The organism is Methanobrevibacter sp., assembly GCF_045220775.1.
In the GTDB taxonomy this organism is placed as follows: Archaea; Methanobacteriota; Methanobacteria; order Methanobacteriales; family Methanobacteriaceae; genus Methanocatella.
This window is the reverse complement of record NZ_JBGUWC010000121.1, coordinates 1-57,671: the sequence shown is the minus strand read 5'-3', so window position 1 is coordinate 57,671 and position 57,671 is coordinate 1. Positions and strand designations below refer to the sequence as shown.

Below are 57,671 nucleotides of genomic sequence, written 5' to 3'. Positions count from 1 at the left end.
ATTCCTATCTTATCCCATTCAATATCAGCATTTCTAAGGATTATGTCTTAAATGAGTTAACAAGTGCATTATCCGAGATGTTTAGGGTTCATCCTATTTTGGAAATGAAGGTCAACAAGGACTTTGATGTTCCTTATCTTGTTAAAGGCAATGAACCTTTGATTTTGATAGAATCGGATGTGGATGACAGTTTTATTAAAGAATTTATTACTAGTCCTTTTGATTTGGAAGACAGTTTATGCAGGTTTTTAATTGTTGATGAAGATGAATGTTATAAATTGTATGCTGTTTTCCATCATTTGACTTTTGATGGAATGTCCGTTTCAGTGTTTGTTCATGACATATTTGAAATTCTTCATGGAAACGCATTGGATACGGATGATTCATTTTTAAAAGTGTCTGCATTTAATAATCAAATTAGTAAAACGGATGAATTTAAGGATGCTGCTTTATTTTATGAATCCATGTTAGTGGATGTTGATGAAGCAGGTGTTTTATTGGAAAGTATTTCTCCGGATGCTCCTGGAAATTATAATATTGACCTTGAAGCGGACATAACTGAATTTATGAACAAGTTTGATATCAGTGAAAATATTTTATTCACTGGTGTTTTTGCATATACATTATCCCGATTTGTTGGTGATGATAATGTCTTTTTCAATATAGTTGAGAATGGCCGTGACAGATTCAACAATTTTGATTCCATTGGAATGTTTGTAAATACATTGCCATTGTTGGTTGACTGTAAAAACCAGGACGTCAGCTCTTTTATGAATTATATGTCTGATTTGGTTTATGGGGTAATGGGATACAACTATTATCCATACAGATTATTAGCTAATGATTATAATATTAATTCCAATATTCTTTTCCAATATAGGCCTACATGGTTTATGGACGATGAGGATTTCATTGAGGATGATGTTTTTGAGGATATGGAAAATGTTGCTACAGGAATGAATGATTTTATAAGTGATTTAAGTGTTGTTGTCACTCAAATGGCTGATGATTATAATTTGGATATACAATATTCAGATAAATACTCTAAAGATTTAATAGAACGTATTGCAACATCATTCAAATTAATTTTGCATGATATTATTGAGGTCGATAAATTATCACAAATCAATTATACGTCTTCAGATGATTTAATGCTGTTGGATAGTTTCAATCAGACTGAACATCCTTTAACTCACGATGATATCATGGACGCATTTAATGACAATCTTGGTAAAAATCCGGACAGTAAACTTGTTTCCTGTATGGACAGGTCTTATACTTACGGTGAAGGTGCATTTATTGCAGATATGATTGCTAAACAGTTAATTGAATTGGGTGTCAAAGAACAGGACAATGTTGCTTTTTTAACAGAGCGCTGCGAGCATTATATGTTTGCTTCTTTAGGTATTTTATCAATTGGAGCAATATGCGTTCCTTTGGATGATAAACATCCTGATGAAAGATTAGAATTCATATTGAAAGATACCGATTCTAAAGTGGTCATTGTAAGTGATGAAACTTATAAACGTGCTAATGAATTATCCGATGCTTCCATTTTAAATATTTCTGACATGATTAAAGGAGATATTGGAAGTTTAAATACATTACCGGTTGCTTATGGAGATTTAGCCTGTATGTTGTATACAAGCGGTACTACAGGCATTCCTAAAGGTGTTAAAATAACACGCAAATCTGTTTTAAATCTTTCACAATTTTACTCTGAATCATTTGATTTTACCTGTGGGGATGTTTATGCATTATATTCAAGCATTAGTTTTGACGCAGGACCTCAGGCAATTTTCCAGTCAGTATATGCGGGAGCATGTTTGTCTGTAGTTCCGGAAGATATCAGATTCAATATTTTGAAATTGAACGAATATTTCATCAGACAAAATGTTACTCATACTTTTGTTTCTACGCAGGTCGGTAAACTGTTCATGGAACAGATAGACAAAACATCATTAAAGAGCTTGTCAGTAGGTGGTGAAAAATTAGGAGATGTTAAAAATTCTACTGATTATAACCTCATTGATGAATTCGGTCCAACAGAAGCCTTCGCATTTATTTCTTCAATAGATAATTCAGATAAAGTCGATGAATCATCTATTGGATTTTTCAATTATAATTCTAAAGAATATATTTTGGATTCAGAGGGAAGGCGTGTTCCTTTTGGAGCTATTGGTGAGTTATGTATCTCAGGTTATCAGGTTGCCGACGGGTATTTGAATCGTGATGAGGAAACAATAAAATCTTTCTTGGACAATCCTTTTGACAGTTTAGAAGGTTATGCTATTTTATATCGTACTGGTGATTTGGTACGTATGTTGCCGGACGGTTCTTTAGGTATCGTTGGCCGTATTGATGAACAGGTAAAAATTCGTGGAAATCGTGTAGAATTATCAGAAATAGAATCTGTTATTCGTCAAATCGATTATGTGGATGATGTAACTGTACAAACAATCAAACACGGGTCAAACAATGAATTAATAGCATATGTTGTTATATCAAATGATTTGGATGAAAATACTCTTGCGGACAATATTAGAGGTCATGTTTCTAAAAACAAACCTGATTATATGATTCCATCCTATGTAATTGGATTGGATGAAATTCCATTAAACGTCAATGGTAAGGTAGATAAAAGGGCTTTGCCGGAAATTGATATTGGAGGTTTGCATGTTGAGTATGTTGCCGCAACTAATGATACTGAAAAATTGATTATGGATTCCTTTGAAAGCATATTTAATCTTGAAAATATCGGTTTATTTGATGATTTCGTTCGTTTGGGTGGAGATTCTATTTCTGCTATACGTGTTATTGCAATGCTTCAGAAAAATGGTGTTTCCTGTACTGCAAGAGATATCTTAAATTACAAGACTCCTTATTTAATTGCTCAAAATCTCAAGGAATTTGATGATGAAATTTCCCATGATGCAGTTGAGGGAGAAGTAGATTTATTACCTATCCAAAGTTATTTCTTTGATCAAAATGATAAAAGTGAATTTGCACAACAGTTTATTTTGAAATCCAAAGTCGATTTGAATTCAACTGATTTACAAAATGCTTTGGATGAACTGTCCAACATTCATGACATGTTACGTGCTGTTTACAAATTTGATGATGACGGTAATATCATTCAGGAAATTTTACCATTGAACACTCGTGTTTGTGAAGTAAGGGAATACACAATTCATGATTTAAATAATGAATTCAACAGTATTTTTATCAATTCTGTTAGATCATTGGATATTCATGAAAAATTGCTTGATGTTACCCTTATTCATTATCATGGTAATGATTATGTTCTTTTCAATATTCACCACCTTATTATTGATGGTGTAAGCTGGAACATTTTGCTAGTAGATTTGACTTATATTTATTATCGTTTAGTGAAAGGTGAAGAAATAGACCTTTCAAGACCATATCCTTACAGAAATTGGGTTGAAGATGTTAAAGGATTGGTGTCCAATATTTCTGATGAGGAAAAACAGCATTGGGTTGAAATAAACGGTCTATTAAATGATTCTGATATTAAAGGAAAAACCAATATTTATGTATTCAATGTTGATGTTGATTATAATGCAGATAATCTGTTGATGTTGTCTGAAGAGGAATATTGGGCTTTGGCAATTGCGCGAGCCTATAAAAAGACTTTCGGCGAAGATATTATTTTCAATCGTGAGTCTCATGGTCGTGATGATACTATAGCAAATTTGAATAGGACTATTGGATGGTTTACCAGTCAGTATCCTGTGCTGGTTGATGTAAGTGCAGATGATGATGGAATTTCACTAATCAATGATGTTTATAATCTTAAATCCGCATTTAAGGACATTAAGAATTTAGGTTTGAATTATGGTTCATTAATTTATACAACTGAAGATTTGGAATTTAAAAATTGTCCGGTTACTTTCAATTTCTTGAGCAGTGAATTTGTATTTGAAAATGTATTGTTCAAATCTATAAATGACTATTTGGATTCTAATGAGGAGATTAGTCTGGATTTATATGATGATGATTTTTACGGCATAAGTTTCAATGTTTCACGTACTGATGATGTGTATTTGGTGGGTGGGGCTTATGCAATGGATACATATATTGGAGATCAATACTCTGATTTGGTTGAAAATATTAAAAAAGAGTTAAAATTCATTGCAAATTATAATTTTGAGGATAATATTGTTTGCAGTTTATCTGAACCTCAAATGGGTGTTTATTTGGATGAAAAAGTAAATGACAAGGGTGTTGCTTATTCAACTTCAACTATTTTTGAGTGTGATTTAAATAAATCTGTTGCGGATATTAAAAATGCAATCAATTCGGTCATAGATAAGCATCCTATTTTGAAAGGACGTATTTTGGATAATAATGACTTACCTCTTTTGGTTTGTGATTCCTATCCTTTAGTTGATGTTGTTAACAGTGAGGATATTGACAGTTTGGTCAAGCCTTTTGATTTAGGGGATAATCTAGCTCGTTTCTTTATAATAGATGCTCCTGAGCGTAAGGCCATATTTTTTGATATTCATCATATAATCAGTGATGCAACCACCATTTCTATTATCGTGAATGATTTAACTGATGCTTTAGAGGGTAATCTTGATAGTAATGTTGATTTAGGTTTCGTTTACAGCAGCAATGACTTCTTTGATTCTAAATTCCAATCAAATTATGATTCCGCTCATGAGTTTTTCGCTCGCAATTTTGCCGAAATTGATGAGATTCCAACTTTATTGGGTGATGTTGATAGCTCTGAAGGTAGTGTCATTCTTCCTATCCGAGGTATTAAGGATAAATTGGAAAGTTTTGCTCATGAAAATGGAATAACTGTTGGTAATTTATTGAATGCTGTATTTGCTTATACTTATTCCCGATTCACTGGAAACAATAGGGTTTACTTTAATATTATGGAACACGGTCGTCATGAAGATTATGTTCAGGAGGCAGTAGGCATTTTTGTTAGAACAATTCCTCTTGTTGTTGACTGTAGCAATGTTTCTGTTAAAGATTATGTGAGTCACGTTTCTGATTTGGTTTTAGATTCAATGGCTAATAGTATTTACCCATTCAGATTGCTTGCCAGTGAATTTAATTTAAGTAATGATATATTCTTTGAATATAATTCTGATTTAAATGACATGTCATTTGTTGGTGAGGATATAATTCTTACGGATTATGCCATGGATACTGTTGGTGAGTTTTCATGTGTTGCAAATGATTTGGATGATGGTTATGCAATTTCTGTTGATCATTCTGATAAATATAGTCAGGAAACTGCTGAACGCTTTGTATATGTATTTAAGGAAATCTTAACTCAAATATTGGACAAAACCGATTTGAAGGATATTGATTATGTCTCCTCTGATGATTTGAATCTTTTGAAGAGCTATAATCAGACAGATTATCAATTGGATTATGAAGATGTTTTAGATGCGTTCAATGATAATCTTTCTGAAAATCCTGACAATAAACTGGTATCCTTTGAAGACATTTATTATACTTATGGTGAAGGAGCTTTCGTTGCACAAAAAATAGCTGAACAGTTAATTGAATTAGGTGTCAAACCTCAGGATAATGTGGCATTTTTAACTGAACGTAGTCAATATTACATGTTTAATGTTTTAAGCATTTTGTCTGCAGGTGCGGTTTATGTGCCGTTGGATGATAATCATCCGAATGACCGTATACAGTTTATATTGGAGGATACTGCTTCTAAAGTGGTCATAGTCAGTGATGAAACCTATGAAAGGGTTAAAGGTTTAACGGATGCTTATATTTTAAATATTTCGGACATATTTAAAGAGGAAATTGGAAGCTTAAACAGATTGCCTGTTTCTTATGGTGATTTGGCATGCATATTGTATACAAGTGGAACTACTGGAATTCCTAAAGGTGTTAAAATCACAAGAAAATCACTTCTTAATGTATCAGAATCATACATTAACGATTATAACTTAAGCAGCAGTGATGTTTATGGTTTATTCTCATCTATAGGTTTTGACGTAAGCAGTTTTGTTATCTCTGCAGTAATGTGTTCCGGTGCATGTTTGTCTGTAATTCCTGAAGATATCCGGTTAAACATGTTTGAGTTGAACAGGTATTTCATTGACCATAACGTTTCTCATGCGTTCATTACCACTCAGGTAGGTAAACTGTTCATGCAAAGTGTTGATGAAACTTCATTGGAGTTATTGCTAGTTGCAGGTGAGAAACTGGGCGAATTTGACAGTCCCGAAGGTTATCAATTGGTTGATGCTTATGGTCCGACTGAAGCATTTGCATTTGTTACATCCATCAATAATTCCGATAAACAGGATTACTCATCTGTAGGATTATGTAACTGCAATACTAAATATTATGTGTTGGATGATGAATTAAGGCAAGTGCCTATAGGTGCAGTTGGCGAATTATATATTGCGGGCCATCAGGTCGCTGACGGTTATTTGAACCGTGAAGAAGAAACAGGAAAAGCATTTATTGATAATCCGTTTTGCAGTGATGAAAATTATCATACTTTATATCGTACAGGAGATATGGTACGTGTATTGCCGGATGGCACTTTGGGAATAGTTGGCCGTCGAGATAGTCAGGTTAAAATCCGTGGAAACCGTGTTGAATTGTCTGAAATTGAAGCAGTTATTCGTGATGTTAATTATGTTGAAGATGTAAGTCTTCAAACATTTAAGAATGGAACTAATAATGAATTGGTGGCTTATGTTGTTTCTAACATTGAAGATGAAACTACTGTTGAAGAAGAGATTAGAAGTCATGTTTTAAACAATAAACCTGATTATATGGTGCCTTCATTTTTCATATTCCTAGATGAAATTCCTTTAAATGTTAACGGTAAGGTTGACAAACGTGCTTTGCCTGAGGTAAATATGAGCAGTTTGCGTGCCGAATATCTTGCTCCTAGTACAAAAGATGAAAAAGTTATTGTGGATGCCTTTGAAAAGGTATTTGATCTAAAAAGGATTAGTTTAAATGATGATTTCATCCATCTTGGTGGAGATTCATTAACTGCTATTAAATTACTTTCATATTTGGAGGGTTACAATATAACTGCTTCGGATATTTTAAGTTTACGCACACCATTGGCAATTGCCGGAAGCATTAGGGAATTTACATTTGATTTGGATATGTATTGCTTGGAGGAGGGTTGTCCTTTAACAGAATCTCAGTTGAATATTTATCTGGATATTATTTCTAACAGTAAAACAGATTCCTTCTTAATTCCTTTAAACATTAACGTTCCTGAGAAATATGGTGTTGATGAATTAACCGATGCTTTAGAAAAGATGTTTGCCGTTCACCCTATTTTGGAGATGAAAGTTAGTGATGAGTTTGATGTGCCATATCTTGTTAAAGGCAGAAAGCCGCCAATTTCTATTGAATCAAATGTTAGTGATGAATTCGGCCGTGAATTTGTAACTAAACCATTTGATTTAGAGGACGGTCTGTGCAGATTTTTAATTCTTAAAAATGATGAAATATATATGCTGTTCGCAGTTTTCCATCATTTGATTTTCGACGGTCTTTCAGCTTCAGTATTTGAACATAATCTGTTTGAAATTCTTGGCGGAAAATATATTGAAATTGATGATTCATTTTTACAGGTGTCTGCATTTAACAGTCAAATTTGTGAAATGGATGAATTTGATAATGCCGCTTTATTCTATGAATCCATGTTGGCGGATATTGATGAGGTAGATGTTTTATTGGATAGCGTTTGTCCTGATGGGCCTGGATCATATGATATTGATTTGGAAATCGACATTGGTGAATTTATGGATAAGTATGATGTCAGTGAGAATGTTTTATTCACAAGTGTCTTTGCATATACTTTATCAAGATTTATGGGTGATGAAAAGGTCTTTTTCAATATAGTTGAGAATGGCCGTGACAGATTCAATAATTTCAACTCCATCGGTATGTTCGTGAATACCTTACCTGTACTGGTTGACTGTAAAGACCAGGATGTCGGTTCATTTATGGATTATATGTCTGATTTGATTTATGGAGTATTGGGATACAATTATTATCCATACAGATTATTGGCCAATGATTATGACATTAATTCAGATATTCTTTTCCAATTTAAACCGGATTGGTTTATAAAAGAGGAGGTATTTTTCAGTGAAAATACATTTGACAATAAAGTCAGGGATGAAATTTTTGAAGACATGAATGATTTCATCACAGATTTTGAAGTTGAAGTAATTCAAAATGGCAGTGATTACAGTTTAAATATTATTTATTCAAATAGGTATTCTAAGGATATGGTTGAGCGTTTCGCCGAATCTTATAAATTAATATTAGCACAATTGATTTCTGTTGAAAGATTATCTGACATTAATTATGTTTCAGAGTCTGATTTGGAGCTTTTAGATTTTATTAATCAAACTGAATATGATTTGATTTATGACGATATTCTGGATGCATTCAATAATAATCTTTCAAATAATCCTGATAGTAATCTAGTGTCATTTAATGAGGATGTCTACACTTATGCTGAAGGTGCCTTTATTGCTGATAAGATTGCTGAATCTTTAAAAGGTCTTGGTGTTGTGCCAGGGGACAATGTTGCGTTCCTTGTTGAGCGTTCTGAATTGTACATGTTTAGCGTTTTAGGTATTTTGTCTGTTGGTGCTACTTATGTTCCTTTGGATGATGCCCATCCTGATGAACGTATTGAATTTATATTGAATGATACTGAGCCTAAGGTTGTTCTTGTTAGTGATAAGACTTGTGAGCGTACTGGGAATATAATTGATTCTGCTGATACTTTAAATATTTCTAATATTTTAAAGGACGAAATTGGAACTTTGGATGAATTGCCTGTTGTTTATGGTGATTTAGCTTGTATGCTCTACACAAGCGGTACTACTGGTATTCCTAAAGGTGTTAAAGTTACAAGAAAATCTGCTTTAAATGTTCCATCATACTATAATGATGCTTATGGTTTAAAACATGATGATGTTTATGGTATGTTTGCAACTATTGGTTTTGATGCAGGATCATGGGCTATTTTATCAACAATTTGTGCAGGAGCATGTTTGGCCATAATTCCAGAAGATATTCGTTTGGATATGAATGCAATGAACGATTATTTCATCAAACACAATGTCACCCATACTTTCATTACTACCCAAGTAGGTAAGCTCTTTGTTGATAGTGTTGGAGATACCTCATTAAATGTTTTGGTTGTAGGTGGTGAAAAGTTAGGTGAGTTTACAAGTCCTGAAAATTATGAATTAATTGATATTTACGGACCTACTGAAGCATTCGTTTTCGTTGCATCCAAAAACAATAAGGATAAGATTGATTCTTCATCTGTTGGTGATTTGATTTACAATACCAAAGCATATATCTTGGATGAAGAGTTTAGGCGTGTTCCTGTTAGTGCTGTAGGTGAATTATACCTGGCTGGTGACCAAATAGCAGAAGGTTACCTAAACAATGAAGAAGAAACAACTCGTGCATTCATCAATAATCCATTTGATGATGGAAACTATGATGTATTGTATCGTACTGGTGATATGGTGCGTGTATTGTCTGATAACTCTTTATCTGTTGTTGGCCGTCGTGACAGTCAGGTTAAAATCCGTGGAAACCGTGTGGAACTGCTTGAAGTTGAATCTGTGGTTAGAAAAATACCATTTGTTGATGATGTTACCGTTCAAACAGTGGTTAATCATGGAAACAATGAACTGGTGGCATATATTACTGTGTCTGATGAGGTTAATGAGGATAATCTCAGAAATGATGTTCGTGAATTCGTAGCCAATCGTAAACCTGACTATATGATCCCTTCATTTGTAGTCAAATTGGATGAAATCCCTTTAAATGTCAACGGTAAGGTTGACAAACGTGCTTTGCCTAAAGTTGATTTCGACAATATGGGTGGAGAATATGTTGCCCCTAGCAATGATGTTGAAGCATTTTTCGTTGAATGCTTTGAGGAATTATTGGGAGTTAATAAAATCAGCGTAACTGATGATTTCTTCGAAATGGGAGGAGACTCAATGCTTGTAATTAAAATTATTTACAAATCTGTCAATGAGGGGTATTCAATTTCCTACGCAGATTTATTTAATAATCCGACACCAAAAGCATTGTCCAATTTCATTCTGTCTGCACAACCGCAAACTGCTGATGCAGAAGACGATTATGATTATTCATTAATAGATAATCTATTGCAAAAGAACAATATGGATTCATTCTACGGCAGTGAATGTGAGGAAAGTTTAGGCAATGTCCTGTTAACGGGAGTTACAGGATATCTTGGAATTCATATACTTTATGAATTACTCGAAAATGAAACGGGGGATATTTACTGTTTAATCAGATCCAAAAAGGATTTAAGTATTGAAGAAAGGTTAAATGGACTGTTGAACTATTACTTTGGACGAGATTTCACAGAATTTAAAGGAAGGATACATCTTGTTGAAGGAGATATAACAAACCCTGATGACCTTAAAAAATTAAGTTCCTTTGACATTAATACGGTTATTAATAGTGCAGCTAATGTAAAACACTTTGCACATGGCAGTGAAATAAAGGACATTAATTTATATGGAGCAATTAATGTTTTAGAATTCGCAAAACTCAAAAAGGCCAAATTTGTTCAGGTTTCAACTTGCAGTGTTTCAGGTATTCATCCCGAAGATATGCCGGAGGATGTCAGTCTTGGTGAAAGTGATTTATTTATTGGTCAGGATTATGTCAGCAACAAATATGTTGAAAGCAAATATCTTGCTGAAAGGTCAATTCTTGAATCCGTCGCCGATGATGATTTGGATGTTAAAATAATGAGGGTTGGAAATCTTATGGCTAGAAGTTACGACTCAAGATTCCAACAAAATTTTGATACAAATGCATTTATAAACAGTTTAAAATCATATGTAACCATTGGAAAAGTGCCAGAATCTGTTTCACAAGAAGAATTGGAATTCAGCCCTATTGATTTAACAGCTAAAGCAATTGTAATGTTATCAAAAACACCAAAAGATTGCACAGTTTTCCATCCGGCCACTAACCGTATTGTAACTTTCGCTCAATTGGTTGATGTTTTCAATAAATTGGATTTAAATGTGGAAATAGTTGATGATGAGATATTTAACGAAACTTTAAATGATATCTTAATGGATGAGTCAAAACAAGAGGGACTATTCGGTATTGGAACGGAATTAAATGATGAGGATGTATTTATTCCTGTTGATAAAGAGTATACTCTAAAGGTTTTATCTGAATTTGGTTTTGAATGGCCACAAACAAGTGAGAAATATCTGTCTGATTTCATAAATTCATTAAAGGGTTTAGGATTTTTCAATATTTAATGAGAGGATAGTTTATGCAGTTTGAAAGAAACAATAAATTGATAACTAGTAAATTTTGGCAATACTTTTTTCCAACAGTTATGAGTGTCTTTGCAGCCAACATGGCAGTTGTTGTAGATTCTGTAATAGTTTCATCACTTATTGGTGTTGAAGCACTTTCCGGCTTGCAGATTTTATTCCCGTTTATAGCTTTCCTTGATTTATTATGTTGGATGATAGGTTTGGGAGGCAGTTTACTTTGTGCTGCAGCTAAGGCTAATTTTGATGAAAAAGAAGCTAATAGAATTTATTCTGTTGCAAACGTTTCGGTGGTGGCCATAGGCATTATTATAATGATAATTGGATTGTTATTTCCTGATATGATTATTGGATGGTTGTCCAATTCAGTTACTCCTAACGTGTATGCTTTGGACTATTTCAGGATGTATACTATTGGCATTCCTTTCTTTTGCTTTATGCTGTCCATGTTTTATTATGTTGGAACAGACGGCATGCCGGAATTCACATCAAAAGCATTGATAATTGCCAGTATTTTGGATCCTTTATTTGATATTATTTTAATATATTTCTTCAATATGGGCATGGCAGGTTCAGGATTGGCCACTTCAATCAGTTTCATTGGAGGGTCACTCTTCTTATCATTATATTTCTTTAAGCCTAACCGTACATTCAAAATGGTAAAGGTCAAATTTGCTATTGCAGTAAAAGATTTTATACAGGTTTGTAAATCAGGTTTTGGCGGAGCTTCAGTTCAATTATATCTTGTTATATCCACCTTGTTCTGCAATTCAGTAATTATTTCTTTAATGGGTGATCAAGGATTAATGTCTCAGGAAATCTGTACAAGTGTGTTGCTTATAATATCAATATTTTTCATAGGATTGGTCGAGACTGTATCGCCTATGCTGTCAGTTTATCATCAGGATAATGACTATTCGGCCATTGATTATCTGATAAAAATTTCAATTAAATTTATAGCTATTGTAGGTGTGATTTTTGCAGCCATTTCCTTTTTATTCCCTGAGGTTATACTCATGTTGTATTCCGTAAAAATGCAATATGCTTCAATGGTTACAGATGCTATCAGACTATATGGATTATCGTTTTTGACAATTGGTTTTGCATTTTTCTATATATTTTATACTCAGGCCATTCAAAAAAACAAACTATCAAATATTGTTTCAATATCATACAATTTAATTCTTGTGGTAACAATGCTTGTCATATTGCCTAAGATATTTGGAAATAATGGTGTTTGGATTACACAGTTCTGTGTTGGTGTAATCACATTGCTTGGAATAGTGATTTATTCCAGATATCTAAACAAAAAATCAAACGGAGAATATCATGGGATATTTATTAATAAGTCTCATGGAGATAATATTTGGGAATATACCATAAATGCCAATGCTTCTGAGGTGTATGGTTTAGTGTCTGTAATAAAAAATAAATTGGGTGATAATAAATTGTCTGATATCACTTGCATGTCCTTAGATGAGTTTCTTAATCATATAATTGAAACAAATGAGGAACTTGATACAATAGATGTTTTATTGGATGTTGGTGATAAGGCTATTAAAATTTATATTAAAGATTTGGGAGCTGAAAGAACGGAAAATTTCACCTTTAAATATGACGATTCAGGTTATAATAGAAAATTGAATCAAACATGCGTAATAGGTTTAAATAGTACTTTAATTACCATTGAGAATTAACACTTAAATTTGTTTTTTCTCCTCTTTTATTTTTTTGTAAGATTTTTTAACAAGTGATTTTTGAGATATATATTGAACAATTTGTAAAAGTAATGGATAACACTTATACTTTTAGGTCTTGTTTGTTCATATTATTTGAAACAAGTTTCGAATTTGATGTAGATAATTTCTATACTATTATGCAAACAGTAACATGAAGTTAGTCAAAAGGAATCAGAAATTGCATGATCCTGATTCTCCACTATTAATTGGTGATGTTAAAGAGAGTGATGCTATAAAAGAAATTTCAGAGCCAAGCTATATTGATGCACAACAAAGTTTATTTTGATTTATTTTACCGAAAACTTTATATATCTTGTTTTTATCACTACAATTTTACTAAATGGCTTCAACAAGCTTTAATTATTGATTAGACAATATATGTCTAGTTAAAAAGCCTTCAATAACAAATGGGGGTGAATAGGTATGATGTTAATATTTTTTAACAGGTATTTATTTGCTAATCGTAGCAGTTTTTCTCACGGCTGTTATGGTGTTTCCTCATTTCATCTCTTGGAGGTGAAGATACGGAGTTAATTATCTTCGCAATTGGAACATATAGTTTTAATATTATTTCAATAATTAAAACTATTTTGTTTTCAATATTGATTTAAGATAATTTTCTCAGTTTCCACCTCCAATTTTTAGGCAATTAAATATAATCAAATTATCGATGATGGTCATTTGAAAACAAGTTATTTTTCATGGAGGCTTTTTCCCTGGAGATGCCCACTATTTAATTGCCAATTACTATAATTAAGTTTATATAGGACATTCCATAGATTATTATGCAAGAGTATTACTTTTGGTAAACTCTAAGAGATGAAATGGATTTAATGTCTGTGGGAATATTGTGGAGTTTTTCTCCGCAATAAGACATTAAATTGAACTATTTTTTTTAATATAATTATTATATCGATATTATTATGCAAATTTTTCAACTAAGCTAGTAAAAGAAATTGGAAGTTGCACGATTCTGATTGTTCAAATTTTGAATTTTTTGTCATTTTAGAGTTAAGTGAATGATTTCCTCATCAACAATTCTTTTTTTAATTAAAGTAATATTATTTTTACAATATTATTTTAAATATTTTAACAAATATAATATTTATTGAATAAAATGAGATTATATGGGTTAAAATATGAATCAAAAGTCTAAATTTTTTATTTTCATAATTATTCTGTGTATTTTACTTACTATAACCGGAGTTTGTGCAAGTGACAACCAGACGGAAAGTGAAGTAAATTATCAATCGGATTTTAAATTAGATGAAAATTTGCAATCTGCTGGTGAATCCAGTATGAATGCCCAATCAATAGATGAGGATAATCTTAAAGCGGGTACTGAAAATGAAAATTATACCTTTGATGATTTTTATAGGGATATGATGGACAGCGGCACCACATTTAATGTGAAACATGATTACAGATACGATAAAAGCGATAATTCGGAGCATCTCTTTATTAATTCAACAAACTTGGTAATAAACGGTAATGGGTTTACTATAGACGGTGCCAATTCGTTGTATGGTTTTAAGTTTTCCAATGACGAGATGGAAGAAAATCAATTAATAAATGTTTCTATCAACAACTTGACTTTTAGAAATTTTGGTGAAACGCCTGTAGAATTTCAGGCTGCAAATGTTAACTTAAATAATGTTAAGTTCGTAAACTGTTCCTGTCCATTGGGAGGAATAGTCCTATGCAAGGAATCTATAGTGAATCTGAATAATGCCTATTTTTACACAAGAAACTGCACTAATTTTGTACTTATTGAAACTCCCTGTAATATAACAATAAACAATACAGAATTTGACGGTACAAACTGTTCTGAATCAGCTATTTGGCAGTATAGAGGCCATTTGATTATTGAAAACTGTAGATTTGGAAATTTCTCCACAAAAAATGCGGCTGCAATAAATTATAAGGGGGACTATCTTTCGATTAAAAATTCAAAATTTAGAAATTCCCTTGTTGTGTCAAGTGGAGGAGCGATAATCGCTAAATTTTTCCCAGCTTCCAATGATGATTCTACAGGATATGTTCCATCTGATGACTTTTTGATTGAAAATTGTGAATTCGATAATCTTTCAGCGGGTAATGATGGGGGAGTTATTTATATAGACCTTGATTCCGGTGCAGATCATGTTCACAAAAGTTTAAATGTCATCAATTCTAATTTCACTCATTGCACTTCTCGCTATGGTGGTGCCATTGCAATTCAAGGAGGTTTCCTAAACATTGAATGTTCCAATTTTATAAATAACTCTGCCGGCTTTGAAGGAGGTGCACTTTTTACAAGCTGGTCCAATGTTAACATTTCCGATTCTAGTTTCATCAACAATACAGCTGTAAATACTGCGGGAGCAATTTACTTCGATAAGGGTAAATTAACAGTTAAAGATTCTTATCTAATTGGAAATAAAGCTATGAAACCATCTTCTATTGCAGCAAATTGTATCTATGCTCATGATGTCGATGCATATTTCTCAAATTCCACTTTTGACAATGGAGGAGTTAGCGTTTATGTGGACTTTGCAACTGATTCAAAATTGGAAAATATTACAAAAAATGAGGATATTTTCCTGATGGACAACAAAAATTACATTGTTTCAGTTGAAAGTAAAGGAATAAAACTCAATTTGACAAAGAACGAAATAATTGTCAATCAACTCCCGTCCAAGTTTGATTTAAATGAGTGGGGTTGGGTTTCTCCTGTCAAGCTTCAGGGGGATAATGACGATTGCTGGGCATTTGCAACAGTGGCATCATTGGAATCATCTCTTTTAAAGGCAACTGGGCAATATTATAATCTCTCACAGAACTATGTTCAAAAACTGCAATTGAAATATTATCCTTATGGTGATTTGAGAATCAGCCTAACCGGTTTTGCCTACAGTGGTTTAGGTTATGCTTTAAGTTGGATCGGTGCTCTTCCAACTGATGCAAGCTACGATGATAGGGGAATGATTGCAGATACAGATTTTAATGTTTCCAGAATTCATCTTCAGGATGCAATGATAATTCTGCCTGGCGGAAACGATACTATAGATATGATAAAGAAGGCAATAATGAAATACGGTTCAGTTTCTGTTCAGCTAATCCTTGCCGATATTAATGATGAATTAATCACTACCGGAGATGATATTGCTTTTATGGACCATTCAATTCATTTCATTACACTTATAGGTTGGGATGATAACCAAACTACTGATTATGGAAAAGGTGTTTGGTTAACTAAGGACTCACTATTCGGTTTTTATCATCAATCATATGATGATGAAAGTCTATTGGCCGTAGATTATTATTCAATTGTCCCTCAAAATCCTGCAATCTGTTACATTTTTGAAAATGACATTGACTATCATGTAAACTATCAGACAGATTTGACCGGTTTGACAGGATTTGATTCAAACTACACATATTATTCAAACGAATTCATTTCAAAGTATGATGAGCTGATTGGTGCTGTCGGAACTTACTTCAACGAGTCAGGAATTGATTATTCCTTTGATGTTTATGTCAACGGCAAGATAGTCCACTCTCAAAAGGGGGTTAGTGAATTTGCAGGATTTAGAACAATTGTTTTAAGCAAATATATTCCAGTTTGTGCTGGTGACAAGTTCAAAGTTGTCTTTAAAAACAATGCCCTTCCTTATCAGGCATACTCAAGACTTCATTATGTTCCGGGAATGTCAATGGTAAGTGCAGATGGTAAGACATGGTCTGATATGGAACCATTAAATAAAACAGTCTGTCTTAAAGTATATACTGTAGCGGATGACTGTAAGGTCATTCAAAATAAGGACATTACTGTAACCTATGGTGATGGATCTTACTTTAAGGTCAAGGTTGTAACAGGTGATGGCAGACCAGTCGGTGCAGGCGAAGCAGTTGAATTCACAATCAACGGCAAAACAACAACTGTCAAAACCGACTCAAGTGGTATCGCCAAAATAAAGATAACCAACAAGGTAGGAAGCTATACAGTTACAACTGCTCTTAATAAAAACAAATATAAAAATAAGGTTATCATTAAAGCAAAACCTAATAAGATTGTGCTTAAGGCAAGCAAGGTTACAATCAAAAAGAAATCTGCTAAAAAATTGGTTTTAAAGGCAACCCTTAAAATCAACGGCAAAGCGGTTAAAGGTAAACTCATTAAGTTTACTCTTAACGGAAAAACCTACAAGGCAAAAACCAACAAGAAAGGTGTTGCACAAAAGACCTTAAAGAAAAGCGTCATTAAAAAGCTCAATAAAGGTAAAACCTATACTGTTAAAGTGATTTACCTTAAAAAATCAATTAAGACAAAAGTAATAGTCAAATAGATGAAATTTTTTCATTATCCTGAAGGTTGGCAGAAATTATTTGAGTTTTAGTTCCTGTTCAATTCTTCATTTATTTTTTCTTTTTTTTATGAGGGTCCTAGTTAATATTGCAACGGCATTTGACAAGCATCTTTTTAGTCCTATTGGACTTTAGACAGCAAGTTTCCAGTAATATTTTCTATACTTGATCTCGCATCATCAAAATCAGTTTGGTTTAGATAATTTTCCATACTTGATTTTACATCATCTAAATCGCTTTGGTTTAGATAATCTTCTACTATTGTGGTGTTGATATCTAAATAAGAACTGTTTGGATAGACATTTTTGTACTCTACCGATTTGGCCATATGAACTGCAATATCTTTGTCCTCACAACAAATTATAATGTTGTCATGGGTAGTTTCATTACTTAATGGAATGAAATAGTATTTTCCATTATAATTTACTTTAATGATGTCAAATAAGTGGACTTCCAATAATTCGTCGGCATTTAGCACGTAACATGTAAACCCATCAATGTTCTGCAATTCACCTGTTTTTATCAGCTCATTGATTGCATTAAAACCTAATCCGCTTAATTCAATGCCGATGTCATCGTGACTGTTATAAGTAACTAATAACCCATTTTCCCAATTCCAAATCTTTAATCCGTCAGCATTTCCCTGATATTTAGTCTGATTTGCCGGAACATCCATGCTTGTTCCGTTGGGTGTTATTTCAATTCTTTCATAATCTACAGAATTTGCCAGCATTACTAGAATAATGCCAACAATAATCAAAAGCAGCACGACGATAAAAATTATTTTTTTGTTGTCCATGAATAATGCCCTCATTATTTTTGTGGGTTATGGGTTATTTTTTTTAGAACTTCTATTTAAATTCATTCAAAAAATAAAAATCATGTGAATATAGGGGTTTTACACAATTATATCTTGTTTAAGCATAAATTTTAATAGGAGATAATAATGCACCTTGCACTATAATATATAATCCTTCATTATCTTGATTTAAGTGTGCAAATCAAAAATGAAAAATGTTTTCATAGGTTAAATGTAATGTAATATATGTTTTTCATTATAAGGGGATTTCCATAATCGAAACGGCTATTAGATTTTTGTTAAAAATCATTATAAAGTATAATAGTTTATTACTTTGATGAATAAAATATACTATCATGAATATTTCAAATTTATTTTTGAATGAAAAAGTTAATACTGGTAGGCAAGTTGAACTTGATATTGCCAAGGGGCTGGCAATTATCTTCATGATTTTCTTGCATACCATTATGGTAGTTCAGTGTTATAATGCCGGTTTAAGCCCTACTTATAATTTTGTATTTAGTAATGTGTTGGGAAGGCCTTATGCTGCAGTCATTTTCATGTTCTGCATGGGTGTTGGCGTTGTATATTCAAGACGCAGTCAATGGAATACTATGATAAAGAGGGGAATAATATTATACCTTTTAGGTATTTTGGTGAATGTGTTTGAGTTTTTCATACCTCATTTTCTTGCTGGGGCTCTTGGTGTCGATGCCAGTCCGTTTCCTCTAGCTGATGGGTTGCTGCTCTTTTGTGTCGATATCCTGGCATTTGCAGGTATGGCCTTTGTTTTAATGGGAATTTTAAAGAAATTTGAACTTTCAAATAAGAAGCTGATAATTATTGCAGTGGCAATGTCCATACTCGGAACCCTATTTAAGGGCACTGATTTTGGTAGCCCTGTTTTAAACCTATTATTCGGTCACTTATTTGGAGTGGCAGGGGGATTTTGTGCTTTTCCTTTATTCAATTGGTTTATTTTCCCAATTGCAGGATATGTCTGGGGACAATACTTCATTAGAGCCAAAGATAAAAGTGAATTCTTTAAGTTTTGGCCAATTTTAATGATTATTGCATTAATTTACTTCTTTGTATCCTCAAATTTATGGGGCGGAGTATTTTCCGAGGATGTCCATTTCTATTACTTCTTAAACACTTTGGATGCAATATTTGGTATAATTAATGCTCATGCTCTAATCGGCCTATGTTACTGGATGATTAAATACTTGTCGGATGCTGCCATTAAGGCATTTTCCATATTGAGTAGCAACATAAACACTATTTATATTGCTCAATGGTTCTTTATACCTGTAACAATTGTTCTCATTACCTATTTCGCTAAAGACTTGGTATTGAATGATTTTGTAACCACAATTATTGCAATAGTCATGCTTATCATATCTACAGCAGCTGCACTGGGCTATAAAAAATTGAGAACATCAAAAAGTTAATCTAGGAGGGAAAAATGAATTTCAAATCAAACCTTTTTGTTATTTTAATAATTATCTGTCTTTTATTTTCTATATCCTGCGTTTCAGCGAGTGATAACTCGACGAATATAATTAATGCGGATGATAACTATCAAACAAATGCTGAATTTAATCAATTAGAATCTGTTAATCAGGATAATCTCGCCAATGGGGATGATTATAAATCTTTTGATGAGTTTCATCAGGATGCAATGAACAGTAGCGGTACATTTAATGTGAAATCCGACTATAAGTATGATGAAAATGACCGTTATGAGTCTTTAAGATTCACTATAGAAAGTTTAGTAATTAACGGTAATAATCATGTTATAGACGGTTCAGGCTCAGATAGTGTCTTTACTTTTTATTTCAACAACAGCACTGGCGCTGATTTTTTGAATCTTACTGTTAATGATTTGACCTTTAAACATTTTAATAGTCAATGTATTGCCGTTTCAAATGCCCACATCACTTTAAATAATGTTACATTTATAGATTGCAATAGTGAACTGGGATTCGTTTTTATTTCAGATCAATCTGTATTGTGCTTGAATAACACTAATTTTTCATCAAGAAGCAATTGCAGTTTCATTTTTTCTGACCATTCTGATATAATAATTAATAATTCTTATCTTTCAGGTAAGGATGATTGTGCTAATGCAATTACACAGGATAGGGGTCAGTTAATTATTGAAAATACCATTTTTGAAAATTTCAACTCTGAAAACGGAGCTATAATAAATTTCAAGGGGGATTATTTTTCAATCAGAAATTCGAAGCTGATTAATTCTCGTTCGCAGTTTAATGGGGGAGCAATCATTGCCAAATATTTCCCGCTTTACGATTATAGTTTTGAGCCCTATCCATCTGATGCGATGTTGATTGAAAATTGCGTATTTTCCAACCTTTCAGCCAGCAATGATGGAGGTGCAATATACATTGACCTGGATTCTGGATCTGAACACATTCCTCAAAGTTTGAATATTGTTAATTCTAATTTCACAAACTGCACTTCCCGTTATGGGGGCGCTATTGCAATACAAGGCGGTTCTTTGAATATTATGTGTTCCAATCTTATAAATAATTCTGCTGCTATCAAAGGCGGTGCAATATTTTCCTCATGGTGCAGTGTAAATATTGCTAATTCCACATTATCCAATAATATGGCAGAAAAAAATGCGGGAGCAATATACTTTGATAAAGGCAAATTGGCAATCAGATATTCCAATATAACCAATAACAAAGCTTTAAATGGATCTGATAAGGCAGCCAATGCAATCTATGCTAATGATGTGGATGCATATTTCGCGAACTCTACTTTTGATAATGGCGGAATCGGTGTTTATGCCAATTTTGCAAGCAACTCAAAAATGGAAAATGTTGTAAAGGACAATGATGCTTTCCTATTGGATAATAAGGACTATGTCGTTTCAGTTGAAACTAAAGCAATCAAGTTCAATTTAACAAATAACTCTATTGTTGTAGATAAATTGCCATCCAGGTTTGATGCGCGTGATTGGGGATGGACAACTCCGGGAAAAATACAGGGGGACAATGATGACTGTTGGGCATTTGCAACAGTAGCATCCCTTGAAACAGCTCTTCTCAAGTCAACAGGACAGGCATTTAATTTGTCACAGAATTACGTTCAAAAATTAAATCTGAAATATTATCCTATGGGGGATTTAAGAATTAGCCTAACAGGTTTCGCCTACAATGGTCTGGGATATGCTTTAAACTGGATAGGCGCTCTGCCTTCAGATAGAGCATATGACGATAGGGGAATGCTTGTGGATACCGATTTGGATGCTGAAAGAATTCATGTTCAGGATGCTCTCATTATTTTTGATGGGGCAAATAATGCTGACTTGATAAAACAGGCAGTGCTTAAATATGGTGCAGTCACTGTTCAAGTAATTTATAATAATCTTTCTGGCAGTATAAACGCTACTGGGGAGGATATTGCTGTTATGGATCATGGAATTCATTTTGTTTCAATCATAGGATGGGATGATAACTATGGTATGGATAGTGATAATTCCAGCGATGAGTCTATGGATGATGAGGACTATAATGACTCTGCGGATTATGATGTGGATTATAATGAGTCAATGGACTATGATGATTTTATGGACGGCGATTATTCCATGGATAATGAGGAGGATGCCGACCAGGATACTTATGGTGCATGGATAACTAAAGATTCATTAGTTGGGTTTTATGAGATTTTTTACTCTGATTGGCAGCTTTTGGCTATAGATTATTATGCAATTGTCCCTCAAAATCCAGCTATTGCCTACATCTTTGAGAATACCATTGATTATCATGTGAACTATCAGACCGACTTGACTGGATTGACAGGTTTTGATGAAAACTACACTTATTATTCAAACGAATTCACTTCCAAGTATTCCGAGTTGATTGGTGCTGTTGGAACCTACTTCAATGAGTCTGGAATTGACTATTCATTTGATATTTATGTGAACAATAATAAGGTTCACTCACAAAGTGGTGTAAGTGAATTTGCAGGATTCAGGACAATTGTTTTAAATAAATACATTCCGGTTAAAGCCGGCGATAAGTTTAAAGTTGTCTTTAAGAATAATAATCTTCCTTATCAGGCATATTCGAGAGTTCACTACATATCAGGAATGTCTAAAGTAAGTGCGGATGGCAAATCTTGGACTGATATGGCACCTTTAAACAAAACAGTTTGTCTTAAGGCATATACAGTTAAGGACGATTCTAAAATCATCAATAACAAGGCCATTTCAGTTGACTATGCAGGAGGCAAATACTTCTCCGTTAAGGTTGTAACTGCGGACGGACATTCAGTTGGTGCAGGTGCAAGTGTCAAATTCACAATTAATGGTAAAACAACTACCGTTAAAACAGACACTAATGGCATTGCCAAGATTAAAATAACACAGAAACCTGGAAAATATACCATCAAAACCACTTATAATGGTAAAACATATTCAAACAAGGTTACTGTAAAACAGGTGTTGACCGCAAGCAAAGTCACTGTCAAGAAGACTTATAAGAAATTTACCTTAAAAGCAAAACTCAAAATCAATGGCAAGTTGGTTAAAGGCAAAACAATAACATTCAAATTCAACGGTAAAACCTACAAAGTAAAAACAAACTCAAAAGGAATAGCGCAAAAGGTATTGAAAAAGAGTGTTATCAAGAAGCTTAAAAAAGGTAAAACCTACTTTGTTAAAGTGATTTACCTTAAAGACACTATAAAAACAACTGTTAAAGTTAAGTAGGTGAATTCGTTCATCTACATTTTTTATTATTTTTTTCAATTTAACTATAATTCTCACTAATCTATTTTCTAAACAGTTTCATGTATCTCGAATTAAAGTAGGGTTCTATTTTCAAATACCTATGTGTTAATGCAAAATTCATTTCATTATATTAAAGGAATAGAGCATCTATTGATTTTTATCAACCGTGTCTAATAGGAAACTAATTTGATTTTCAATGGAGAAAAGGAGTAGATCTTTTGGTTAAAAAATCAGAAAGAAGTTTCAAAACACTATTCACAATAAAACAAAAATCAGAATTTCAAAAAATTCTTAAAAAAATAAAAAAATGAAAGTAAAATTATTTTTTAACTTTCACGCTTTGTTTAACTGTATTTTTAAGATAGGTCACTTGGTATGTTACTTTTTTACCCACTTTGAGTTTTTTGAGCACGGATTTTTTTATGGTTATTTGTGCAACACCCTTTTTGTTGGTTTTCGCCTTATATGTTTTTCCATTGAATTTAAAGGTTACTGCTTTATTTTTGATAGGTGCTTTTCCTTTCAAAGTAGCTTTAATCACCAATTTCTTAGATGATTTTTTAACAGTGACTTTTGCAAGCTTTATATTCTGTTTCACTTTTACTGTGTTTTTGATTGTTTGGCCGGCATAAGTCGCAGTTAATGTGTAGGTGCCTACTTTAACTGTGTTAGGTATAGTTAAAACCGCATAGCCATTGCTGTTTGTTTTAACATTATATGTTACCTTGTTTAGTGTTATGGTTACAATTTGGTTTGCTCCAACAGGATTTCCATCATTGCCATATACGCGAACCTTAAAGCTGGATCCGTCTGCATAGAACATGTTGACATTTGAGTTTTCACTAAACCTTGAGACAACATTAATTGTTGTAACGCTTTCTTGCAAGGTTACAGGATTTTGTAGAAGAAGGGTATGTTTTCCAACTGAAAGGCCGGATAATGTCAGGTATAGTATTCCTTCATTGTTGTTAATTTGTCCTGTGTAAGTGTTGCCATCAAGTTTAAAGGTCACTTCCTTGTTGAATAGCTCAATACCGTTTTTGTCATAGAATTTACCTTCTATGCTTAATTTAGTATTGTATCCGATTTTAACGTTGTCCGGAATTTCAATGGAGTTCATTATTTCAAATAATTCAATGACATCTCCATCATCGTATGAAGTGACAAGGACATATTTTCCAGGTTCTAATGTTAAACTGAATGTTGCTTTGCCATTTTTAACTGTTGCGCTGCCTAATTCTTTATCATTTTCATAAATGCTGATTGTTTTCCCGTTAGCATTTGAATTAATTGTTAAAGGGGCATTTGTATAGTATTGTGACTTATCTTCAGAGTCTGGATTCTCAACGGTGTATACTTTGATACATGCGGTTTTGCCGAGTTTTCCTAAATCGTCTATATAATTGTCAGTATAGTATGCCATTGATTTTCCACTTTCAAAATGGATTCTTGTAAATTCAAGCAAAGGCATTGATTTTGCCTGTATTCCAACTGAAAATTGCTGGCCTGCATGGATTGCAATTTGTTTGTTTAACTTAATTGTTTCAAATCCGCTGTGGGTTGATTTTCCGGTCTGTGTATGGACAACATCTCCATTAACATATACGTTGATAATATATGCTTCACCAACATTTTCAAAGTAAGTCCCAACGGCTTTTATCAGCTCATCGCCAAAGGCATCATAGGTATTTATGAAATTAATGATTTCACCGTCATCATAGAAGTATCTGTCGTAAGATCCAATATCATATTGGTATACTCCAGTATAGCTTTCGGTATTGTTTATAATGTATCCAACTGATAGGGAGCGCATTGCGAATGTGGTGTCGTAGTATGATACATAGAAATATCCGTCTTCACCCCAGTCAGTTCCCCAGCTGTTTTTACAAATCCAAGCACCGTTTCCTTGTGGTTTTATGTTGAAATTATCCTTTGAATAATTATCGTCCCATCCAACTAAGGTTACAAAGTGATTTCCAGGGTCTTTGCCGTTATAGTATTGTGCATGGGTGGCTGGGTTGTAATACTCGTTATCTGATGAAGCGCCGTAAAGGTGCACTGTCAATCCGCCATATTTTATTAAGGCTTCTTTTAATTTGTTATTGTCTAGGGCATCCTCACGTGGAAGTATGATTACAGTATCTTGGATATGATATGACTCTCCAGGGACAAATGAAGCAACGCTTATCTTACCGAGTTCGTCATAGCTGTCAAGGTCTGTTGAAATAACTCCCAACCATGAGAGGAAAAGGCCCATTCCAGAAGTGGCATATCCTCCTTCAAATATGTCGCTTGCACCATATTCGTTGTAACGTGTTGCTGTGCCCTGAATATTATTTTCAGATAAGTCAAGCAATATTCCGGTTGCTTTTAAAAATGCGGATTCAAGTGCGCCAGTGGCGGCAAAAGCCCAGCATGCACCGTTTGATCCTTGGTCTTTGACAACTCCTGCTAAACTTAGGGAGGTTCCATTTACTTTGTAGTCGCGCAAATCAAATCTAGCATCATTTGCAGTTGCATTTGCGGTTGAAGTCATATCCAGAATAATCTGTTTGCCTTCATATTCAATAATGGTGTTGTATGCAACCTGGTTTAACAATGTTTTTCCACCGTTAAGCTGATTATTGGTTAAAGTTGAACCTGCTCTATCAAAAAAGCTAACAATGGTTTCGCCATTGCATTTTGAGAATTTTGAATTTTTTATTTCGTATTCGCTGTCATGCAAATAGACTGCATCGCCGAAAGTTCCAGCACAGTTATCTGTGAATTCACATTTAGTTATTATGATGTCACTGTCATCGATGTATAGAGCTCCGCCGTATAACTGGTTAGCGATGTTCATATTAAATTTGTTGTTGCCAATCAGAGTGGTTGTATTTGACAGATATACTGCCCCTCCAGCATATTCAGCGATATTGTTGATAAATTCTGTATCTATTAAATTAAATGATCCACCTAACTGGAGATATGCTCCTCCAAAGTTTGAAGAACAATCTTTAAATAATGAATTTGTTAGTGTCACGCTGTTTTCTGCATTAACGTCATCCCCATTCAAGTCTGCATAAATGGCTCCTGCATTCTTAGCTGAGGTAACATTAATGAAACTGCATCCGTCAATGGTTATTGACTCACTTCCCTTAAATCCGATAGCCCCTGCTGTGGCATTTGCATGTAAATTAATGAATTTTGAATTTAAAACGGTAAGTTTACTTTTTTCAGAGTAGATTGCTGTAGCATATCTTGAAGTCATATTGGTGAAAATGGTATTATTAACGGTCATGATGGAATTATAACCATAAATTAAACTCCAATGAACTGCTTTATTGCTGATAAATGTGGAATTGTTTATTTCAATTATGCTGTTTAGGCTATACACTGAAGCACCGTTATTTGCATAATTATTTATGAATTTGTCATGATTGCTGTAATAATTACTTGATTCAGCATATATTGCTGCCCCCTCATGGGTGTCATTATTGTTTTCAAATATTACATTATCTGTATACAATTCACAATTGTACAGTATGATTGAGGACATGTTTGCATTAGCTATTGTTAGGTTTTTCATAACTACTGTACCATTGGTGAATCTAAAGACGCCTGCCTGATTGTCTGCATCAATAACATGGCCATTACCATAGATTGTATATGTGCTGCCTTCGAGGACGGTAATGTCTATTCCTTTTATGAAATCTCCATCAGTTGCGCTATTAAATTTATAATCTGATGTAATGTCTAATTCATCAGTGCTGTTACTAACATCTTCTGATAAATCTGTAAAAGATTCGACAGTAGATTCGCCAGCAGATATTGCATCAGAATCAATGATTTGCAGATTATCGTCAGTCTGATTAACATCTTCTGCACTTACTGCACAAATGTTTATTATTAAAAACATTAATGCAGCAATTAGAAACATCTTCTTTTTCAAAATTTTTTCCTCCTAAACTTTAACCATTAATAAATATGTTTTTAACTAATTTATATTGAACTATTTTTCATTGATACAATTTATGTTGGTACAGTGTTTGCTAAAATTTCATCAATACTGACTTCTTCACCATACAATCGGTTTCGGATAGCAGATTGCAATCAGTGTTACCGCAGCGGCGGTCTATTTTCCCTGCTTGTTATTCAGGGTGTTGCAATTGCAACCGCACTGATGCTGCCACTATGTGCCTGCGGATATTCTTCAGACAAATATTCAAAACATATATGTTATATGCGATATAAACTTATATTGATTACAGAAAATGTTTTCTATATAATGTTCAACAATTTGTGCAGACAGATGCAGCAATGATGCAGGTGACCATATGCCAAGGCATTTAGTTTCAGGTTTAAAGTATTTGACAGTAATGGAATTGAAGAAATTAGATTTTTCAACACAGGAAATTGGTGAAATATTGGAAATGGATAGGACAACAGTTTCCCACTTCATTCACGGCAGGAATTTGTCTTCAAATTCAATTGATGTAGCTAGAGTAATCTTGGATTTGACTCCTCAAGATTCATTTAAAATGATTTATTCTTTATGCCAAAATGAAAAACTGACATTCACGATATTAAAGTATTGTTCGAATAACCCAAAGATAAGAATAAAAGATAGTTGCATTGGATGTGGTGTCTGTGTTGAGATATGTGCTATGGATGCATTAAAATTAGTTGACCTAAATTCCAGCGTCGATCTAGATTCTTGTTGCGGATGTCTTTTGTGCACTGATTTCTGTCCGACAAATTCGATTGAAATATTGGAAGCTGATGGTGGAAAATAGTTCATAATTAAAAAAAGCATAATAATAATTTAAATAATAACAAAATAGGATTGTTATAAAAAAGAAAAAAGAGAGTAAGCAGAATTATTCTGCTGCAATTTCAGTAACAAAGGTCATGTTTTCAATGGTTTCACTTTCACCGGATTTAATGGTGTAAATTGGGGAACCAAGTAAAATTAAACCGTTGCAGACTTCTCTGATTTTGTTATCAGCTACTTCTTGCATGTGGGTTCCTTCATAGGTAAATCCTGCGTCTTTGTCGCCTTCTAATGCGAATGAAATTACTTCACCAGATTTTTTGTTAGTTGCATTTACATTTATAATCATTGTACAATCTCCAATTTTTATTGATATTAAATATTTTGTAGGTTAATGTTTTTAAATAATGCGGTTTAATTTTTAGAAAAAGTGTCATTTTTTCAAAATTTCCAAGTCGCTTTTTTCATATTTGTTATGTCCCTTTAAAGATTTTTTATATTTCCAGCATTCAATGGCTTCTTTTAATGTCTTATCATCATTATCTTCAAAGAAATCACGTATATACTGATTATATTGGAATTGCTTATCTATTTTGGTTTTTTCGTTTGAATTTTGAATTTCAAAGTAGGCATTAATAGCATCTTCATATGTTTTATTGGGATTGGCCTTCAACCATTTTTGAAATTTCACTTTGAACTTGAAACCCTTTCCAATCTCTTTTTCAAAGAATTTCCGTTTGTCTTCACTGCATTTGAAGTTTTCGCCAATTCTTGATTCAAGGGAAATCATTTCATGTGAACTGTTTTTAGGAGCTATTTTGACTTTTTGAGGCTCCAGCGATTTTCCGGTATCCAAGTAATGGATTATCCTCTCTTCCAGTTCGCTTTTGCTTCCGTTAACTTTAAGCCCATTTACTCTGCAGAACTCTTTAAGCTCCTCTTTTAAAAAATAGTATTCCTTAAAGTCTTCACTTTTCAAGTCTTTAGTCAGTGATGGTCGTGTCATTTCAATCAAAAAGCAATTTGTCGATAATGTCCATGTCAAGGTTTTCTTCAACTATTTCCGCCAGCCTGTTTAGGGAATAGTCCTTTTGGGTTTCGTAAGGATCTTCTCCGAATTTGGCTTCAAGACCTTTTTTGGCTCTGATGTAGTTCAGGAATTCCCTTCTGAAGTTGTAATTGTGGAATATTCCGTGGAAATATGTTCCGAATACATTGTCTGATGATGCGCCGTCAATTTCGCCGTCTTCGTTATTTCCTTGCCCTTGTTTAATTTTCAGTAATCCTGAAGAAGAGATAAGTTCGGTTGTTCCTTCATGGATTTCATAACCGGTTACTTCCTCACCAACTATATTCTTGAATATTTCACCTGCAAGCCCATCAATATCATCTGGAATTGTTGCAACTGATTGTGTAACAATTTTCTCTGCTCTTGAAAAGCTGGATTCGATATCCAATAATCCCAAACCTTCGATAGTTCCATGTTTTGACTCGCGCTTTTCCTCGTCATGAATTATATTGCCTAAAATCTGCAGTCCTCCGCAGATTCCAACGATTGGGATTTCTGCTGATTTTTCAATGATTTTATCTGCAAGGCCACTTTCATGAAGGGCAAACATGTCTTCAGTTGAGTTACGGGTTCCAGGAATCAGAATGGCATCGACATCTCCAATATCATCATTGACGCCTATCATCTTAAGGCCGACATCGCTTTCGTATTCAAACGGATCGATATCTGTGAAATTGGCTATTTTCGGAAGGCGGATAACGCCGATGGTAATGTCCTTGTCTTCTGCAAAGTTATGAGTAGTCAGTGATGCTGAGTCCTCTTCAGGAAGCCTTAAGGTTTCATCATATGGAAGGACTCCCAAAACAGGCTCGCCGGTTATCTCCTCAATCCTGTCAAGGCCAGGCTTTAAGATATCCAAGTTGCCTCTGAACTTGTTGATGACTGTTGCTTTTAGGCGTGACCTGTCATAGTCATCAAGCAAAACGTATGTTCCCGCAATTGCAGCAAAGACACCGCCCATTTCAATATCTGCTATCAAAATGACATTGGCATCTGCAAGGTGGGCTATCTCCATGTTTGCAATGTCCTGTTTGCGCATATTGATTTCGGCAGGTGAACCTGCCCCTTCGATGATTATGACGTCATATTCATCGGATAAGATCTTGAAACTTTCCTTTATGGCATTGAATGCAGTATCATGGTATTTGTGCTGGTAATCATAAAAGTTCATGTCTCCAATTGATTTTCCCTGGATGATTACGTTTGATGTGAAGTTCCCTTTTGGCTTTAATAAGATTGGATTCATGTGTACGCTTGGTTCAATCATTGCCGCTTCGGCCTGCAGCATTTGCGCTATTCCAATTTCTCCATTCTCTTTTGTGGTATAGGAGTTCAGGGACATATTCTGTGATTTGAATGGAGCCACTTTATATCCCCTGTTTTTATAGATTCTACATAATGCCGCTACGAGCATACTTTTTCCGGCGTTTGATGATGTTCCTTGAACCATGATACAGTTTGTCATGATAGAATATATTGAAGTGATGTTATATATAATTTAAAAATGAGTTAAATTTAATCTAATTTGAAGTATGGATTTAATACATATCATTTATTCGGGGTTTTAAATGTAATCTAATACTATTTAAATATAAACTGATGTGATATATGACCATACAACAAACTCGATTAACAAGATTTAATCATTGAAAATTAAACTTGTATTACTTAATATATTAATTTTTAATATTTAATATTATCTATTTTATAATATAAATTGATAAATAATTAAATTAACATTGATAAATTATTATTTTTAAAATTCATTTTAGTTTGTTAGTTTTTAATATTATTGATATAAACTTATGTTAATATTGATGTGCTTTTCCAAATCAATACTCTTAAATGACCCATCTGCCACAGAACAGTTCATTCCTCATCAAAGTGCATGATGTCTGCGTCGCATACATCTTCGTGCTCTACAGTCATTTCAGTTTTTTTCGTTTGAATCAGGGTCTTTCAGAACTGGTCTGATTAAATCGACAATATGCGCTCCGCATTTGATGCAGAAGACATCTGTTATCTTAAGTTTCTTTCCACATTTAGGGCAAATGACATCAGTATTTTCAATGTATTGAAGTAGCCTGTCCCTGTTTTCAAGGTAGGTCTGTTTCATCTCGCTTTTTTTTGGTGCAAATTCCAATGCCCTTTTATAGCAGTTGAATGCATCCGGAATATTGCCTGATTTTTCCAGAAGTATTCCCTTAAGATTCCAGGCCTCATCCTCATACCGTTTGTCACTTATCTCTTGAAAAATCTCAAGTGACTTTTCAATCTTTTCAAGGCTTTCCTCATCAAATCCAATGTCTTTTAAATATTTGGAATAAGTGATTAAGCACATTGCCTTATTCCCTCTGATTATCTCTGAGGTGCTAAGTTCAATTGCCTTGTCATAATAGAAAAGGGCATCAGGGTATCTCTCCAGACCTTCCAAAATTATTGCCTTAATATTATATGAATTCGCTGTTCTGTATAACTCCAAAGACCTGTCTATGAAAATTAGTGCATCATCATTTCTGCAATCCTTATATAATTCCCATGCCTCGTCAGATATCCTCTTGGCTCTGCTCTTCAACTTTTCGATTTTCCTTTGTTCTTCCTCCCTTTCTCTTTCTTCAATTTCCTCTTCACTTTCTTCAGGTTTCGGTCCGTAACTCATATATGGCACTTCCGGAGCGCCAATATCATTGCCCATGCCTATCGGATCTCCAACATCCCACCTATCATTGTATCCCATCATAATCACTTCACATGTGTTGTCAGTTAATGTGCAAGAATGCCCGACTTCTTTAAGTCATGGATTGATTGCACTATTGGGAAGGCATATTATTTTTCAAATGCTCTTGCTAATTTTTAATATATGTAATATTTGCTTAAATAATAATTGTATGTAGTGTTTGCTGCATCATAATATTTTTCATAAAGATGATGCGCCTAGGGAGAAGAAGTATTAAAAAACATTAATCTTTTAGTAACTTTTATTTACTAAAATGGAAAAGTTTTTATATATTGTGGATTCATATAATATTTATATAGTATATGAAACTTAATTTTGTAATGATGAATTTATTTAGAGAAGTGAGGTTTATTTTATGAAATTTGAAGAACAGGAAGCCATTGAAGATGTTTCCGAAGATATTGTTGCTGAGCCTGAAATGGAGACCAAAGGCGAAGAAACTCAACCTATGTTAGATTATAATAACATTAAAAGCTCACAAGATATTGAAGTCCCTCCCTTATTAATTGATCAGGTCATTGGACATGAAGAGTCCATCGAAACAATCAAAAAAGCGGCAAAACAAAGAAGGAACGTTTTGTTAATTGGAGATCCGGGTGTCGGAAAATCCATGCTTGCTAAGGGAATGGCTCAAATATTGCCTCATGAAGTTTTGCAAGACATCTTGGTATACCCGAATATGGAAGATGCCAACCATCCATTGATAAGAACCGTACCAGCCGGTGAAGGTAAAAAAATAGTAAGAGCAACCAAAGGTTCTGCAAAAGGTCAGGAGGAGAGAAAGACTATAATCACCATGTTTGCAATATGTGGTGTATTGGTAATAGGATTCATGTATGGAAGGTTGCTTGAAGCCATTATTGCAGCAGCTTTAATTTTACTTATATCTATTCAAATTAAGCCAAAAGCCAATAACATGTCTCCAAAATTATTGGTCAATAATCAGGAGTCCAGATTTGCACCGTTCATGGATGCAACCGGAGCTCACGCCGGAGCATTATTAGGTGACGTGCGTCACGACCCATACCAATCCGGAGGACTTGGAACTCCTGCACACGAACGTGTAGAAGCGGGTATGATTCACAAGGCTAACAAGGGCGTTCTCTACATTGACGAGATTGGTACAATGTCCATGAAAACCCAACAAGAGCTCTTATCCGCAATGCAGGAAAAGCAATACTCAATTACAGGACAAAGCGAAAACTCCTCAGGAGCAATGGTAAGGTCCCAGGCAGTACCATGTGACTTTGTGCTTGTAGCATCCGGAAACCTTCAGGTTTTAGAAGGAATGCACATTGCAATGAGGTCAAGAATCAGAGGATACGGTTATGAGGTCTTCATGAAAGACTATATGGAAGACACTACTGAAAACAGAGAAAAACTTGTCCAATTCGTAGCTCAGGAAGTCAAAAACGATGGAAGGATTCCACACTTTGCTCCAGATGCATTGGATGAAATAATCATGGAAGCAAAAAGAAGGTCCGGAAAACAAAACGCTTTGACTTTAAGGTTAAGAGACCTTGGAGGATTAGTAAGATCTGCAGGTGACGTAGCTATCGAAAAAGGTGATGATTTAGTAACTGCTGCGCACGTTATCGAAGCTAAAAAATTCGCAAGAACCCTTGAACAGCAAATAGCTGACAGATCAATCATGCAAAGAAAAGACTACAGTATGGTATCATCTGAAGGCGGTAAAATTGGTCTTGTAAATGGGCTTGCAGTCATTGGTGACAGAAGCGGAATTGTTTCCCCAATCGCAGCAGAAGCTGCTCCGACCCAATCAAAAAACGGTGGTCAAATCATTGCTACCGGTAAGTTGGGTGAGATTGCTCAGGAATCAGTTCAAAATGTAAGTGCATTGATTAAGAAGTACACCAACAAGGACATTTCAGACTACGATATTCACGTTCAGTTCATCCAAACCTACGATGGTGTTGAAGGTGATTCAGCTAGTGTAAGTATTGCAACTGCCGTTATATCAGCTATCGAAGAGATTCCGATTGACCAAACAGTTGCTTTGACCGGTTCACTTAATGTTCGTGGAGATGTAATGCCTATTGGTGGGGCAACTGCCAAAATCGAAGCGGCTGCAGAAGCTGGAATGAAAAAGGTATTGATTCCTAAATCCAACTTGAAAGATGTCATGATTGAGAAGAAATACGAAGACATGATTGAAATCATTCCAACTGAAACTTTGAGTGATGTTTTGGAAAATATCTTAATTAGCGGTTCAAGCAAAGACAGGCTAATTGAAAAAATGAGAAACATCGGTTCTAAAGTTGCAGAAAAAGTTCCGCAAACAGGTTTTAATAATCCAACTACCAATTAAGTTGGATTACTCTATTATTTTTTTATTTACTATTTTTGCTATCGTGTTGTAGAATTCACAGTCTGTTTTTTCCAGTTTTTCGAATGATGCATCAATACTGCAGCTGCAGACATCTGTTTTTCCAATAATATAATCATCAGAGTCTTTTTTAATTAAAATTCCAAATAATTTTTCTTCTTTATCAAAATAAGTATCAAATTCTTCTTGTGTAAGATGGAAAGTATAGTCTTCATCGGTAAATATGTCGCATTCATTTATCATTGGCATGAATGTCATCATGCCAAGTGGAAGGAAAATGTTTTCGCTTTTGCTTATTTTTAGAAGTCGCTCTTCGTAAGTATCGTCATCATTTATACCATATCCTTCAATGTCCAGGATATTGTTGGTTCCCATGTAGCAGTCATCATCAATTATGAAAGCGAAGAGATTGGGGTCTATATAATTCTTGCATGTAGCCCTAATATTATTGATAGTTTCACTGAGATTCATCACAAAATGCCTCGTACTTTTCACAATATGAAAGTATCCAATCAAGTCTGGCAATCACGTTAATCCAATCTATAGGTATACTGTCATAACCGTAATAAATTCCGGCAAGCCCACCGCAAATGGCTGCATTGGTGTCAGTATCAATACCCAGATTCACGGCTTTCAGGACTGCATCCTTATAGTTGTCAGTGGTTTTTAGACAGAAAACTACAGTTTCGATTGTATCAATCACATATCCGCCACTTAAAATATTGTCATCATCAAGTTCATCATTAAATATTCTGTTGAAGTGTTCCAAATCCTCATTATCATTATAATGCTGTTTAATCTTTTCGCATGCCTGATTGATATGCTCATCAATTGTCAAATCGTTTTCAAGCATTGATTTGGCAATCTCGACATACAATACGCAAGCTATTTTGGATCTGGCATGGGCATGTGTCAATGCAGATATGTTTTCGATTGTTTCATAATCAATATCCGGAATGAATGCAAGTGGAAGAACTCTCATAAGAGATCCATTTCCGTTATCATGAGTTGAACTGCCACCGCAATGGAAAACATCAGCTCCTTCAAGGTATCTGTTAAGCCCACGTCTTGTTGTGTTTCCAATATCAAACAGTCTTCCGTGCGGTGTAAATTTAGAGTTTACCATCCATTCACAAAAATTTTTCATTATGTCTTCATAATCAATTGCCTTCTTGTTTATAATGCTGTCCATTGTAGCTATTGTCATGGAAGAATCATCAGACCAGGTTCCCATTTCCTGATTATAGGTTCCATATTCTCTCATATCCACAACAGGATCTTTTTCAAGTGTTTCCCTTCTTTCAAATTCAACCGGAACACCCAATGCATCTCCAACTACAAAACCGATTATTCCATCTTTAACTTTCATGATTCTATATTTTTGATTATAAATTATATATATTTTTAAAACAAATTTTAATTATGATTTTAAAAACTGAAAATCTTACATTGAGGCCATGGCAGGAAGATGATGCAGAATGCCTATATCACTTTGCAAAAAACCCTCACATCGGACCGATAGCCGGATGGCCTCCTCATGAAAGTGTTGAAGACAGTTTGAATATTATCAAAACAGTATTTTCCAAAAAAGAAACTTATGCCATTGTAAAGGATGATGTTCCAATCGGTTGCGTAGCATTGCTGTTCCATCCCGATACCAATCACTGGTGGGGTGAGGATTCGGCTGAACTCGGATATTGGGTGGCCGAAGAGCATTGGGGAAACAATTATGCGACTGAAGCTTCCCAAGCACTAATCAAAAGGGCTTTCGATGATTTGGAGGTAGGCGAGATTTATGCATCATACCGCATTGACAATGCAAAATCAAAAAGGGTTTTGGAAAAATTAAATTTTAAATATCTTGATGAACTAAATAATATTAATTATTTGGGCGAAGAAATTATAGAAATCGCTGTGAAATTGGAAAGAGAGGAATTTGATGGTTAGAAATTGCAATAACTGTGGATTTGTTAATCAGGACGATTATGACTATTGCGCCAAATGCGGCACACCTTTAGTTGAAGGACTGAAGCGCAAGCAGGTTTATGTTCTGAATGCCGAGGAACCGCAGGTAAATAAAAAGGCAATCATTGCATCATACATCGTTACAATCGTATTGTCCTGGAGCGGTTTCATTATAGGATTAATCTCCAAAAATACGGCTATAGCCACTGTCACATTTTTCGGATTTTTCATGCCATTCTACTTAATTCAGTCACGCCATCCCACAATCAGAAAGCATGGGCTGATTCAAATGGCAATTTCTCTTGTTGGTGTGGCTCTCTCATTTTATATTCTATTGAATTAAAAGAAAAAAGGGGAAATTAAACAATATGGAAGCTAATATTTCCCAATAAAACTTGAATCGGTATTTGAATTATATTTATTCCGTCTTGAATCATGGCGGTTGATACTGCATCTCCCCTGTCCATTGATCCTTGAACGCCACCATTACCTGCATAACCATGATACCCATCATTTGCACGAATATCGTCGACAATGCTTTCACCGAATATGGCGCAAGCAGCATCATTATTCACGCTGACAATCAAATGGGGTGTTACATGATATGTATAGCTCATTATATCACGAGCTGCACCGTATGGATCTTGAGGGTCATTTATATGGACATTATGCAATGTCTGACCTTCTGCATTAACGGAATTTCCCGGATAAATCCATTTAAATCCGGTAAGGCCAATTGATGCGGCCATATCTATACTTGAATCTTCTGCTGTATCTTCAGCAACAATTAAAATTGGACTAACAATGGTTGAAGCTAAAAATACAACTATTATCAATGCAATTATTTTAAGAATTGTGTTAGATTCTGCCATGATTACTTTTTATAGAATGTTTAAATATTAATACTTAACCTTTTTAATCATCAAAAACATATATAGTTTCATAAGAAATTTTGGTGATATTGTGATTATTGGTGGTTCAGCTTCCCAAGATCTGGCGGCTCATGTGGCACGTGAACTTGGAGAAGAGTTATGTTATGTTGAAACTAAAAAGTTTCCAGATGGAGAAAGGTATTTGAGAATTGATGGCAATCTTAGTGATGAAGTTACTGTTATTCAGTCAACAGGTTATCCTCAGGATGAAAATCTGATGGAATTATTGTTTATAATAGCCAATCTTAAGGATTTGGGTGTTAAAAAGGTAAAGGCCGTAGTTCCATATATGGGATATGCAAGACAAGAGAAACGTTTCAATCCAGGTGAGACAATTTCCGCTAAGATTATCTGCAATCTGATTGAAGCTGCAGGTGCGGATGAGTTCATAACATTCAATATTCATGAGGAATGCGTTTTGAAATTTTTCAATATTCCGGCAAGGAACTTGTCAGCGATGCCTGCAATTGCGGAATATCTGGACAAGAAATTCTTCAAGAAAACAAATGAAAAGCCATTGATTATCGCACCGGATAAAGGAGCATACGGTTTTGCGCAGGAAATGGCTGAAATCATTGGCTGTGACTGCACATACTTGACCAAAGTCCGTTTAGGACCGGACAAGGTTGAAACCAAAATCGTGGATGTCAGATGCGACAGCGAAAGCGAAAACACTGTAAACGTGGACTCCGTAAAAGGCATGCATGCAGTAATCATTGATGATATCATAGCTACCGGCGGAACTATCGTAAACGCAATCAATATCTTAAAACAGTATGGTGCATCATCAGTGGACGTCTGCTGCGTTCACCCGATTCTAACCAATAACGGTGCTACCAGAATCTATGCTGCCGGCGCCAACAAGATTATAGGTACCAACAGCTTATCTTCCGATACTTCACGAGTATCCATTGCAAAATCCATTGCGGATGCACTGAGGGATTGAACCATCATAATTTAAACTAATTCAATCGGGTTAATCTTATTGAATTATCATTTAAACAAATGGGGTGTAATCCATGAGAATCTGCCAGGAATGTGGAATGGAAGTCAAGGAAGATGAAAGCGTCTGTCCGAGATGCGGCAGCGAAGATATCAAGACCGAGAACTTTTGCAGGATATTAGGTACAAAATTAGATTAAAAGTGATGGATATTTTAATTTGCACTGAGGGAATAAAATGGATAAGGAACAAATTAAAAAGGAATTGGTTGATAAATCCAATAGGATTTTAGAGAAATATTCGGAAATGGATGTTGTAGAATCTATCTCTGTAATGAATATGGCTTCTAAAACCGTATTTCTAGGTTCCCTTAAGGTTTTCAATTATGAAGTCATTCCAAATATTATGAGGGATTTGGAAAAGGAACTGAAAGGCTATGGGGAGCTGGTCGTAAGAGATCAAAGAGTCACACCGTGCTGTTCTCCAAGCTACACCCATATTACTTTCAATGTTACAATTCCTAATTAAGATATTATGAAAGAATTCAAGCTGAAGTCACCTTACAAACCATTAGGTGACCAACCAAAAGCCATTAACTCATTAGCTGAAGGCATAAAAAACGGCCTAAAGGAACAGACCCTTTTAGGCGTAACAGGTTCGGGTAAGACTTTCACAATGGCAAATGTCATTGAAAAGGTCCAAAAGCCGACTCTAGTTATTTCACACAACAAGACTTTGGCTGCACAGTTATACGAAGAGTTCAAGGAGTTTTTCCCGGACAATGCAGTCGAGTACTTTGTCAGCTATTATGATTATTACCAGCCGGAGGCTTATGTGCCCCGCACAGACACTTTTATTGACAAAGAAGCTTCAATAAACGACGATATAGATATAATGAGGCATTCTGCAACACAGTCCCTGCTTTCAAGGGATGATGTCATCGTCGTAAGCAGTGTCAGCTGCATCTATGGTATCGGTTCTCCTGAAGACTATGGTGAATTCGCATTTGGAATAAATGTTGGAGACATCTATGAGAGGTCCGAAATCCTTCGCCGCCTGGTGTTCATGCAGTATGAGAGAAACGACATTGAATTTGACAGGGGTCAGTTCAGGGTTCGTGGTGATGTCATCGAAATCAACCCCGTTCATGGAACTCCGCCAATAAGGATTGAACTGTTCGGTGATGAAATCGATGCAATCAGCCTGATTGACAAGGTAACTGGAAGAAAGCAGGAATCCCTTCAAAGGTACATGATTTTCCCTGCAAAGCACTTCGTCGTCGGCCAGGACAAGATGGATACTGCGATTTCAAAAATCACTAATGAGCTTGAAGAAAGGCTTTCAGAGCTGAATGCCATGGGAAAGATTCTGGAAGCTCAAAGATTGGAGCAGAGAACTCGTTTCGATATTGAAATGCTTCGTGAAATGGGGTATTGTCCTGGAGTAGAAAACTATTCAATGCACCTGTCAGGCCGTAATTGGGGAGATAAGCCTTATTCACTTTTAAAATATTTCCCTGATGACTTTTTAACAATTATTGATGAATCTCATGTTACCGTTCCGCAAATCAGGGGAATGTATAATGGGGACAGGGCACGTAAGGAAACATTGGTTGAATACGGCTTCAGACTGCCTTCAGCCAAGGAAAACCGTCCGTTGAGGTTTGACGAATTTGAATCATCAGTAAATCAGGTAATCTATGTGTCAGCAACACCTGCACCGTATGAGCTTTCAAAGTCTAGAAATGTTGTTGAGCAGATTATCAGGCCGACAGGATTAGTTGATCCGGAAGTAATAATAAGGCCGGTGACCGGCCAGGTTGAGGATCTGCTTGAAGAGGTCAGGAAAACCGCCGAGAAGGATGAAAGGGTCTTGGTTACAACATTGACTAAAAGAATGGCTGAAGACTTGACTGACTATTATGCAAGAATAGGCGTTAAGGTAAGGTATATGCACTCCGAAATCGATACTCTGGAGAGAATTGACATAGTAAATGACCTAAGGCGTGGAAAATTCGATGTATTGGTGGGAGTTAACCTTTTAAGGGAAGGTCTGGACCTGCCGGAAGTGTCCTTGGTAGCTATTCTTGATGCGGATAAGGAAGGATTTTTAAGAAATGAGACCTCTTTGATACAGACTATCGGACGGGCTGCAAGAAACGTAAACGGCCGTGTGATAATGTATGTGGACAACATGACCACATCTGTTCAGAATGCGTATGACATTACAATGAAAAGGCGCAAACTGCAGATGAAATACAATGAGGTTCATGGTATCACTCCAAAATCAACAAGAAGGACACTAAAAGAAAAGCTTGCCGAGGAAGATGAGAAATATAAGGGCATTGGAACCGATGTTGATAAAATGCCTAAGGATGAGCTTCGCCTACTCATTAAGGACCTGGAAAGGGACATGAAGGATGCGGCTGCAAGGCTTGACTTCGAAAGGGCTGCCGATTTGAGGAATAAGCTTTACGCCTTGAAAGGTTTTGATAAATAGTTTTCTGTTTAGAGAAAACTTTTTTAGTTTTTTAATAATTTTTTCAGTTTAGAGAAAATTTTACTTTAATTTAGAAAATTTTTTCAGTTAAGAGAAAACTTTATTAATCCAATTAGTTATAATATATACTAATGATAGAAAGAAATGAATATTTAAATCAAATTAGGCCCTTAGTTGGTAAGCACATAATAAAAGTTTTCACGGGTGTTAGGCGGTCAGGAAAATCAACATTATTGAAATTAATTATTAAAGAACTTAAGAACAATGGTGTTGATGAAAATAACATTATTCTAATTGATTTTGATTCAGTTGAGGCATTAAAATTCAGTGATATAACTCAAGTTAGTGATTATATTCAAGATTCAACCAAAAATGTTGATGGAAAAATATATCTGTTTTTTGATGAAGTTCAAAGGATTACCCAATGGGAAAGATTAGTTAATGCATATTTTAATGATGAAAACTATGATGTTTATGTTACAGGATCAAATTCAAAACTTCTTTCTGGTGAATTTGCAACTTATTTAACTGGAAGATATGTTGAAATCAAAGTCTATCCATTTTCATTTAAAGAATATTTGGAGTATTATAAAGATTCTAATTTGACTCAAAAAGAACTATTTAATCAATATATTGAAAATGGAGGAATGCCTTCTTCATTCCAGTTAGAAAATAAAATGCAATATTTGGATGATTTAACTAGTTCCATAATTAATAAGGATATTCTTCAAAGGTTCAATGTAAAGAATACTGATTTGTTAAACAATTTATTTGCATTTTTACTTTCAAATATAGGTAATCTATTCTCAGCAAATAGTATCCATGATTTTCTTAAAGGAAAAAAGATTAAAGTTTCCATAAATACTATTTATAATTATTTAGATTATTTACAGGAAGCGTGTCTGATTTATCAAGTGAAAAGGTATGATGTTGTTGGCAAAACATTATTGAATCATTTGGAGAAATACTATGTAGTTGACCATGGAATAAGAGAATCAATATTTAATAGAAATATGGTGGATATCGGACAGATATTAGAAAATATTGTTTATTTTGAATTACTTAGAAGAGGATATAATGTAAATGTGGGCATTATAAACAAGAATGAAATAGATTTTGTCGTTTCAAAGAATAAGGAAGTTAAATACATTCAGGTTACGTATATTTTATCCAATGAAGATGTGGTTAAAAGAGAATTTGGAAATTTGCTTAAAATCAGGGATAACTATCCAAAATATGTTATTTCAATGGATGAGATTGATATGTCTAGAATGGGTGTAAAACATTTAAATATAATTGATTTTTTATTAAGTGATGAGTTTTGAATTACTTTTCAAATGCTCTCTGAAACATTTTATTAACTAGTTTGTTCTAATAATATATAACTAAATTGAGGAGATTATTATGCCAGAGGAGTCAAAAAAACAGATTGTCATCAAGGGCGCACGTGAGCACAATTTGCAGGATATTGATGTCAGTGTCCCCCGTGATGAATTCATTGTAATTACAGGCATAAGTGGGTCTGGAAAGTCTTCGCTAGCTTTTGATACAATTTATGCTGAAGGACAGCGTAGATATGTCGAATCGCTTTCAGCTTATGCAAGACAGTTCCTGGGTCAGATGAAAAAGCCGGAAATGGAGTCCATTGAGGGTTTGTCCCCGGCCATTTCAATTGACCAGAAGACTACAAGGGAAAATCCGAGATCTACTGTCGGTACAATTACAGAAATTTATGATTATTTGAGATTATTGTATGCAAGGATTGGTATTCCGCACTGTCCTAATTGTGGAAAGGAAATCTCACAGCAAACCATAGGCCAGATTGGAGATTCAATCATTGAAGAGGGAGAAGGAATCAAGATTCAAATCCTATCTCCAATCGTTAGGGATAAGAAAGGCCAATTTAAGGATGTATTGGATGATTTGAGAAACAAAGGTTTTGTCAGAGTCCGTGTAGATGGTGAGATAAGGGATTTGGATGAGGATATCGAGCTTGCAAAAACCTATCGCCACAATATCGATGTTGTAGTTGACAGATTGAAGATTAGGCGTGATGTTGACTTTAAAAGAAGGCTTGTCGACTCTCTGGAAACCGCTGCCGAACTGACAGAAGGCCTGATTACTGTATTGTTTACAACTGAAGACGAAGAGTATGAGAAAAAATATTCAGAACACTTTGCATGTGTCGATTGTGGAATAAACTTTGAAGAGCTGACTCCAAGGATGTTTTCATTCAACGCTCCTCAGGGGGCATGTCCTGAATGTAACGGTATTGGTTCCAAAATGGAAATCGACCCTGATTTGATTGTTCCGGATAAGACCTTATCTTTAAACGATGGGGCTATTGCTCCATGGTCCAAATCAACAAAAAGGGAAAACTATTATTATCAGATGCTTGATGCAGTATCAAAACACTTCAATTTCAGCATGGATGTTCCATTCAATGAATTGGACCCTGAATATCAAAATACAATATTATATGGATGTAAGGATAAGATTGCATTCACATTCAAAAGAAGAAATAAATCATATATGGTAAACCGTAAGTTTGAGGGAGTAATTCCAAGAATGGAAAGGTTATACATTGAAACCAAGTCCAATTACTCTAGAAAATACCTTTCAAAGTTCATGAGCGACAGGAAATGTCATGTCTGTGATGGAAAAAGGCTCAGGCCTGAGATATTGGCCGTCACTGTCGGTGGAAAATCCATCATTGATGTATGTGATTTACCAATAAAAGATTCATACCAATTTTTCCAGGATTTGGAGCTCACTGAACGTGAAAATTTCATTGCAAGGGAAGTCCTAAAGGAAATCAAGGAAAGATTAAGCTTTCTCGTTGAAGTGGGACTTGATTATCTTTCAATGTCAAGGTCATCAGGTACGCTATCCGGTGGAGAAGCTCAAAGAATCAGATTAGCAACCCAAATCGGTTCTGGTCTGGTAGGTGTATTATACATTCTGGATGAGCCAAGTATAGGTCTTCACCAAAGGGACAATATCAAGTTGATTGAAGCTCTTAAAAGGCTTAAAGATTTGGGAAACACCTTGGTTGTTGTTGAACACGACGAAGAGACAATTCTCTCAGCAGACCATGTTGTAGACATTGGTCCGGGTGCCGGCGAGCATGGTGGTAAAGTGGTCGCTCAAGGAACACCATTGGATATTATGAAAAATCCGGACTCCATTACTGGTCAGTACATCTCAAGAGTCAAAAAGATTGACATTCCAAAGGAACGCAGGCCTGGAAACGGTAAATTCATTACTATTAGAGGAGCCGCCCAAAACAACCTCAAGCACATAGATGTGGAAATTCCATTGGGCAAATTCACTTGCGTTACAGGCGTTAGCGGATCCGGTAAAAGTAGCCTAATCAATGAGATATTATATAAGGGCGCTAAAGGCAAGCTGTCCAAAACATTCACTTTTGCAGGCAAATATGATGAGATTGAAGGGCTAAAAAATGTCGATAAGGTCATTGCAATCAATCAAAAGCCGATTGGAAGAACTCCAAGGTCAAACCCTGCAACATACACAGGAGTATTTACTGATATCCGTGATTTGTTTGCAAACACTCCTGAATCTAAGGCAAGAGGATACAAGCCTGGAAGGTTCTCATTCAATGTAAAGGGCGGAAGATGTGAAGCATGTTCCGGTGACGGTATTGTCCAGATTGAAATGCACTTCCTGGCGGATGTTTACGTGCCATGTGAAGTCTGCGGAGGCAAAAGGTACAACGAAGATACCCTGGATATCAGATATAAAGGTAAGAATATCTATGAAGTCCTGGAGATGACTGTTGAAGAGGCATTGGAATTCTTTGAAAACATTCCAAAGATTACCAAAAAGCTTCAAACATTGTATGATGTGGGTTTAGGTTATATGAAGATAGGCCAGCCTGCAACTACACTTTCCGGTGGGGAAGCTCAAAGAATCAAGCTTGCTAAGGAACTGTCAAGAACCAGCACAGGCAAGACATTATACATTCTTGATGAACCGACAACTGGTCTTCACTTTGCAGACATCAAAAAACTGCTGGAAGTTCTAGCCAGATTGACTGATGCAGGCAATTCTGTTGTCGTTATTGAGCATAATTTGGATGTTATCAAAACTGCTGATCATATCATTGATTTAGGTCCTGAAGGCGGAGACGGTGGAGGTCAGGTAATAGCTACTGGAACTCCTGAAGAGATTGCTGAGTCAGGCACTTACACAGGGCAGTTCTTAGAGCGCATGCTTGATGAAAACATCACTCCATATGCTAAAGAATTAGTGGAAGATATAGGAAAATGATTTTTTCTTATATCAGTTAACTATTTTTTTATTTTTAATTTTTTTATTTTATTCTACTTTTTTTCTAAATTCTAAACATTGTAATATAATTTTTCAAATTCTAAGAATCATTTAAGTAAATTTAAATACTTTCTTGTTTAATTATTAATCATAAGGTAGTTAAGTATTAATTCCTAGGCAATACTTAATTAACTACACTTATCGCTGGTGATAAATATGAGAGAGTTATACGAAAAGATGATTGACGAGTCAATGGCTGCTCAAAAGGCAGACGTTGCAGTCATATCAGAAAACAGGTACAATGACTTTAAAATAACTGATGCTAAGCCTTACGCTGATGCAGTCGCAGGCATGAAAGCATTAGACAACCAAGCAGAATCTGTAATTAACTTACACAAAGAATCTGTTAAAAACCACTATGAAATTTTGTCTTCCATTACAGACACTTTGCAATGTGAAGATGATCCTTTCATTGAACACTTCCAAACTCCACCAATTTTAGAAATATTGTGTGAAGAGGATGGAGAATTCGCTGATAGTGTAGATAAATTTATCCAAGCTATTGCTGATTCAGAAGCTTTAATCGCTAAAGAATCAATCAGAAGATACGGAGGATTCTATGGACCGACCTGTGTAGTGGACTTTGCATTAATGCCTGGAAGTACCAGTAATGTTGTAAACCAAATATTGACCAAAATGGACATTCCTGTACTTCACAAACAAGCAATATTGTCTGCAAAATCCTGGGGTATGAACACTTCATATGGTATTGGTGATGCATTCGCTAATGCTATTGAAGACAGATTCACCGCTGCACAAGCAACAGAAAAAGAAATTGAAACATTACAAATGATTTACAAAACTCCTATTGAAGGACAAGGTAAATTAATGGATGATGCAAATCACTCATCATTTGATGTAAGAGACTACATGAACAAATATAAAAAGGCAATGACTCCTGTAGTCAAAGCTGCAATGGACGACGGCGTACATTACGGTAACATCGTAACCGTACCTGCATACTGTGTTGGAGACATCGGACACCACATCGGCCAATCCACTTACAACATGTGTAAAGACGATGTAATTATGGCTGTCATTGAAGCTACCGCTGGAGTTATTGAAAACTCATTAAGAAACAACCTTGACGTTTTCGAAAGCCCATTTGATGTGTTAAAACTCTCAACTGGTGCATCCGCATGTGCAACCGAATTCCTATTAGAATTAGACGGATTCACCGCACCTATTGTTGTTGACATGTTAAACAAAAGATTCCACAACTACGTACAACAATATCCAAAAAGAGGTGCAGCTGCTGAGTTACACAACTGTGACTTCATGGACATGATTTACAGAGGATTTAACGCAATGAGTAATGCTAGAAAAATGAGATCATCCAGTGGATATGAAATCATTCCTAGAATCAAAGGTATGGAAGTTGACTTCAAACCTATCCTAGAAAATGAAGTGTTAATGAATCCACAAAGATACGCTTATCCTGCATGTGCTATTACAGTAAGATTCTCATCACTTATGAGATTAGCAGACTACCCATGTCTATTAACTTCAGAACCTATTACAGCAACAATGATGACCAACATTATTGCACTTGACAAAGAAGCACCAGGATCCCCTGTAAGAGGATGTAAACAATGTGCTTCAGCTTGCCTAGCAGACAACAAACACGAATACTGTCAATGGAGAGAAGCTGTATAGGTGAGATAAATGCCTTGTAATATTAGAAAAAAATTCTTTGCAGAACTTTTAGGAACATTTTTCCTTGTATTTTTCGGTACAGGTTCAGCTGTCGTAACCTTATTGATTACTGATGCGGCCGGAGCTGCCGGAATAGGACCTTTAGGCGGATTAGGTGACTGGATTGCTATTGCTTTAGCATTTGGTCTAACTGTAATGATATGTATTTATGTATTCGGTAAGATATCCGGTGCACACTTGAATCCTGCTGTAACCATTGGGCTACTTGTAACCAAAAACATTGATTTAATCGACAGTGTTTACTATATCGTGGCACAAGTAATCGGTGCATGTTTAGGAAGCCTTTTCCTATTCTTATGTCTAGGCGATCCTGCAGTCACAATCGGTGGTCTTGGTGCAACCGCTCCAGGACTTGGAGTAAGCTACATGCAAGCTATGTTAGCGGAATTCATTGGAACATTCTTCCTTATGATGGTTGTAATGGGTGTAGCAGTCGATAAAAAGGCAGAACCTGGTTTTGCTGGAATATCAATAGGTATGACTGTAGCTGCAGTAATCGTAGTTTTAGGTGCATTTACAGGTGCTTCAATCAACCCTGCACGTACATTCGGTCCTTACTTAATGGACATGATTTTAGGAGGACAAAACCTCTGGGGATTCTTCCCAATATACCTAGTCGGACCTATTCTCGGTGCAATCTGTGCAGCTCTTGCATATGCATATCTTGCAAAAGGCAGTGGAGTCTGTGAACTTCCACAACCATTTAATGATGAATAAATCTTTTGATTTATTCTCTTTTTCTTTTTTTAATAACCTATTTAATTAATTAAAACAAATATTATTTTAGGTGATAATTTGAGTTTTGATATTAGGGAAGCTTTTTTGATATTTATTCGCGGAGTCCTTATGGGTTCTGCAGATATTGTTCCGGGGGTTTCCGGTGGAACAATAGCATTAATAACAGGAATTTATGCTTATTTGGTAGAAGCAATCAGTAAAATAAAATTTGGATTCGTAAAACCTCTTTTAAAAGGAGACATTAATGGCTTTATAAATGGATTGTTTGATGAAATAGATTTCAAATTCTTTATTCCATTGGTTTTAGGTATCGGTGTTGCTTTCCTGACACTTGCAAAAGTTGTAACCTATTGTATGGATGTGCATACTGCATTAACCTATTCGTTCTTTTTAGGTCTGATTATAGCTTCTGCAGTGATATTATTCAAAAAGCTCAATGAAATCAACTTAAAAAACATATTATTTGCATTAATTGGAGCGGTCTTAACTTTCATATTTGTAAGCTTGAATCCGATAGCAGCCAATCATTCATTGCCTGTAATTTTTATTTCAGGAATGATTGCCATTTGTGCGATGATTTTGCCTGGAATTTCCGGATCATTTCTGCTATTGCTTTTAGGCCAATACAAATACATGCTGAATGCCCTTCACCAATTGCATTTGGCCGACATCATCGTCTTTGTTATTGGGGCTGTAATCGGTATTCTAGGATTTTCCAAAATACTCAACTATCTGCTTAAAAATCATGAAAAAATAACAATGGCGTTCCTTATCGGTGTAATGATGGGGTCTCTAAAAGTTCCTGGTGTAGAAATTCTAAATTCAGCCGGTTTGGGCTTTGCATTATTGCCGTGCATTATAGTAGCAATTATTGGATTTGCATTAATAATTATCTTGGAAACCAGATTTGATTATATGGAATAAGGTATGCGAAACATGACACCTTACTTCTAATTTTTGAAAATATTGTATGTTTTTGGCAAGTTTTTTTTCCAATGCATTTACTTTTTTTATGCAAAATTTTTTTAATAATTTTTAATTAGATTAATAATAGATATTAAAATGTAAATTAATATGGGTGACAAAATGGCTATTGATTTGACAGATATCGGAATTGAAGAAGGACAGAAATATGAAGGGATTTACACTACCATGAGCAAGGAAGGTGTAAAAAATGCTGCACCAATAGGAATTGTATGCAAAGGCAAAGACAAACTTGGATGCAGATTATTTGTCGGTACCAAAACCCTGAAAAACATTATGGAAACACGCAAATATGTTGTAAATATTACTTTTGATCCTATAAATTTTGTAAATTCAACCATCGGAAACTTGGATATTGAAGAGTTTACGGACGATGATGACATTGCAATATTGAAGAATGCAGAAGCATATATCATTTGTGATGTCACAGACATTAGAAAAATGGATCCGATTAAAGACCATGTAACATCAAATGGGGAAGCTTATATCATAAGCAGTGATGTTGTAGAAATCGTTAAGAACAATCCATGTGCAAAGGCTTTAAACAGAGGAGTATTTGCCCTTCTTGAATGCCTTACAAACTATACTCGGCTTGACCTTGTAAGTAAGGAACAGCAGGATTATTTTGTCGGAAGGTTTAATGAAAACTATCGTATGATTAAGAGGGTTTCCGGACAGGATACGATAAAAGCCATGGAGATTCTTAAAAACAGCATGATAGAAAAGGGTTTCGATGTTAAATAGAACCCGATTTTGCCTTTAATTTTAGTTTAGCGTATCGGTCGGTGATGAAGCCAAAATTATTTTAATTATTCTATTTTAATAAAAGTAGCTCATAAAGATGAAATTTTTCTAATCCCACAGCTTTGTGGAATACTTCAACAGTATCAATATATTTAAATCCGAATTTTTCAAATACATTTTGGGCTCCAATATTGCCATCAATAATGTCTAATCTAATTGTTTTTTGGTTATTTTCAATAGCATTTCTTTTAATTTGATTGAATATCTTTTTTCCAATTCCTTTTCCTGTGAAATTTCTATCCACTGCAAATGTATGGATTATAGTTGTTTCATATGGTTCGGCATTAGCAATCCAGTTGATATCTTCATATTCAGGGTCAAATCTGTTGTTCAAAACAACGCTGGCAATGATATTGTCATTTTCTGTGTAGATATATAATTCCTCATTCTCAATGCTTGTTTCAATGAATTCTAAATTCGGATAATCTTTACTCCATTTTGGTTTAAATTCACTGCCTTTAATGGATTTGATGACATTCTGATAGAATTGCAATATTTCAACTGCTTCTTCAATTTCCGCTTTTCTTAGACTGCTCATGTTATTCATATAATCATTAGATTTAATTTTCTTTATAATTAAACTCTTTTAAATATAAGCTTTATTAATCAATGTTTAGAGTCTATAATTAAATCTTTTAATATTTATTAATAATCAATAATATAAATAAAAGCAATGTTAGTTTTAAAAAAGATTAAAAAACAGTGGAGATTATATCCAATCGGTTCTCCAAAGGGGGCATTGAATCACAAAAGAGAACCCGAATTCGTTGGGAATATCAAGTTCAGCAATGATGGAGATTCATTATCCATTTCCAGATTCGTGGCTGATTATAATTTTAACGATAACTCCACATTGAATGAGAAGCTAATGCCTCCAGGTGAGGTTATCAAGCTTCTGCGCTCACAGGCTGTTTTTCTTGCAACCCCTGACGAAAAGGTGGAAAAGTTCCTGAAATCACTCAACATTAAGGTTAGAAAAACCCAGGTTTGTGACTTTTGCGCGTATGAAGGAAATATCACTATAGTAAACTCCTCTTATTCTTATAAACATAACAATCAATTAATATGTAAGGATTGTGCATATGACACAATCAAGGAAGAAATCAAGCTTCAGGGATTTGACAAAAAGATTTTCAGAAATCTTAAAAATACCCTGGAAAAGACAGGAAGCCTGGAAAAGACATTATCCGTTCTGGACCCTCACTTTGATCCGATAAAGAACAGGAATCTGACATTATTTGACAAGACCAAAAAGTCAAAGCATATTATACCTCCGGTTGACATGAAGCGCCTTAAGATACCTCAAGACTTCAAACAGGTTCTTCTTGATTCCGGAAACACCAAACTGTTGCCGGTTCAGTATTTGGCCATTAAGGAAGGCCTCCTAAAAGGTGAGGATTTGCTTGTTGTAAGTGCAACCGGTTCCGGTAAAACTTTGGTCGGTGAGCTTGCGGGGATTACCGAAGCTTTGAAAGGAAAGAAATTCATTTTTTTAACTCCGTTGGTCGCTCTTGCAAATCAGAAGTACAGGGATTTCAAAAAGAAATACTCAAAATTGGGATTGAAAGTGGCCATTAAGGTTGGAAGAAACCGTGTAAAGGCAAAAGGAGAACTTAAGTTACCAGATTCTGACGTATCCAAAGCGGACATTGTTGTTGCAACCTATGAGGGAATCGATTATCTTTTAAGAAACGGCAATTCAAAGTCACTGCATGGTCTGGGAGTGGTTTTGATTGATGAAATCCATATGATTGATGATGAAGACCGTGGAACAAGATTGAACGGCTTAATCAAGAGATTGAAAAATCTGTATCCAAAAACTCAAATCATAGGCCTTTCTGCAACAGTTAAAAACCCGGAATTTTTGGCCGAAGAATTCAACATGAAGCTGGTTCAATACTCAGAGCGTCCGGTTCCTTTGGAAAGGCATCTGGTTTATACAAGAAACGAGTCTCAAAAACGTCATTTGATGATAAAGCTTGTTCAAAAGGAATTCAACACCAAATCCAAAAAGGGATATAGGGGACAAACCATTATATTTACTAATTCAAGGCGCAAAACCCATCAGATTACCAATTATTTAACCAATAAAAGAGTCAATGCCCAGGCTTACCATGCTGGATTGTCATATTATAAGAAGGAAAAGATTGAAAAGGACTTTGACAAGGGTAAGATTTCCTGTGTCGTTACTACAGCTGCACTTGCGGCGGGTGTTGATTTTCCGGCTTCTCAGGTCATTTTCGATTCTCTTGTAATGGGAAACAAGTGGATTAATCCGAATGAGTTTTCACAGATGTTGGGTCGTGCCGGAAGGCCAAGCTATCACGACAGGGGTATCGTATATCTGCTTCCGGAAGTCGGCAATGATTTTGAAGGAGAATCTGAAGAGGCAAAGGCACTTGATTTATTGGAAAGCAATCATGAAGATGTCTACATTGAATATGATGAGGAATCAGCTTATGAACAAATATTGGCGGACATTTCATCCACATCAATCAAGTCAATTGATGAGCTGAACAAATTCTATAAGGATATTGATGTTCCGGTTTCACTCAAGATTGCCTCAGAAGAAATGGAGGATTTGGGTCTGATTGACATTTCACCGTCAAACAAATTAAGCGTCACAAAATATGGCAGAGCCACATCGGTTTCATTTCTGTCAATTGATGAAGCGGAATTCATCAAAAACACATTAAATGATAGGGAATACTTGAAACGCTATGTCGGCCTGTCTCCAATGTATAAGAAAAAGGAAAAGTATGACAAATTGAAGGTATTGATATTGGCAATGGCAATGGATTTGGAAATGTTTGAAAACGCATACCTCTCAAGCGTTATTCACAATCAAATCTCAAATGCTTTGAAAATCAAGTTTTCAACAAGGCTGTTTGCCGAATCCACTCTGGACATCATATCTTCAGGCGAAGCCATTGAAAAGGTTGACAAGAAATATCAGGATGCGCTTATTGCCCTCCAGAGCGATTTCATGCAGTGCAGGTGTCAGGACAGGCCATTCTGCAGCTGCATGCAGAGGGGAATATCTGAAGTGATTATTCATGAGCGCTTAAAGGGAAAGGATCCGCAGGACATATCGAACAAGCTGTTTCGAAAATACCAGATTCAGGTCTATCCTGGAGATATTTTCTCATGGCTTGATAATTTCGTTAAAAATTTAGATGCAATTAAAAGAATTTCAAGTTCATTTAATAAAGATAATATAGTTAAAAAAACTAATTATTTAATTAAGAAAATAGAAAATGGGTGAAGATGCATGTATGCAGAAGACAAAATATTAATTGGTTGTAATGAAAATATGGACGTATTTGCATTACCAAGAATGGCTAACAGACATGGTGTTATTGCCGGAGCAACAGGAACCGGTAAGACCGTTACTTTAAAAGTGCTTGCAGAATCCTTTTCAGATATGGGAGTGCCAGTATTTTTGGCAGACATGAAAGGGGATGTTGCAGGTCTTGCAAAAGTCGGTGCAACAAATGACTTCATTTCAAGAAACGTTGAAGCGTTCTCTCTTGAAGATAAAGGATTTAACTTCAAGTCATATCCTGTTGAATTTTGGGATCTCTTCGGTGAAAAGGGTCTTCCTGTAAGGGTAACACTATCTGAAATGGGGCCGATGTTGCTTTCAAAAATCTTAAACTTGTCAGAAGCGCAAGCTGGCGTTTTGAATATCATATTCAGAGTGGCTGATGATGAATCTCTTTTGATTGTTGATTTAAAAGATTTAAAAGCTATGATTAATCATGTTGTTGAAAATAAGGATAAATATGAAAGTCAATATGGCGCAATTGCCCCTAAATCAGCCAATACAATTTTAAGGACTTTATTGGCATTTGAAGACCAAGGTGGAGATTTATTCTTTGGTGAACCTGCCCTGGATTTGAATGATTTCATGCAAGTCGATGATAACGGAAAAGGTGTCATCAATGTTTTGGATGCTCAAAAGTTGTCCTTATCTCCTGAAATATATTCAACATTCCTGCTTTGGATGATGTCCAGTCTATATCAGAATCTGCCTGAAGTAGGAGATATGGATAAGCCTAAATTCGTATTTTTCTTTGATGAAGCTCATTTGCTATTTGATGAAATCTCACCTGAATTCGGAAAGAAAATCGAACAGATTGTTCGTTTAATCAGGTCAAAAGGTGTAGGGTTGTACTTCATTTCACAATCCCCTGCAGACATTCCGGATGATATCCTAGCTCAATTGGGTAACAGAGTTCAGCACGCCCTTCGCGCATACACTCCAAAAGACCAAAAGGCGGTAAAGGTTGCAGCCGAAACATTCAGGCCAAATCCTAATTTCGGTACTGCAGAGGTAATATCAACTTTAGGTACTGGTGAAGCGTTGGTATCAGTTCTTGATGAAAAGGGAGCTCCTACAGTTGTGGAACAGGTTAAAATCGTGCCTCCTCAAAGCCACATCGGTTCAATTGACGATGACTTGCGTAATCAAATCATTAACATTTCCGAATTCAAATCCAAATATTGGGATGCGGTTGATCCGGAATCAGCATATGAGATTTTATTGAATAAGATAGCATCAAACCCAAACATTGAAAGTGAAGTTCCTGAATCAGATAAGCAAATAATAGAGGAAGTCAAAACTCAAAATCAGGAAGCTCCTCAACAGCAAGGTTCTGTTTTAGTGGATATATTAGGCACTGTCATTGCAGGTCAAACCAAGCAGACAACACGTAAAAGAACTAAAAAATCCAGTTCACAAAAGATGGTTGAAAAGGCAGCTTCACAAGCAATGAACACTGCTGCCCGTGAAGTTACAAAAGGAATCATGAGAGGAATATTCGGACAAATGAAATAAGGTGATATTATGGCTCATCCACATTTTAAAGCTATTGAAAATATGGAGGCCTCTTCATTTATTTCCATTATTGAAGAGTCTAAATTGACTTATGTAAGGGATAATTTGGATATCCATTTGCATGAAAGTCAAGTAAAACTATTGAAAAGAGTTAAAAAACATGAAAAGCCTCATCACAAACGAATTAGAATAAAGCAATATGAAAAGGCTGAAAAAACAGATCTGTTCAAATTGCATGAGGAATTATATCTTAAAAGCTATAAGAAATTGGCTAAAAAAGGTTTAATTGAAATTGATGAAAGCCCAGAAAACGGTCTTCCATACGATTGCTCTTTAACTGAAAAGGGAATTGAAGTTTTAGAAGAAATTGCCCGTTTAGAAAGCGAATGGGAGGAAGTTGTCGGCGTTGGTGATGAAGATAAGGAAGTCTTAAAGAAATTGGCTCTGAACTCCTTTGAAATTTCATACAACCATAAGAAAAAATTGGATTTCATATTCTGAAATATTCAAATTCACTAGCTATTGAGTTATATGCATTTTCAACATTCTCAATAGCATCTTTTCTATTTTTAAAGTAATAAAGATGACTTTCACATGTGCAGTCTGAGCATCCAAAGTCTTTAACTCCAGTTGTTTTTCCAGATAGGTATTGTGATAGTTCACATTCTATTTTCTTTGTTGATTCTGCATAGATTACGTCTGTAATGTCGGCATTCTTTAAGAGGTAGTCAATATGCCAATGAAGCTTTTTTTCATCGCTTAGGTGTCTTGTGATTCGTGAAGTTAATGAACTCATTGCTGATCCTACATAAACATAAAATCCTTTTTTAAAATAAGTATCTCCTAATTTTTTACCAATTTTGATGGTTTTTTCATTATCCAACTCAACAATCAAACAATAACTGCCTTTCATAATTTTTATGTTAACTTCTGTTTATATTAATTTTTTTTTTAATTTCATTTGATTATTTATATTATAAAATTTAAAGATAATAATGTATAATTAATTTGGAGGAATCATTTTGTTTATAATTAATAGGAAATTATCGTTATTTTTAATAGTATTGCTTTTATTAATTATTATTCCATCAAGTTTTGCTCATGACAACGATACAGCAATAACAATTGATGAAGAAAGCCCAGTTGCTATTGAAAGTATTGATGATGCGGAGCCTCTGAGAGGCAGTAATGATTATTATTTTGATGCATCAGCTGAAAATGATACTGGTGATGGTTCAATTGATAATCCTTATAAGTATTTGACTGCAAGCAGGATTAAAGCTAATGCAAATATTTATTTAGCAGATGGGGAATATAATTTAGACCAATCCAAGTCAATAGAGCAAGTCAATATTATTGGCAGTAACACAAATAGTACAATTATTAAATATGACGGTGTTGCTTTTAAGGTTTGGAATTCATTAACTTTAACAAATCTGACAATCTCTGGCGCAACCATAATGAACTATGAAAAGCTCAATGCTACAAACACAGTTTTCTGTTATGGATACGGCAGTAATAAGGATAGCTATGGAAACCATTACGGCGGTTCAATCTACTGCCCATATTATACTGACGATTATACTTCTGCTGTAAATATCAAGAATTGTACTTTCATGAATAATTATGCTGAGTATGGTGGAGCTATTTATATGGATGGGGGTAGTTTGGACATAATCGACACCATGTTCATCAATAATTTCGCTTATAATTATGGTGGAGCAATTGCCGCCGAATATGGAACAAGCATAACAATTTCAAGATCTAAGTTTTTAAACTCCTATTCCATGGCCGATGCAGGTGGAGCGATTTATACTAGAGTGGCTACATTAGAAATTAGCAATGTAGATATCATAAATTCTTCTGCAACATTTGGAGGTGCAATTGCAACTCTTAAAACTGATGTAAGTTTAAATCGTTTAAATGTTTATAATTGTACTGCGAAATGGGATGGGGGAGCAATTTATCACTTGTATGGAAATTTTTCATCAGTATACGGTAAGTTTAATAATAACTCCGCTAATAATGGTGGGGCATGGTTTATTGATAATTCCACTAGTTTATCATTAATTCGAACTACTTTTACAAATAATAATGCCTTGTCCACTGCAGGTGCCATTTATTCAATCTGCAATACTTTGAAAGGTATGGGTTCAGTAGCACAAGGAGCTATCTTTTCTGGAAATAAAGCGGTCTTTAGAAATAATGAATATGAAATTTCTTTAATAAATTTGACCATTGCAAATGGCAATTATACAATGTATAAACAAAATGCATCCGAAATAACCGTTATTCCTTCATATTATAGCTTGATTGACCAAGGTTGGGTGACAATTCCTAAAGATCAACAGGCATCAGGTAACTGTTGGGCATTTACAGCAATATCTGTTTTAGAATCTGCAATTCTAAAGGCATCTGGCCAATATCTCGATTTATCTGAAGAAAACATGAAAAATGTGATTGAGTTATATTCCGACTATGGATGGAAAATGGATACCAATGAGGGAGGATATGATAACATGCCTATAGGATACCTTGTAAGTTGGTTAGGTCCGGTCAATGAAACAGATGATGTTTTTGATGATCATAGTGCATTATCTCCAGTATTGAATAGTATAATGCATGTTCAAAATGTTATTTTCCTAAAACGAGATGATTATCTTGACAATGATGCAATCAAAATGGCCATTATGCAGTATGGGGCTGTTGGAACTTCCATGCATTTTGCTAATAATTTCTTTAGAGGAAAAGGATATTATTGCTGGTCTCCTATTGATTCAAACCATGCAGTAACTATTGTCGGCTGGGATGACAATTACTCAAGAGATAATTTCTATGGACTTGGCCAAGATAAGGGTGATGGAGCATGGATAGTCAAAAACAGCTGGGGACCTTCTTGGGATGGCGATGGATATTTCTATGTCTCTTATTACGATGAAAAATTCGCACAGCCTGGCGTTGATGCAGTTGCATATGCTATCATCCTGAATGATACAATCAGATATGATAAAAACTATCAGTATGACATTGCTGGAAGTACTGATTATTTATATACAGGTGATGAGACTCTTTGGTATAAGAATGTTTTCACAGCCAGTGCTGATGAATTTTTAGCAGGCGTATCGACTTACTTTGAAAAAATAACCAATTGGACAGCATCTGTTTATGTAAATGGTGAACTTAAAGCGATAAAAGAAGGCATTTCAAATCCAGGATATTATACTATTGATTTAGGTCAGTTAATTTCTCTTAGTTTGGGCGATATATTTGAAGTTGAATTTAAGGTAAGTGCTTCAGATATGACTTCAATTCCAATTTCCGAGTATTATTCACTTAATAAATTGGTTTACAAACCGGAAATTTCTTATATGAGTTTTGATGGTGTTAATTGGGAAGATTTGTATTATATAAGTAACTCTTATGGAACTCATAAATATTATTCACAAGTTGCTTGCATTAAGGCATTTACAATTTTAAATGAAATCAATACTCTAATTAACCTAACTCTAAGTTATGATGGTTTTAATCCAGTTAATATCACTGCAACTGTCATTGATGAATATGGAAACCTGTTAAATAATGGAAATGTTACTTTTAATTTCAGCGGAAACGAGTTTGTCGTTAATGTATGTAATGGAATAGCTGAATTAACCCATATTTTCGAGAAAGGTGAAGATTCAGTCGTTGCTACATTTAATGCTATAGGTTATAAATCATCCACTAATAGTAGTGAAGTTAACATTAGCTATACTAATAAAGCAATTTTATCTGCTGATGATCTTGTTATGAGTTATAAGGATGGTTCTGCCTGGGCTGTTACTTTGACTGGTGCTGATGGCAATCCTATTGCGGGTGCTGCTATTAAAGTTGGTATTTATGGTAAGCTTTATAATCGTAAGACTGATGCTAATGGTGTTGCTCGTTTAGTTGTTAATTTGGCTCCTGGTTCATATGCAGTGAATGCCACCTTTGAAGGTGATGATACTTA

General features: G+C 34.9%; 35 protein-coding genes (1 of these 35 running past the window's edge). 24 read left to right on the top strand and 11 right to left on the bottom strand.

Going from position 1 to position 57,671, the window contains the following annotated elements; translation table 11 throughout:
* The 4 genes from ACJROP_RS08200 to ACJROP_RS08185 form a co-directional block, all read left to right on the top strand.
* Positions 1 to 11,339, top strand: the 3' portion of a protein-coding gene (locus tag ACJROP_RS08200; protein ID WP_406534985.1) for an amino acid adenylation domain-containing protein. Its footprint begins 3,094 nt before the window's first position; 11,339 of the gene's 14,433 nt are visible here — the last part of the coding sequence; its start codon lies beyond the left edge, outside the window; it ends in the stop codon at positions 11,337 to 11,339.
* 14 nt (positions 11,340 to 11,353) lie between these two features.
* Positions 11,354 to 13,054: an MATE family efflux transporter gene (locus ACJROP_RS08195; protein WP_406534984.1), complete on the top strand. Its 1,701-nt coding sequence runs from the start codon at positions 11,354 to 11,356 to the stop codon at positions 13,052 to 13,054.
* Positions 13,055 to 13,247: 193 nt separating this feature from the next.
* On the top strand, positions 13,248 to 13,382 hold the full coding sequence (locus tag ACJROP_RS08190; protein ID WP_406534983.1) for a hypothetical protein: 135 nt from the start codon (positions 13,248 to 13,250) through the stop codon (positions 13,380 to 13,382).
* Between the two features lie 1,012 nt (positions 13,383 to 14,394).
* A complete protein-coding gene (locus ACJROP_RS08185) occupies positions 14,395 to 17,424 on the top strand; it encodes a lectin like domain-containing protein (RefSeq protein ID WP_406534982.1) in 3,030 nt (1,009 codons plus the stop codon).
* A gap of 140 nt (positions 17,425 to 17,564) precedes the next feature.
* On the opposite strand, the gene ACJROP_RS08180 is transcribed toward ACJROP_RS08185, so the two are convergent.
* Positions 17,565 to 18,242, bottom strand: coding sequence for a hypothetical protein (locus ACJROP_RS08180; protein WP_406534981.1), 678 nt, complete (start codon positions 18,240 to 18,242; stop codon positions 17,565 to 17,567).
* A 356-nt stretch (positions 18,243 to 18,598) separates the two neighbouring features.
* Here ACJROP_RS08180 and ACJROP_RS08175 point away from each other — a divergent pair, with 356 nt between their 5' ends.
* Together ACJROP_RS08175 and ACJROP_RS08170 are read left to right on the top strand one after the other, a co-directional pair.
* Entirely contained in the window at positions 18,599 to 19,693 is a 1,095-nt protein-coding gene (locus tag ACJROP_RS08175; RefSeq protein WP_406534980.1) for an acyltransferase family protein, read from the top strand.
* 14 nt (positions 19,694 to 19,707) lie between these two features.
* Positions 19,708 to 22,983 (top strand): lectin like domain-containing protein, encoded by a 3,276-nt coding sequence (locus ACJROP_RS08170; protein ID WP_406534979.1) that lies wholly within the window; start codon positions 19,708 to 19,710, stop codon positions 22,981 to 22,983.
* A 340-nt stretch (positions 22,984 to 23,323) separates the two neighbouring features.
* On the opposite strand, the gene ACJROP_RS08165 is transcribed toward ACJROP_RS08170, so the two are convergent.
* Positions 23,324 to 26,935 (bottom strand): C1 family peptidase, encoded by a 3,612-nt coding sequence (locus ACJROP_RS08165; RefSeq protein ID WP_406534978.1) that lies wholly within the window; start codon positions 26,933 to 26,935, stop codon positions 23,324 to 23,326.
* Positions 26,936 to 27,320: 385 nt separating this feature from the next.
* On the opposite strand from ACJROP_RS08165, the gene ACJROP_RS08160 reads away from it, so the two are divergent.
* Positions 27,321 to 27,779 (top strand): 4Fe-4S binding protein, encoded by a 459-nt coding sequence (locus tag ACJROP_RS08160; RefSeq protein ID WP_406534977.1) that lies wholly within the window; start codon positions 27,321 to 27,323, stop codon positions 27,777 to 27,779.
* Positions 27,780 to 27,863: 84 nt separating this feature from the next.
* On the opposite strand, the gene ACJROP_RS08155 is transcribed toward ACJROP_RS08160, so the two are convergent.
* The 4 genes from ACJROP_RS08155 to ACJROP_RS08140 form a co-directional block, all read right to left on the bottom strand.
* On the bottom strand, positions 27,864 to 28,106 hold the full coding sequence (locus tag ACJROP_RS08155; protein WP_406534976.1) for a hypothetical protein: 243 nt from the start codon (positions 28,104 to 28,106) through the stop codon (positions 27,864 to 27,866).
* Between the two features lie 84 nt (positions 28,107 to 28,190).
* Positions 28,191 to 28,763, bottom strand: a complete 573-nt coding sequence (locus ACJROP_RS08150; protein WP_406534975.1) for a DUF6434 domain-containing protein — start codon at positions 28,761 to 28,763, stop codon at positions 28,191 to 28,193.
* Position 28,764: 1 nt separating this feature from the next.
* On the bottom strand, positions 28,765 to 30,291 hold the full coding sequence (cobQ, locus tag ACJROP_RS08145; protein WP_406534974.1) for a cobyric acid synthase CobQ: 1,527 nt from the start codon (positions 30,289 to 30,291) through the stop codon (positions 28,765 to 28,767).
* A 465-nt stretch (positions 30,292 to 30,756) separates the two neighbouring features.
* Positions 30,757 to 31,563, bottom strand: a complete 807-nt coding sequence (locus ACJROP_RS08140) for a tetratricopeptide repeat protein (protein WP_406534973.1) — start codon at positions 31,561 to 31,563, stop codon at positions 30,757 to 30,759.
* A 355-nt stretch (positions 31,564 to 31,918) separates the two neighbouring features.
* Here ACJROP_RS08140 and lonB point away from each other — a divergent pair, with 355 nt between their 5' ends.
* Positions 31,919 to 33,892 (top strand): ATP-dependent protease LonB, encoded by a 1,974-nt coding sequence (gene lonB / locus ACJROP_RS08135; RefSeq protein ID WP_406534972.1) that lies wholly within the window; start codon positions 31,919 to 31,921, stop codon positions 33,890 to 33,892.
* Positions 33,893 to 33,898: 6 nt separating this feature from the next.
* Here lonB and ACJROP_RS08130 read toward each other — a convergent pair whose 3' ends face one another.
* Both ACJROP_RS08130 and ACJROP_RS08125 read right to left on the bottom strand, forming a co-directional pair.
* Positions 33,899 to 34,381 (bottom strand): hypothetical protein, encoded by a 483-nt coding sequence (locus ACJROP_RS08130; protein WP_406534971.1) that lies wholly within the window; start codon positions 34,379 to 34,381, stop codon positions 33,899 to 33,901.
* On the bottom strand, positions 34,368 to 35,279 hold the full coding sequence (locus tag ACJROP_RS08125) for an ADP-ribosylglycohydrolase family protein (RefSeq protein WP_406534970.1): 912 nt from the start codon (positions 35,277 to 35,279) through the stop codon (positions 34,368 to 34,370). Before ACJROP_RS08125 ends, ACJROP_RS08130 begins: the two co-directional genes overlap by 14 nt.
* A 53-nt stretch (positions 35,280 to 35,332) precedes the next feature.
* Between ACJROP_RS08125 and ACJROP_RS08120 the strand changes: the two genes are divergently transcribed.
* Positions 35,333 to 35,857: a GNAT family N-acetyltransferase gene (locus ACJROP_RS08120; protein ID WP_406534969.1), complete on the top strand. Its 525-nt coding sequence runs from the start codon at positions 35,333 to 35,335 to the stop codon at positions 35,855 to 35,857.
* Complete coding sequence (locus ACJROP_RS08115; protein ID WP_406534968.1) at positions 35,850 to 36,218, top strand: zinc ribbon domain-containing protein; 369 nt, start codon at positions 35,850 to 35,852, stop codon at positions 36,216 to 36,218. Before ACJROP_RS08120 ends, ACJROP_RS08115 begins: the two co-directional genes overlap by 8 nt.
* A 16-nt stretch (positions 36,219 to 36,234) precedes the next feature.
* Here the strand turns inward: ACJROP_RS08115 and ACJROP_RS08110 are convergent, their stop codons facing one another.
* Positions 36,235 to 36,747, bottom strand: a complete 513-nt coding sequence (locus tag ACJROP_RS08110) for a hypothetical protein (protein ID WP_406534967.1) — start codon at positions 36,745 to 36,747, stop codon at positions 36,235 to 36,237.
* Between the two features lie 91 nt (positions 36,748 to 36,838).
* Between ACJROP_RS08110 and ACJROP_RS08105 the strand changes: the two genes are divergently transcribed.
* The 10 genes from ACJROP_RS08105 to ACJROP_RS08060 all read left to right on the top strand — a co-directional run bounded on the left by ACJROP_RS08105 (position 36,839) and on the right by ACJROP_RS08060 (position 48,783).
* Positions 36,839 to 37,753, top strand: coding sequence for a ribose-phosphate diphosphokinase (locus ACJROP_RS08105; RefSeq protein ID WP_406534966.1), 915 nt, complete (start codon positions 36,839 to 36,841; stop codon positions 37,751 to 37,753).
* Positions 37,754 to 37,826: 73 nt separating this feature from the next.
* Positions 37,827 to 37,949: a zinc-ribbon domain-containing protein gene (locus ACJROP_RS08100; RefSeq protein WP_406534965.1), complete on the top strand. Its 123-nt coding sequence runs from the start codon at positions 37,827 to 37,829 to the stop codon at positions 37,947 to 37,949.
* Positions 37,950 to 37,986: 37 nt separating this feature from the next.
* Complete coding sequence (locus ACJROP_RS08095) at positions 37,987 to 38,277, top strand: hypothetical protein (RefSeq protein ID WP_406534964.1); 291 nt, start codon at positions 37,987 to 37,989, stop codon at positions 38,275 to 38,277.
* Positions 38,278 to 38,283: 6 nt separating this feature from the next.
* Positions 38,284 to 40,248: an excinuclease ABC subunit UvrB gene (gene uvrB / locus ACJROP_RS08090; RefSeq protein WP_406534963.1), complete on the top strand. Its 1,965-nt coding sequence runs from the start codon at positions 38,284 to 38,286 to the stop codon at positions 40,246 to 40,248.
* Positions 40,249 to 40,379: 131 nt separating this feature from the next.
* Positions 40,380 to 41,573 carry an ATP-binding protein gene (locus tag ACJROP_RS08085; RefSeq protein ID WP_406534962.1) on the top strand — a complete coding sequence of 398 codons (1,194 nt, stop codon included), beginning with the start codon at positions 40,380 to 40,382 and terminating at the stop codon, positions 41,571 to 41,573.
* Between the two features lie 79 nt (positions 41,574 to 41,652).
* Positions 41,653 to 44,541 carry an excinuclease ABC subunit UvrA gene (gene uvrA, locus ACJROP_RS08080; RefSeq protein ID WP_406534961.1) on the top strand — a complete coding sequence of 963 codons (2,889 nt, stop codon included), beginning with the start codon at positions 41,653 to 41,655 and terminating at the stop codon, positions 44,539 to 44,541.
* Positions 44,542 to 44,757: 216 nt separating this feature from the next.
* Entirely contained in the window at positions 44,758 to 46,257 is a 1,500-nt protein-coding gene (locus ACJROP_RS08075; protein ID WP_406534960.1) for a DUF2193 domain-containing protein, read from the top strand.
* Positions 46,258 to 46,266: 9 nt separating this feature from the next.
* Positions 46,267 to 47,034, top strand: a complete 768-nt coding sequence (locus tag ACJROP_RS08070) for an MIP/aquaporin family protein (RefSeq protein ID WP_406534959.1) — start codon at positions 46,267 to 46,269, stop codon at positions 47,032 to 47,034.
* A gap of 129 nt (positions 47,035 to 47,163) precedes the next feature.
* Positions 47,164 to 47,979, top strand: coding sequence for a DUF368 domain-containing protein (locus tag ACJROP_RS08065; RefSeq protein ID WP_406535000.1), 816 nt, complete (start codon positions 47,164 to 47,166; stop codon positions 47,977 to 47,979).
* A gap of 162 nt (positions 47,980 to 48,141) precedes the next feature.
* Positions 48,142 to 48,783: a DUF447 domain-containing protein gene (locus ACJROP_RS08060; RefSeq protein ID WP_406534958.1), complete on the top strand. Its 642-nt coding sequence runs from the start codon at positions 48,142 to 48,144 to the stop codon at positions 48,781 to 48,783.
* 70 nt (positions 48,784 to 48,853) lie between these two features.
* Here ACJROP_RS08060 and ACJROP_RS08055 read toward each other — a convergent pair whose 3' ends face one another.
* The gene (locus ACJROP_RS08055) at positions 48,854 to 49,390 is read right to left on the bottom strand and encodes a GNAT family N-acetyltransferase (protein ID WP_406534957.1); all 537 of its coding nucleotides are present in this window, start codon (positions 49,388 to 49,390) and stop codon (positions 48,854 to 48,856) included.
* 126 nt (positions 49,391 to 49,516) lie between these two features.
* Between ACJROP_RS08055 and ACJROP_RS08050 the strand changes: the two genes are divergently transcribed.
* The 3 genes from ACJROP_RS08050 to ACJROP_RS08040 are packed head-to-tail and all read left to right on the top strand — an operon-like array spanning position 49,517 to position 54,184.
* Positions 49,517 to 52,108 carry a DUF5814 domain-containing protein gene (locus ACJROP_RS08050; protein WP_406534956.1) on the top strand — a complete coding sequence of 864 codons (2,592 nt, stop codon included), beginning with the start codon at positions 49,517 to 49,519 and terminating at the stop codon, positions 52,106 to 52,108.
* Positions 52,109 to 52,114: 6 nt separating this feature from the next.
* Positions 52,115 to 53,683: a helicase HerA-like domain-containing protein gene (locus tag ACJROP_RS08045; RefSeq protein WP_406534955.1), complete on the top strand. Its 1,569-nt coding sequence runs from the start codon at positions 52,115 to 52,117 to the stop codon at positions 53,681 to 53,683.
* A 9-nt stretch (positions 53,684 to 53,692) separates the two neighbouring features.
* Positions 53,693 to 54,184 (top strand): hypothetical protein, encoded by a 492-nt coding sequence (locus ACJROP_RS08040; protein WP_406534954.1) that lies wholly within the window; start codon positions 53,693 to 53,695, stop codon positions 54,182 to 54,184.
* On the opposite strand, the gene ACJROP_RS08035 is transcribed toward ACJROP_RS08040, so the two are convergent.
* Positions 54,174 to 54,596, bottom strand: coding sequence for a DUF123 domain-containing protein (locus ACJROP_RS08035; protein ID WP_406534953.1), 423 nt, complete (start codon positions 54,594 to 54,596; stop codon positions 54,174 to 54,176). The genes ACJROP_RS08040 and ACJROP_RS08035 overlap by 11 nt on opposite strands.
* A gap of 109 nt (positions 54,597 to 54,705) precedes the next feature.
* On the opposite strand from ACJROP_RS08035, the gene ACJROP_RS08030 reads away from it, so the two are divergent.
* Positions 54,706 to 57,671 (top strand): C1 family peptidase (locus ACJROP_RS08030; RefSeq protein WP_406534952.1); only part of this gene is annotated, 2,966 nt, incomplete at its 3' end.

Bases quoted from the DNA above. Each gene is read 5' to 3' on its own strand.
- ACJROP_RS08195 (WP_406534984.1), top strand. From the start codon at position 11,354: ATGCAGTTTGAAAGAAACAATAAATTGATAACTAGTAAATTTTGGCAA.
- ACJROP_RS08190 (WP_406534983.1), top strand. From the start codon at position 13,248: ATGAAGTTAGTCAAAAGGAATCAGAAATTGCATGATCCTGATTCTCCA.
- ACJROP_RS08185 (WP_406534982.1), top strand. From the start codon at position 14,395: ATGAATGCCCAATCAATAGATGAGGATAATCTTAAAGCGGGTACTGAA.
- ACJROP_RS08180 (WP_406534981.1), bottom strand. From the start codon at position 18,242: ATGGACAACAAAAAAATAATTTTTATCGTCGTGCTGCTTTTGATTATT.
- ACJROP_RS08175 (WP_406534980.1), top strand. From the start codon at position 18,599: ATGAATATTTCAAATTTATTTTTGAATGAAAAAGTTAATACTGGTAGG.
- ACJROP_RS08170 (WP_406534979.1), top strand. From the start codon at position 19,708: ATGAATTTCAAATCAAACCTTTTTGTTATTTTAATAATTATCTGTCTT.
- ACJROP_RS08160 (WP_406534977.1), top strand. From the start codon at position 27,321: ATGCCAAGGCATTTAGTTTCAGGTTTAAAGTATTTGACAGTAATGGAA.
- ACJROP_RS08155 (WP_406534976.1), bottom strand. From the start codon at position 28,106: ATGATTATAAATGTAAATGCAACTAACAAAAAATCTGGTGAAGTAATT.
- ACJROP_RS08150 (WP_406534975.1), bottom strand. From the start codon at position 28,763: ATGACACGACCATCACTGACTAAAGACTTGAAAAGTGAAGACTTTAAG.
- cobQ (WP_406534974.1), bottom strand. From the start codon at position 30,291: ATGACAAACTGTATCATGGTTCAAGGAACATCATCAAACGCCGGAAAA.
- ACJROP_RS08140 (WP_406534973.1), bottom strand. From the start codon at position 31,563: ATGGGATACAATGATAGGTGGGATGTTGGAGATCCGATAGGCATGGGC.
- lonB (WP_406534972.1), top strand. From the start codon at position 31,919: ATGAAATTTGAAGAACAGGAAGCCATTGAAGATGTTTCCGAAGATATT.
- ACJROP_RS08130 (WP_406534971.1), bottom strand. From the start codon at position 34,381: ATGAATCTCAGTGAAACTATCAATAATATTAGGGCTACATGCAAGAAT.
- ACJROP_RS08125 (WP_406534970.1), bottom strand. From the start codon at position 35,279: ATGAAAGTTAAAGATGGAATAATCGGTTTTGTAGTTGGAGATGCATTG.
- ACJROP_RS08120 (WP_406534969.1), top strand. From the start codon at position 35,333: ATGATTTTAAAAACTGAAAATCTTACATTGAGGCCATGGCAGGAAGAT.
- ACJROP_RS08115 (WP_406534968.1), top strand. From the start codon at position 35,850: ATGGTTAGAAATTGCAATAACTGTGGATTTGTTAATCAGGACGATTAT.
- ACJROP_RS08110 (WP_406534967.1), bottom strand. From the start codon at position 36,747: ATGGCAGAATCTAACACAATTCTTAAAATAATTGCATTGATAATAGTT.
- ACJROP_RS08100 (WP_406534965.1), top strand. From the start codon at position 37,827: ATGAGAATCTGCCAGGAATGTGGAATGGAAGTCAAGGAAGATGAAAGC.
- ACJROP_RS08095 (WP_406534964.1), top strand. From the start codon at position 37,987: ATGGATAAGGAACAAATTAAAAAGGAATTGGTTGATAAATCCAATAGG.
- uvrB (WP_406534963.1), top strand. From the start codon at position 38,284: ATGAAAGAATTCAAGCTGAAGTCACCTTACAAACCATTAGGTGACCAA.
- ACJROP_RS08085 (WP_406534962.1), top strand. From the start codon at position 40,380: ATGATAGAAAGAAATGAATATTTAAATCAAATTAGGCCCTTAGTTGGT.
- uvrA (WP_406534961.1), top strand. From the start codon at position 41,653: ATGCCAGAGGAGTCAAAAAAACAGATTGTCATCAAGGGCGCACGTGAG.
- ACJROP_RS08075 (WP_406534960.1), top strand. From the start codon at position 44,758: ATGAGAGAGTTATACGAAAAGATGATTGACGAGTCAATGGCTGCTCAA.
- ACJROP_RS08070 (WP_406534959.1), top strand. From the start codon at position 46,267: ATGCCTTGTAATATTAGAAAAAAATTCTTTGCAGAACTTTTAGGAACA.
- ACJROP_RS08065 (WP_406535000.1), top strand. From the start codon at position 47,164: ATGGGTTCTGCAGATATTGTTCCGGGGGTTTCCGGTGGAACAATAGCA.
- ACJROP_RS08060 (WP_406534958.1), top strand. From the start codon at position 48,142: ATGGCTATTGATTTGACAGATATCGGAATTGAAGAAGGACAGAAATAT.
- ACJROP_RS08055 (WP_406534957.1), bottom strand. From the start codon at position 49,390: ATGAATAACATGAGCAGTCTAAGAAAAGCGGAAATTGAAGAAGCAGTT.
- ACJROP_RS08050 (WP_406534956.1), top strand. From the start codon at position 49,517: ATGTTAGTTTTAAAAAAGATTAAAAAACAGTGGAGATTATATCCAATC.
- ACJROP_RS08045 (WP_406534955.1), top strand. From the start codon at position 52,115: ATGTATGCAGAAGACAAAATATTAATTGGTTGTAATGAAAATATGGAC.
- ACJROP_RS08040 (WP_406534954.1), top strand. From the start codon at position 53,693: ATGGCTCATCCACATTTTAAAGCTATTGAAAATATGGAGGCCTCTTCA.
- ACJROP_RS08035 (WP_406534953.1), bottom strand. From the start codon at position 54,596: ATGAAAGGCAGTTATTGTTTGATTGTTGAGTTGGATAATGAAAAAACC.